The sequence below is a fragment of the Nocardiopsis sp. NRRL B-16309 genome, assembly GCF_001279585.1.
GTDB lineage: Bacteria > Actinomycetota > Actinomycetes > Streptosporangiales > Streptosporangiaceae > Nocardiopsis.
In genome coordinates this window covers 1-56,328 of sequence record NZ_LGEC01000064.1, presented here as the reverse complement: position 1 = coordinate 56,328, position 56,328 = coordinate 1, and the positions used below count along the sequence as shown (strand labels likewise).

50 protein-coding genes (1 of these 50 only partly in view) are annotated in these 56,328 nt (G+C 75.0%); 28 read left to right on the top strand and 22 right to left on the bottom strand.

The genetic code is table 11. From position 1 onward, the window contains the following. Both ADL05_RS09615 and ADL05_RS09610 read left to right on the top strand, forming a co-directional pair. Nucleotides 1–729, top strand: the 3' portion of a protein-coding gene (locus ADL05_RS09615; RefSeq protein ID WP_082376227.1) for an alpha/beta fold hydrolase. 234 nt of this gene lie to the left of the window's left edge; the window shows 729 of its 963 coding nt (coding positions 235–963); its start codon lies off the left edge, out of view; its stop codon occupies nt 727–729. A 125-nt stretch (nt 730–854) separates the two neighbouring features. Next, the gene (locus ADL05_RS09610) at nt 855–1,661 is read left to right on the top strand and encodes an SDR family oxidoreductase (RefSeq protein WP_053616540.1); all 807 of its coding nucleotides are present in this window, start codon (nt 855–857) and stop codon (nt 1,659–1,661) included. Between the two features lie 104 nt (nt 1,662–1,765). Here the strand turns inward: ADL05_RS09610 and ADL05_RS09605 are convergent, their stop codons facing one another. Then, nucleotides 1,766–2,563 carry a siderophore-interacting protein gene (locus ADL05_RS09605; protein ID WP_053616539.1) on the bottom strand — a complete coding sequence of 266 codons (798 nt, stop codon included), beginning with the start codon at nt 2,561–2,563 and terminating at the stop codon, nt 1,766–1,768. A gap of 249 nt (nt 2,564–2,812) precedes the next feature. On the opposite strand from ADL05_RS09605, the gene ADL05_RS32125 reads away from it, so the two are divergent. Beyond that, a complete protein-coding gene (locus ADL05_RS32125; RefSeq protein WP_255351840.1) occupies nt 2,813–2,941 on the top strand; it encodes a hypothetical protein in 129 nt (42 codons plus the stop codon). A 408-nt stretch (nt 2,942–3,349) separates the two neighbouring features. Further along, complete coding sequence (locus ADL05_RS09600) at nt 3,350–4,615, top strand: ABC transporter substrate-binding protein (protein ID WP_053616538.1); 1,266 nt, start codon at nt 3,350–3,352, stop codon at nt 4,613–4,615. A 127-nt stretch (nt 4,616–4,742) separates the two neighbouring features. On the opposite strand, the gene ADL05_RS09595 is transcribed toward ADL05_RS09600, so the two are convergent. The 5 genes from ADL05_RS09595 to ADL05_RS09575 all read right to left on the bottom strand — a co-directional run bounded on the left by ADL05_RS09595 (nt 4,743) and on the right by ADL05_RS09575 (nt 10,923). Next, complete coding sequence (locus ADL05_RS09595; RefSeq protein ID WP_053616537.1) at nt 4,743–5,438, bottom strand: TetR/AcrR family transcriptional regulator; 696 nt, start codon at nt 5,436–5,438, stop codon at nt 4,743–4,745. A gap of 180 nt (nt 5,439–5,618) precedes the next feature. Next, the gene (locus tag ADL05_RS09590; protein WP_053616536.1) at nt 5,619–6,305 is read right to left on the bottom strand and encodes a pyridoxamine 5'-phosphate oxidase family protein; all 687 of its coding nucleotides are present in this window, start codon (nt 6,303–6,305) and stop codon (nt 5,619–5,621) included. A gap of 236 nt (nt 6,306–6,541) precedes the next feature. Further along, nucleotides 6,542–7,204, bottom strand: coding sequence for a TIGR03085 family metal-binding protein (locus ADL05_RS09585; protein ID WP_053616535.1), 663 nt, complete (start codon nt 7,202–7,204; stop codon nt 6,542–6,544). A 320-nt stretch (nt 7,205–7,524) separates the two neighbouring features. After that, nucleotides 7,525–10,302, bottom strand: a complete 2,778-nt coding sequence (locus ADL05_RS09580; protein WP_197285744.1) for a tetratricopeptide repeat protein — start codon at nt 10,300–10,302, stop codon at nt 7,525–7,527. A 189-nt stretch (nt 10,303–10,491) separates the two neighbouring features. Then, on the bottom strand, nt 10,492–10,923 hold the full coding sequence (locus ADL05_RS09575) for a VOC family protein (RefSeq protein ID WP_053616533.1): 432 nt from the start codon (nt 10,921–10,923) through the stop codon (nt 10,492–10,494). Nucleotides 10,924–11,052: 129 nt separating this feature from the next. Between ADL05_RS09575 and ADL05_RS09570 the strand changes: the two genes are divergently transcribed. Together ADL05_RS09570 and ADL05_RS09565 are read left to right on the top strand one after the other, a co-directional pair. Continuing rightward, a complete protein-coding gene (locus ADL05_RS09570; protein ID WP_053616532.1) occupies nt 11,053–11,754 on the top strand; it encodes a GntR family transcriptional regulator in 702 nt (233 codons plus the stop codon). 178 nt (nt 11,755–11,932) lie between these two features. Beyond that, entirely contained in the window at nt 11,933–13,273 is a 1,341-nt protein-coding gene (locus tag ADL05_RS09565; protein WP_053616531.1) for a TIGR01777 family oxidoreductase, read from the top strand. 208 nt (nt 13,274–13,481) lie between these two features. Here ADL05_RS09565 and ADL05_RS09560 read toward each other — a convergent pair whose 3' ends face one another. Beyond that, entirely contained in the window at nt 13,482–14,231 is a 750-nt protein-coding gene (locus tag ADL05_RS09560) for an SDR family oxidoreductase (RefSeq protein ID WP_053616530.1), read from the bottom strand. 80 nt (nt 14,232–14,311) lie between these two features. On the opposite strand from ADL05_RS09560, the gene ADL05_RS09555 reads away from it, so the two are divergent. Together ADL05_RS09555 and ADL05_RS09550 are read left to right on the top strand one after the other, a co-directional pair. Next, entirely contained in the window at nt 14,312–14,785 is a 474-nt protein-coding gene (locus ADL05_RS09555) for an Rrf2 family transcriptional regulator (RefSeq protein WP_053616529.1), read from the top strand. A gap of 134 nt (nt 14,786–14,919) precedes the next feature. Next, on the top strand, nt 14,920–16,098 hold the full coding sequence (locus tag ADL05_RS09550) for an MFS transporter (protein ID WP_053616528.1): 1,179 nt from the start codon (nt 14,920–14,922) through the stop codon (nt 16,096–16,098). A gap of 109 nt (nt 16,099–16,207) precedes the next feature. Here ADL05_RS09550 and ADL05_RS09545 read toward each other — a convergent pair whose 3' ends face one another. Further along, entirely contained in the window at nt 16,208–16,939 is a 732-nt protein-coding gene (locus ADL05_RS09545; protein ID WP_053616527.1) for a VOC family protein, read from the bottom strand. Nucleotides 16,940–17,060: 121 nt separating this feature from the next. Between ADL05_RS09545 and ADL05_RS30440 the strand changes: the two genes are divergently transcribed. Together ADL05_RS30440 and ADL05_RS09540 are read left to right on the top strand one after the other, a co-directional pair. After that, nucleotides 17,061–17,294: a hypothetical protein gene (locus ADL05_RS30440; RefSeq protein ID WP_156365786.1), complete on the top strand. Its 234-nt coding sequence runs from the start codon at nt 17,061–17,063 to the stop codon at nt 17,292–17,294. 121 nt (nt 17,295–17,415) lie between these two features. Further along, nucleotides 17,416–18,168, top strand: a complete 753-nt coding sequence (locus tag ADL05_RS09540; RefSeq protein ID WP_082376226.1) for a CPBP family intramembrane glutamic endopeptidase — start codon at nt 17,416–17,418, stop codon at nt 18,166–18,168. 307 nt (nt 18,169–18,475) lie between these two features. Here the strand turns inward: ADL05_RS09540 and ADL05_RS09530 are convergent, their stop codons facing one another. After that, nucleotides 18,476–18,676 (bottom strand): DUF2795 domain-containing protein, encoded by a 201-nt coding sequence (locus ADL05_RS09530; protein WP_053616524.1) that lies wholly within the window; start codon nt 18,674–18,676, stop codon nt 18,476–18,478. Between the two features lie 667 nt (nt 18,677–19,343). Between ADL05_RS09530 and ADL05_RS09525 the strand changes: the two genes are divergently transcribed. From ADL05_RS09525 to ADL05_RS09505, 6 genes are all read left to right on the top strand, one after another. Further along, nucleotides 19,344–20,378, top strand: coding sequence for an iron-siderophore ABC transporter substrate-binding protein (locus tag ADL05_RS09525; protein WP_053616523.1), 1,035 nt, complete (start codon nt 19,344–19,346; stop codon nt 20,376–20,378). A gap of 2 nt (nt 20,379–20,380) precedes the next feature. Continuing rightward, entirely contained in the window at nt 20,381–21,418 is a 1,038-nt protein-coding gene (locus tag ADL05_RS09520) for an iron ABC transporter permease (protein WP_197285743.1), read from the top strand. Continuing rightward, nucleotides 21,415–22,488, top strand: coding sequence for an iron chelate uptake ABC transporter family permease subunit (locus ADL05_RS09515; RefSeq protein ID WP_053616521.1), 1,074 nt, complete (start codon nt 21,415–21,417; stop codon nt 22,486–22,488). The genes ADL05_RS09520 and ADL05_RS09515 overlap by 4 nt, the downstream gene beginning before the upstream one ends. Beyond that, a complete protein-coding gene (locus tag ADL05_RS09510; protein WP_053616520.1) occupies nt 22,485–23,306 on the top strand; it encodes an ABC transporter ATP-binding protein in 822 nt (273 codons plus the stop codon). The genes ADL05_RS09515 and ADL05_RS09510 overlap by 4 nt, the downstream gene beginning before the upstream one ends. 316 nt (nt 23,307–23,622) lie before the next feature. Next, on the top strand, nt 23,623–23,796 hold the full coding sequence (locus tag ADL05_RS30435) for a hypothetical protein (protein WP_156365785.1): 174 nt from the start codon (nt 23,623–23,625) through the stop codon (nt 23,794–23,796). Between the two features lie 62 nt (nt 23,797–23,858). Continuing rightward, nucleotides 23,859–24,371, top strand: a complete 513-nt coding sequence (locus tag ADL05_RS09505; protein ID WP_053616519.1) for a potassium channel family protein — start codon at nt 23,859–23,861, stop codon at nt 24,369–24,371. A 9-nt stretch (nt 24,372–24,380) separates the two neighbouring features. Here the strand turns inward: ADL05_RS09505 and ADL05_RS09500 are convergent, their stop codons facing one another. From ADL05_RS09500 to ADL05_RS09490, 3 genes are all read right to left on the bottom strand, one after another. Then, nucleotides 24,381–24,731: a UBP-type zinc finger domain-containing protein gene (locus tag ADL05_RS09500; protein WP_053616518.1), complete on the bottom strand. Its 351-nt coding sequence runs from the start codon at nt 24,729–24,731 to the stop codon at nt 24,381–24,383. Nucleotides 24,732–24,941: 210 nt separating this feature from the next. Next, nucleotides 24,942–25,691 carry a MerR family transcriptional regulator gene (locus ADL05_RS09495; RefSeq protein WP_369800917.1) on the bottom strand — a complete coding sequence of 250 codons (750 nt, stop codon included), beginning with the start codon at nt 25,689–25,691 and terminating at the stop codon, nt 24,942–24,944. Next, nucleotides 25,688–26,590 carry a DUF2268 domain-containing protein gene (locus tag ADL05_RS09490; RefSeq protein WP_053616516.1) on the bottom strand — a complete coding sequence of 301 codons (903 nt, stop codon included), beginning with the start codon at nt 26,588–26,590 and terminating at the stop codon, nt 25,688–25,690. The genes ADL05_RS09495 and ADL05_RS09490 overlap by 4 nt, the downstream gene beginning before the upstream one ends. A gap of 134 nt (nt 26,591–26,724) precedes the next feature. Between ADL05_RS09490 and ADL05_RS09485 the strand changes: the two genes are divergently transcribed. Genes ADL05_RS09485 through ADL05_RS31695 form a run of 3 tightly spaced genes read left to right on the top strand, consistent with a single transcriptional unit; the run spans nt 26,725 to nt 29,170 of the window. Next, nucleotides 26,725–27,579 carry an ABC transporter ATP-binding protein gene (locus tag ADL05_RS09485; protein WP_053616515.1) on the top strand — a complete coding sequence of 285 codons (855 nt, stop codon included), beginning with the start codon at nt 26,725–26,727 and terminating at the stop codon, nt 27,577–27,579. Next, nucleotides 27,576–28,646: a hypothetical protein gene (locus ADL05_RS09480; RefSeq protein WP_231640680.1), complete on the top strand. Its 1,071-nt coding sequence runs from the start codon at nt 27,576–27,578 to the stop codon at nt 28,644–28,646. The genes ADL05_RS09485 and ADL05_RS09480 overlap by 4 nt, the downstream gene beginning before the upstream one ends. Further along, nucleotides 28,613–29,170 (top strand): hypothetical protein, encoded by a 558-nt coding sequence (locus ADL05_RS31695; RefSeq protein WP_231640679.1) that lies wholly within the window; start codon nt 28,613–28,615, stop codon nt 29,168–29,170. Before ADL05_RS09480 ends, ADL05_RS31695 begins: the two co-directional genes overlap by 34 nt. Before the next feature lie 188 nt (nt 29,171–29,358). On the opposite strand, the gene ADL05_RS09475 is transcribed toward ADL05_RS31695, so the two are convergent. Continuing rightward, complete coding sequence (locus tag ADL05_RS09475) at nt 29,359–29,712, bottom strand: hypothetical protein (RefSeq protein ID WP_053616514.1); 354 nt, start codon at nt 29,710–29,712, stop codon at nt 29,359–29,361. A 173-nt stretch (nt 29,713–29,885) separates the two neighbouring features. Between ADL05_RS09475 and ADL05_RS09470 the strand changes: the two genes are divergently transcribed. The 8 genes from ADL05_RS09470 (at nt 29,886) to ADL05_RS09435 (ending at nt 38,919) form a co-directional block, all read left to right on the top strand. Beyond that, on the top strand, nt 29,886–30,083 hold the full coding sequence (locus tag ADL05_RS09470; RefSeq protein WP_053616513.1) for a hypothetical protein: 198 nt from the start codon (nt 29,886–29,888) through the stop codon (nt 30,081–30,083). Continuing rightward, nucleotides 30,080–30,346 carry a hypothetical protein gene (locus ADL05_RS09465; protein WP_156365784.1) on the top strand — a complete coding sequence of 89 codons (267 nt, stop codon included), beginning with the start codon at nt 30,080–30,082 and terminating at the stop codon, nt 30,344–30,346. The genes ADL05_RS09470 and ADL05_RS09465 overlap by 4 nt, the downstream gene beginning before the upstream one ends. A 79-nt stretch (nt 30,347–30,425) precedes the next feature. Continuing rightward, nucleotides 30,426–31,886 carry a CoA transferase gene (locus ADL05_RS09460; protein WP_053616511.1) on the top strand — a complete coding sequence of 487 codons (1,461 nt, stop codon included), beginning with the start codon at nt 30,426–30,428 and terminating at the stop codon, nt 31,884–31,886. 188 nt (nt 31,887–32,074) lie between these two features. Further along, nucleotides 32,075–33,073 carry a D-2-hydroxyacid dehydrogenase family protein gene (locus tag ADL05_RS09455; protein WP_197285742.1) on the top strand — a complete coding sequence of 333 codons (999 nt, stop codon included), beginning with the start codon at nt 32,075–32,077 and terminating at the stop codon, nt 33,071–33,073. Between the two features lie 340 nt (nt 33,074–33,413). Continuing rightward, on the top strand, nt 33,414–34,772 hold the full coding sequence (locus tag ADL05_RS09450; protein WP_053616510.1) for an NAD(P)/FAD-dependent oxidoreductase: 1,359 nt from the start codon (nt 33,414–33,416) through the stop codon (nt 34,770–34,772). Beyond that, nucleotides 34,769–35,881 (top strand): bifunctional 2-polyprenyl-6-hydroxyphenol methylase/3-demethylubiquinol 3-O-methyltransferase UbiG, encoded by a 1,113-nt coding sequence (locus ADL05_RS09445; protein ID WP_053616509.1) that lies wholly within the window; start codon nt 34,769–34,771, stop codon nt 35,879–35,881. Before ADL05_RS09450 ends, ADL05_RS09445 begins: the two co-directional genes overlap by 4 nt. 12 nt (nt 35,882–35,893) lie before the next feature. Next, complete coding sequence (locus ADL05_RS09440) at nt 35,894–37,849, top strand: condensation domain-containing protein (RefSeq protein WP_053616508.1); 1,956 nt, start codon at nt 35,894–35,896, stop codon at nt 37,847–37,849. Beyond that, nucleotides 37,846–38,919, top strand: a complete 1,074-nt coding sequence (locus ADL05_RS09435) for a saccharopine dehydrogenase NADP-binding domain-containing protein (protein ID WP_053616507.1) — start codon at nt 37,846–37,848, stop codon at nt 38,917–38,919. The genes ADL05_RS09440 and ADL05_RS09435 overlap by 4 nt, the downstream gene beginning before the upstream one ends. 233 nt (nt 38,920–39,152) lie before the next feature. On the opposite strand, the gene ADL05_RS09430 is transcribed toward ADL05_RS09435, so the two are convergent. Then, nucleotides 39,153–39,890 (bottom strand): thioesterase II family protein, encoded by a 738-nt coding sequence (locus tag ADL05_RS09430; RefSeq protein WP_053616506.1) that lies wholly within the window; start codon nt 39,888–39,890, stop codon nt 39,153–39,155. 79 nt (nt 39,891–39,969) lie between these two features. Here ADL05_RS09430 and ADL05_RS09425 point away from each other — a divergent pair, with 79 nt between their 5' ends. Then, nucleotides 39,970–40,908, top strand: a complete 939-nt coding sequence (locus ADL05_RS09425; RefSeq protein ID WP_053616505.1) for an NAD(P)/FAD-dependent oxidoreductase — start codon at nt 39,970–39,972, stop codon at nt 40,906–40,908. 65 nt (nt 40,909–40,973) lie between these two features. On the opposite strand, the gene ADL05_RS09420 is transcribed toward ADL05_RS09425, so the two are convergent. The 8 genes from ADL05_RS09420 to ADL05_RS09385 form a co-directional block, all read right to left on the bottom strand. Then, complete coding sequence (locus ADL05_RS09420) at nt 40,974–41,462, bottom strand: hypothetical protein (RefSeq protein WP_053616504.1); 489 nt, start codon at nt 41,460–41,462, stop codon at nt 40,974–40,976. A 106-nt stretch (nt 41,463–41,568) separates the two neighbouring features. Beyond that, on the bottom strand, nt 41,569–42,720 hold the full coding sequence (locus tag ADL05_RS09415) for a class I SAM-dependent methyltransferase (protein ID WP_053616503.1): 1,152 nt from the start codon (nt 42,718–42,720) through the stop codon (nt 41,569–41,571). Further along, nucleotides 42,717–44,099 (bottom strand): class I SAM-dependent methyltransferase, encoded by a 1,383-nt coding sequence (locus ADL05_RS09410; protein WP_156365783.1) that lies wholly within the window; start codon nt 44,097–44,099, stop codon nt 42,717–42,719. Before ADL05_RS09410 ends, ADL05_RS09415 begins: the two co-directional genes overlap by 4 nt. Then, nucleotides 44,086–45,801 (bottom strand): ABC transporter ATP-binding protein, encoded by a 1,716-nt coding sequence (locus tag ADL05_RS09405; protein WP_053616502.1) that lies wholly within the window; start codon nt 45,799–45,801, stop codon nt 44,086–44,088. Before ADL05_RS09405 ends, ADL05_RS09410 begins: the two co-directional genes overlap by 14 nt. Beyond that, nucleotides 45,798–46,592 (bottom strand): ABC transporter permease subunit, encoded by a 795-nt coding sequence (locus ADL05_RS09400; protein WP_053616501.1) that lies wholly within the window; start codon nt 46,590–46,592, stop codon nt 45,798–45,800. The genes ADL05_RS09405 and ADL05_RS09400 overlap by 4 nt, the downstream gene beginning before the upstream one ends. Next, nucleotides 46,589–47,548 (bottom strand): ABC transporter permease, encoded by a 960-nt coding sequence (locus tag ADL05_RS09395; RefSeq protein WP_053616500.1) that lies wholly within the window; start codon nt 47,546–47,548, stop codon nt 46,589–46,591. Before ADL05_RS09395 ends, ADL05_RS09400 begins: the two co-directional genes overlap by 4 nt. Next, nucleotides 47,548–49,074, bottom strand: coding sequence for an ABC transporter substrate-binding protein (locus tag ADL05_RS09390; protein WP_053616499.1), 1,527 nt, complete (start codon nt 49,072–49,074; stop codon nt 47,548–47,550). Before ADL05_RS09390 ends, ADL05_RS09395 begins: the two co-directional genes overlap by 1 nt. A 26-nt stretch (nt 49,075–49,100) precedes the next feature. Continuing rightward, a complete protein-coding gene (locus ADL05_RS09385) occupies nt 49,101–56,273 on the bottom strand; it encodes a type I polyketide synthase (protein WP_053616498.1) in 7,173 nt (2,390 codons plus the stop codon). Nucleotides 56,274–56,328: the final 55 nt, after the last annotated feature.

The following is a 56,328-nucleotide window of genomic DNA, read 5'->3' as shown; positions in this document are numbered from 1 at the left end:
AACCTGCTCGTCGACGACATGGCGGCCCTCTCCCGCGAGGTCGGCGCGCGCCACCCCGACCTGCCGCTGGTGCTGGTCGCGCACAGCCTCGGTTCGTTCGCCGCCCAGCAGTACCTGCTCGACCACCCCGGCCTCGCCGACGGTGTGGCGCTGTGCGGGACCACGGCCGTCGACCTGCTGTTGTCCCGCTTGGTCGAGTCCGGCGCGGCGGACACCACGGCCTACTTCAACGCCGCGTTCGAGCCGCTGCGGACCGAGGCCGACTGGCTCAGCCGGGACGAGAGCCAGGTGGACGCCTACGTCGCCGACCCGCTGTGCGGCTTCGGGCTCACGGACACGAGCATGGGCCTGCTGCTCACGGCCGCCTTCGAGCGGCTCGGCGACCCGTCCGAGGCGCCCGACGACCTGCCGCTGTACGTGCTGGTCGGTGACCGCGACCCGCTCAACCAGGGACTGGAGTTCAGCGACGCGCTGGTCGAGCGCTACCGCCGCGCGGGTGTGGCCGACCTGACCTACCGGGTCTACCAGGGGGCGCGGCACGAACTGTTCAACGAGACCAACCGGGAGGAGGTCTTCGCGGACCTGATCGCGTGGATCGACCGGGTCATCTCCGACGACGTCCTCCAACCGACCGCTGCCGAACCGGCCTCTTCGGAGCCGACCGGACCCGAGCCGACCGCCGTGTCCACCGGATCCGCGTCGGCCGTGCCCGAGCCGGACTCGCACTGACCCTGCCCGACCCGGCACCCACCCGCCCCGACCCGAACTCCGCTCCCCACCCAGCCGCCTCGCCCCGGCCCGGACACCGGAAACGCCGTTGCCGGGCCGGGGCCGGTCCAGGATGATCCGTGCCCATGAGCCACCTCCACGCGTCCGCACCCGACCCGCGCCCCGAACCCGGCACCCGGCCCGTCGCCCTGGTGACGGGGGTGGGCCGCAGCGCCGGTATCGGTGCCGGCATCGTCCGACAGCTCGCGGCGTCCGGATGGGACATCGCGTTCACCTACTGGACGCCCTACGACGAGCGCATGGACTGGGGCGTCGAGGAAGGCGCCGCCGGGGCCACGACCCGGGCCCTGGCCGACCTCGGGGCCGCCTCCACGGCGATCGAGGCCGACCTGGCCGACACCGAGGCTCCCGCGGCGGTCCTCGCCGGGGCCGAGGCGCGCCTGGGACCCGTCACCGCGTTGGTCATGTGCCACTGCGAGTCCGTCGACTCCGGGCTGATCGACACCGGTGTCGAGAGCTTCGACCGGCACTTCGCCGTCAACGCGCGCGCTTCGTGGCTGCTGATCCGCGCGTACGCGCAGCGGTTCCGCGGCGCCCACGGAACCGGCCGGATCATCGCCCTGACCAGCGACCACACCGTGGACAACTTGCCCTACGGCGCGAGCAAGGCCGCGCTGGACCGCATCACGCTCGCCGCCGCCCGCGAGCTGGCGCACCTGGGCGTGACGGCCAACGCGATCAACCCGGGCCCGATCGACACCGGATGGATGACCGGGGAGCTCAGGCAGCAGCTCACCGGCCTGACCCCGCTCGGCCGCCTGGGCACTCCGCAGGACACCGCGCACCTCGTGGACTTCCTGTGCTCCGCGCGCGGACAGTGGATCAACGGCCAGCTGCTCAAGAGTGACGGGGGCATCAGCGCGATCAGCTGACCTCAGCCGTCGACGCCCGGGGCCGAGCGCGGTCTCGCGTTGCCGCGCCCGTACATCATCCACGGGAATGACCGCTTGATCCACGTCATCGGGACCGGGCCGCGTCAGTCCGCGACGGCGTGGCCGTGGCGCCAGTAGCCCACGAAGGTGATGTCCGGCTTGGGCACCCCGTGCTCGCGGACCAGGGTGCGGCGCAGGCTCGTGGGCAGGGCGTTCTCCCCGGCCACGAAGCAGTAGGGGCGGCCGTTGGGCAGGGTGGCGGTGCACACGGTGTCCAGGGCCAGTCGCCCGGGGACGGCGTGCGGGTCGGTCCGGGGCAGCCAGTGCACGTCCACGCCCGGCCGGGAGGGCAGCGGGCGCACGTCGTCGGGGGAGGGCACCTCCAGGAACACCTGGGCCCGCAGGTCGTCGGGCGCCTGCTCCAGGATCGACACCAGCGCGGGCACGGCGCTCTCGTCGCCGACCAGCAGTTGCCAGTCGGTCTCGTCCGTGGGCTGGTAGTACACGCCCTCGGCCAGGATCCCGGCCTCGTCGCCGGGCGAGGCGGCCGCGGCCCAGGCGGAGGCGGGGCCCCCGTCCCCGTGGTCGACGAACTCCAGCTCCAGCTCACGGGCTTTGGCGTCGAAGGAGCGGACGGAGTAGTTGCGCACGTGCGGGCGCACGTCGTCGGACATGGCGTACATCTGCTCGACCCAGCGCCGGTCGGCGGCGGTGGGCAGGTGCAGCCGCTGCTGTCCCCGTCGGGGGAGGAAGAGCCGGACGAACTGGTCCTGTCCCAGGAACTCGAAGCCGTTCAGCTCCTCGCCGCCCAGGACGACCGAGACGAAGTTCCTGCTGACGCGCTCGGTACGCACCACACGGGTGCGGATCATCGTGCGATGGCTGGGCTGTTCGATGCGCACGGGGCCTCTTCCTCGTCGGCGCGGGCGGGATGGCGGGGGTGTAGGTAAGGCTAGCCTCACTGTTGGGGCGCCGTCGAGTCGGGGGCTCGTGAATCCGGTGGATCGGTTCCGGGTCCGCGGCCGCCGGACGCGGTCCTGGGGGACGTTGGCCTTCCGATCCGCGGTGAAAGCTCCCCCGGGCGGGCGGAATGTGATAGAAGTTCCTCAGGAACGAAAACCGTTTTCATTTCCTCGCGAAGGAGGCCGCGCGTGCGACCGCCCGGCGCCACGGCCGCCACCGTGACCGCCCCTCGGGCGACCGGCGGGCTGGAGCCCTTCGCCGAGTCCCCGCGCGAGCGCGACGCGTCCCCGCGAGAGCACGACACCGGCGCCGCCTGAGGCGCCCCCGAACCGGTGGGGCCGGGCTCCGCGATCGCCCGGCCCCACCTCCCCCGCCCCGCTCCCGACCCCCGGATGGGAGCGGGGCACCCCCAAGTCCTTCGCGTCAGCGGACTCCGCGGCCCGCCTCCCGCCGTGCCGACCGGGTCGGGGCGCACGGGCGGAGAGCGCGTCCCCGCGTCCGCCGGGCCGCCCGCCGCGCTGACCTCGGAGCGTGATCACGCGAAAGGACGAACGCCCCTGACCTGGTGGCCGGTCGCCAGGTCACGTCTCGGCGTCGTGACCGCCCGCACTGTTGACGTCCTCGACTGTGCATACCAATGATGTCAGTGTCGATGGTGTCGCGATGTGCGACGCAGGAGTGGTGCGGGTCGGGGGACGGGTCGGCCATTCGGGGGAGGAGCTTTCATGCGCTCACGATGGCGGTCCGTCGCGGCGGGGGCGCTGGGACTGGCCCTGCTGGCCTCCGCGTGTGCCGGGGGAGGCCAAGACGGGGGAGAGGGCCGGGTCGAGGTCTTCTCCTGGTGGACCGGCGGCGGTGAGGAGGCCGGACTCAACGCCCTCATCGAACTGTTCGAGGACCGCAACCCCGACGTCGAGTTCGTCAACGCGACGGTGGCCGGAGGATCGGGCACCAACGCCCAGGCGGTCCTGGACGCCCGCCTGCAGAGCCAGGATCCCCCCGACTCCTTCCAGGGACACGCCGGCGCCGAACTCCAGGACTACATCGAGGCCGGGTACCTGCAGTCCCTCGACGACTTCTTCGACGAGCAGGGCCTGCGCACGGCCCTCTCCGACCGGCTGCTCGAACAGATCACCTACGAGGGCAGCGTCTACTCCGTGCCCCTGAACATCCACCGCTCCAACGTCCTCTGGTACAGCCCCTCCGTGCTGGAGGAGGCCGGGATCGACGGCCCGCCCGAGTCCCTGGACGAGCTGATCGAGGCGATGGAGGCGGTGCGGACCGGGACCGACGCCGTCCCCCTGGCGGTGGGCGAGCAGTGGACCGTCGACCACCTGCTGGAGTCGGTGCTCCTGGGCTCGCTGGGCACCGAGGCCTACAACGCGCTCTGGGAACCGGGCGCCGACTGGGACACCCCCGAGATGGCCGAGGCACTCGCGACCTTCGAGGACGTCCTGTCCTACACCCAGGAGGGGGCCGCCGACGAGGACTGGCAGGAGGCCGCGCGCCGCGTCCCCGAGGGTGAGGCCGCCTTCAACATCATGGGCGACTGGACCGTCGCCTACTACGACGAGCTGGGCGCGATCCCGAACGAGGACTACGCGTGGGCTGCCTCCCCGGGGACCGAGGGCACCTACCTGTGGCTGTCGGACAGCTTCACCCTGCCGGTGGACGCGCCCCACGAGGAGCACGCCCTGGCCTGGTTGGAGCTGGTGGCGAGCCAGGAGGGCCAGGACACCTTCAACCCGCTGAAGGGCTCCATCCCGGCCCGTGAGGACGCCGAGGCCGCCCACTACGCCGACAATCCGTATCTGGAGTCGGCCCTGGCCGAGTGGCGGTCCGATCCCCAGCTGGCGGGATCGTTCTGGCACGGGGTGACCGTGGGCAACCGGTGGAAGAACGACATCGACACCGCGGTGGGCCGCTACCTGCGGAACGGTGACCTGGAAGCGCTCAACGCCGCCCTGCACCAGGCCGCGCAGAGCGGATGAGGGGCCCGACGCCCCGGTCCGGGCCCGCCTAGGGTGCTGGAAGCGGCACCGGCCCGGCGGAGATGCGCGGGTCCACCGAGGGTGGCGGCGGCCCTCCGGGCCTGCCGGGCCCGGTGGAGGGGCGCCGTCAGGTACCGGAGTCGGCCACGCGGGTGAGGAGTTCCTCGAACAGCAGGCGCTCGCCGCGGCTGAACTCGGCCCCGGACCCGTCCAGGACCGCGCGCAGGGCGACCGCGCACCGCGCGGGCTCGCTCCCGCCCGCCGGGGCGTCGCCGGTGACCGCCGCGATGACCGCCTCCCGGGTCCGGACCGACAGCGACGGGTCCCGCCGCTCCGGCGCGGTGCCGATGAGACTGAGGGTGACGCCCATCCCGGCGGCGTGGAGCATGTCCGCGGCCTGCTCGACGCCGACGGCGAGGCGCCCGGCACGCGCCGTCCGCTCCACGATCGAGAGCAGGATGCCGTGCGCCCGCGCGGCGACCGCGTTGCGCTCACCCGGCGCCGGTTCGCCGTACATGAGCAGGTAGTGGGCGGGGTTGGCCAACCCGAACTCCACGTGCAGGTCCCAGCCCCGGCGCAGGTCGTCCACGGGGTCCTCGGAGGCCTCCTGGGCCGTCTTGCGCTCGATGTAGCGCGCGAACCCGTCCGCCGCGACCGCGTCGAGCAGCCCCGTCATGTCCCCGAACAGGCGGTAGATGGTCGGGGGCTGGACGCCCGCGGCGGTGCTGACGGCGCGCGTGGTGACGGCGGAGCGCCCCTCGGATCGCAGGAGCTCGGCGGCGGCTTCGACGACCCTGTCGCGGTGGTCGGTTCGGGCTGGCATGTATCAATGGTAACAGAATGGTGATATCGGTTATCGCCACCTGGTGTCGGACCGGTCCCGGTACGGCGCCCGCCGGGTCGGTTCCGATGCCGCGCCTGCCGGACCGATCCCTGCGCCCGGGCCGCCGGACCGGTGCCGGTACGGCGCCCGCCGGACCGCTCCCGGGGCCGCGTCCGGTGTTCACGTGCGGACGGGCCGCCCCGCCGTGATCCTGCGTCCGGTCAGCCGGTCGGGGGTCACCCGGACGTAGGTCTCCCGCTCACCGCCCGCCCACGGCCGCACCGGCGCCAGGGCCCGCAGCGCGGCGTCCTCGTCCGGGTCGTGCACGATCCGGGCCAGGCCGGTGACCAGGACGCTCCACCCCTCGCTCATGGTCTCGTCGAAGCGGTCGACCTCGAACCCGACGTAGCCGGGGAGCTCGTGCACCACGTCCGCGTCCGCCGCCGTCCGAAAGACGATGTCGCCGTCGGTCACGGCGTAGTTGACCGGCAGCACGGCCGGTCCCGACCGTGTCCGGGAGACGAACGCGACCCGGCCCACGCCGCCGGGCTCGATCAGGTCCAGGCACGCGCGCCGGGACAGGGCGCTCAGCCTGGGCCGGGGCACGGCCGTCGAGGCCGCACCCGGCGGAACGTCGGTGTCCGCGCCCAGCAGGTGGTCCGTCGAGGTGCGCAGGGCGTCGGCCAGGCGGTACAGGGCGCGCTTGGTCAGCAGGGGCGGATGTGCCTCCAGATAGGCCACGTAGCCCGGCGCCATGCCCGCGCGTTCGGCGACCTCCTCCTGGCTCAGCCCGAGTTCCGCGCGCCGCTGGGCGACCCTGCGACCGAGGTCGCCCCTCGCCCGCTCCGGCTCCTGACCGTTCTCCATGGCTCCCCCGTGTGGATCGGCGACCGGACCGGCGCAACGCCGCGCACGGGGCACGCGGCCGCAACGGGCCCCGCGCCGACGCCCACCGTTTCGGCGTCCTTTTCTCCCATGCTCGTCGGGGCGCGGCCCGGGCGGAAGGGCCTTCGGGTTCATACGCGGGGGTCTTGGGTCCCCGGCGGGCCTCAGCCACCCGTGTCGCCGACGGCCTCAGCCACCCGTGTCGCCCACGGTCTCCGTCACGGAAGCGGCAGGAACTCGGCCAGACGGGCGACCACCTCCGGCTCGCCCTCGGCGCGGACCCGCGCGCGGGCCCCGCGCCCGAAGGCGAAGAGGACCAGTTCGCCGGGCCCACCGGTCACCGTGACCGACGGTTCGCCCTTGCGCGCCAGCACGGTGCGTCCGTCCGGGCGTCGCAACACCAGGCCCACGGGCGCCTTGGGGCCCGTCTCCAGCCGCGCCAGGGGAGAGAGCTTGCGCCACAGCGCCTCGGTGAGGCCCGGGTCCACGTCCTCGGCCGCATCCGCCGCGTCACCGGGGCTGGTCGTCCAGTCCGGCGCCGCGCGGCGCACGTCCTCGGCGTGCACGTAGTACTCCACCGTGTTCGCGCCCTCGTCCGCGCCCGGCAGGGCGAACGGCGAGAGCAGCGGCGGCCCGTCGCGGAACGTCGACAGCAGCCACTGGTAGGGCCGACGGGCGTAGCGCTCCTGGACCTTCGCGGTCCAGCCCGCCAGGAAGGGGATCCTGATCCCGGCCGCCGCGTCCATCCGGTGCTCCCGCAGAACCAGGTGCGCGGCGAGTTCGGTGGTCGTCCACCCCGCGCAGAGCGTGGGTGCGTCCGGACCCGCGGCCGCCAACAGGTCGGCCAGACGGTGCCGTTCGTTGCGGGCGTGGTGGCTCATGGTCTCCGCCTGTCGGGGATCGTCGGCGCGCGGCGTCGGCGGCGGTCCGGCCGACCGGCGCCGCGGTGGCAGGTCGCCACCACGCTATCGGTGTCCTCCCGAGCGGGCTCGGCAGGACACCGCGTGGCGGCGCCGACCGTCCGGAAGGAGCCCGTGTGTCCGGTGTCGGACCCGTCGATGTCTTTCCGGTTCCGGTGGCCCGGCCAGGCCGGGGACGGGTTCCCGCCGCGCTGCCGTCGCCGCTGGCGGTTTCCCTGTCGACTGATGAGAACCCGGTGACAGTACCGCTGGGGCGAGACGCACCAGTCCGCCGAACACGCCTAGGCTCCGCACTCGCGAGCCTTCTCTCGCCAGCGTTCCAGATCGGCCTGGATCGCGTGCGTCTTGGGGTGGTCGGGTCCGAGGATGCGCAGCTGGTCGGGCATGAGCGCTTCGATGAGCTCTGCTGCGAGGGCGGGGTCACCCGCCGCGCCGTGGAAGCGGGCCTGGCTGTGCCGCGTGGTGAGGACGTGAGGGTGGTCCGGTCCCAGGTGCCGGATCTGGTCCGTCATGAGCACGTCCAGCTCCTGGAGCGCACGGGCGTGGTCACCGGCCACACCCCGCCAGGCGGCGATCTGCCCTCGCGTGCTGAGGGTGTCGGGATGGTCGGGCCCGAGAACGCGGATCTGGTCCGGCAGGAGCGCCTCGAAGTCCTCGATGGCCGCTGCGGCGCCGTCCACCCGTCCGCGCCACCGGGCCAGCATGCTCCGGGTGAGAAGGGATCCCGGGTGGTCGCCGCCGAACATGCGGCGCTCGTCCTCCAGTAGGGCGGCGTAGGTGTCGACCGCCGCCCGGGGGTCGCCGGCTTTGCCGCGCAGGGACGCCAGATGGCCCCGTGTCGTCAGCGTGTCGGGATGGTCGGGGCCCAACAGGCGCATCAGGTCGGGCAGGAGGTCCTCCATCACCTGCCGTGCGCTCTGTTCACCTCCGGTCCGGCCGAGCCAGCGGGCGCTCTGCACGCGCGTGGACATGGTCTGCGAGTCGTCCGCGCCCAGGACCCGCGTCATCTCCTCGGCCAGCGAGGCGAAGGCCTCCGCGGCGTAGTTCGCCTCACCCGCCATTCCGCGCCAGAGGATGACCTGGTGGCGGGTGAACAGGGTGTCGCGGTGGTCCCCTCCGAGTCGTTCCCGGGCCGTGTCCAGGACCGATGCCCAGTGGTCGATGGCCTGGGAGAGCGCGCCCGACTTGCCGAGGCTCTCGCCGAACCGGGTGAGGACCGGGTGCAGCCCGTCCTCCCACAGCCACTCCTCGGCGTGTTCGACCAGGGCCGTGGCGTTGGCCCGCAACCGCTGGCCCAGCGCGCTGGCGTGGACGCGCATCGGCCAGACCCGCACGAGGGCGTCGGCCGCGGTAAGGGCGGTGTCGCGGTCGGGGCGCGTTGCGCGCTGCTCCCGGGTGGCCCGCTGTACCAGCCGGTGGACACCGACCACGGCGTCGTCACCGAACCCCGAGCGGGTGACGAGGTGCAGCCGGGCCAGCGCGGACAGGGCGTCCTCGGCGTCCTGCCCGGCCGGTGCGGGACGGCCCGGGTGCGCCCGGCGCAGGTGGTCCAGGACGGGCGGCGAGGTCAGCACGGCGACCGGAACACCGGTGGGGTCCAGCAGGCTGAGCAGGCGCATCATCGGCAGGGCCAGCCCGCGCGGGGTGAGCGTGTCGGCGTGTTCGACCGACATCGACCACGTGGTGGCGACCGTGCGCGCGTAGTCGTCGGGCAGGCTCTCGCGCTCGGGGAACATCCGCGCCAGCGCGCCGCGCTGGTCCTGGAGGCGTGCCCGGTAGGAGGTGCAGGTCATGCTGTCGCGGCGGTCGCGGATGTAGGCGGCGGCGTGGGAGAGGGCGAGCGGCAGGTGGCCCAGGTCCTCGGCCAGGGCGGCGAGGTCGGCCTCTGCCGGAGGGGTGGGAAGCCCGGCGAGCGCGGTGGCCAGGTACGTGCGGGCCTCGTCCGGCGTGTAGGTGCCGACGTCGATGAACGAGCGGCCCCGGCCCGCCAGGGCGGTGTCGGTGCGCCGCGTGGTGACCACCAGGCGGCCCAGCGGACCCGTGCCGGGGGCGGGAGCCGAACCCTGGTCGGCGGAGGGGGTGGCCGTGGGCGGCCACAGGCCGCGGACGTGTTCGGGCACGTCGAGGTTGTCCAGGACGACCAGCCAGCGCCGGTCGGTGGTCTGGAGCCAGGTCAGGAACTGGCGCGCGGCCCGGTCGGGGTCCTCGTCGACGTGGCCGGGCAGGACAGCCCGCGCCGCGTCCGCGTAGGCCTGCACGATCGTGGCGCGCTCGGCCGCCGGGACCCACACGGCCAGGTCCACCGCCCCCCTGGCCAGCAGCGAGCGGGCGTGGTGGGCGGCGAGCTGGGTCTTGCCGACGCCGCCCATGCCGGACAGGACCTGGCCCAGGACCACGGTGGGGTGGCCGTCGGAGGTGTGCGTCAGCCGGTCGGTCAGCTCCCGGTGCTGGAAGTGGTCGGCCTCGTTGGGCAGGACACCGACGACCACGGGCCACTCCGGTTCCGCCGCGGAGGAGTGCACGATCTGGGTGTCGATGACGGTGTGGTGGGTCGGCTGGTGGATCGTGAGGTCGCGCCCCTGGAAGACGGTGCCGCCGCTGACGTCGCCCGCGACCGTGTTGTCCGTCGGACCCGTGACCGATGCGACGGGCACGGGTGCCGGTGCCGGGGGTGGCACCGGTGTCGCCGAAGCCGCTCTCGGGACCGGCCCGGGCGGCAGCGGTTCTGACGCCGATCCGGGGGTCGCGGCCTCGGAAGCCGTCGGTCCCGGCGCTTCTGATATCGACGTGGAGGCCGCCGCCCGGGGAACCACCGATCCAGGCGTCTCAGAGACCGCCCCGGACGCCTGCGCCCCGGACGCCTGCGCTTCGGCCGCCTCCGTCGCCGGGCGGCGCGCCCGGACGATCGCGGTGACCGTGAGGGCCAGCACGGCCGCGCCGCCGCTCGCCCAGACGGCGGGCCCTCCTGCGGGGCCGCCCACGAGCCAGGCGAATCCGGCGAGCGCGCCGAGGACGGCGGCGGCCACGAGCCCGATCCGGGTCCACTGTGCGGTTGTCATGGCGCACATTGTGGCGCGCGAACGCCCTGTTGTCAGGTGTCCTGGTCAGGCGGGTACAGGTGCAGTTCTCCGATGTGCGAGCCCTGGACGACGGTGCCCGAACACGGCCGTCGCCGACCGGGTTCGGCCCCGCCCGCGTGCAGCCCCGCCCCCGGGAGGACGGCCCGGGGGCGGGGCGGTCAGGGGGCCTCAGACGGCGAAGACCTGGGAGTCGTCGGCGAAGGCCTTGAACTCCAGCGCGTTGCCGGCCGGGTCGAGGAGGAACATCGTCCACTGCTCGCCGGGCCGCCCCTCGAAGCGCAGGTAGGGCTCGATGACGAAGTCGGTCCCGGCGGCGCGCAGGCGGTCGGCGAGCCTGTGGAACTCCGGGACCGACAGGACCAGCCCGAAGTGCGGGACGGGGACGTCGTGGCCGTCGACCGGGTTGTGGACCCTGCGCTGTCCGGCCGGAGCCAGGTGGGTGACGAACTGGTGGCCGTGCAGGTTCCAGTCGACCCAGGTGTCGGAGCTGCGGCCCTGCTCCAGGCCGAGGACCTCGCCGTAGAAGCGGCGCGCGGCGGCCAGGTCGTCGACGGGCATGGCCAGGTGGAACCGCGGGATGGGGGAGTCGAGAACGGTCATGGTGTGGTGGCTGCCTTTCTCGGAGAGCGCCCGGCGACCTCCGGGCTGCACTTGTCCGAATGTTAACATTGCGACAAGTGCTCGAACAGTAGGGTGGCCTCGACACAGCGTCGAGGGGAAGGGCCGAGCGTGACCGACGAACTGGGCAGGGTGGCTCCGGCCCGGCGCAGGGGACTGGCCGACGAGGTGGCGGACCGCATCCGCGAGGCCGTCTTCAGCGGGGCCTACGCCCCGGGCGCGCAGCTGCGCGAGGTCGAGCTCTCCGGCGCGCTGGAGGTCAGCCGGGGCCCGGTACGCGAGGCGCTGCTGCGGCTGGAGCGCGAGGGCCTGGTCCGCAGCGCCTGGCACCGCGGCGCCACGGTCACGACCCTGACCCCGCGCGACATCGTCGAACTCGACAGCCTGCGCGACGCGCTGGAACGACTCGCCGTCCAGCTCGTGGTCGCCCACGCCTCCGACACCGACATCGCCGCCGTGGAGCGGGCCGCCGAGCGCATGGAACGCGCGGAGGACGAGCACGCGATGGTGCGGTGCGACATCGACTTCCACGACGCCGTCTACGCCGCCGCCGGGCACGGCCGGCTGGAGGAGGCCTGGCGGGCCATCCGCTCCCAGGTCCACCTGTTCCTGCTGACGCGCGTCGGCCGGGAGTCCCGGAACTACCTCGCCCACATCCCCGGCGAGCACCGGGAGCTCGCCGCCGCCCTGCGCGCCCGTGACGCCGACCGCGCGCTGGAGCTGTTCGCCGCCCACCGCCGCACGGCGTTCGACGTGCTCACCGCCGAACCGCACACAGAGCAGGCGGCGAACGCGGCGACAGGCGAGGAGTAGCCACCCGGGTCGCCGCTGCCGTCGCCGTCGTCGCTGTCGCTGCCACCGGGGTCGCCCTTGCCGTCGCGGTCGTCGCCCTCGCCGTCGCGGTCCCGAGGCCGCGTCCCGCCGCACCGCGGGCGGGCGGGCGCGTTACGGTGGCCACGGACCGGACACCCGTACGAGCTTGGAGCCGACCGTGGTCTTTCAGCGTTCGAGTGTGGTGGGGGCGCCCGTCGACGAGGTCTTCGACTGGCACGCCCGGCCGGGCGCCTTCGCCCGGCTCGCGCCCCCGTGGCAGCCGGTCCATCCGGTCGCCGAGGCCCGCTCGCTGCGCGACGGCGCCGCCGTGCTCGCGCTGCCCGGCGGGCTCCGCTGGGTCGCCGCCCACGATCCCGACGCCTACGATCCGCCCCACCGCTTCGCTGACCGGCTCGTCTCGCCGCCGCTCTCGACCGTCCTGCGCTGGGTCCACACGCACGACTTCGCGGCGGAGACCGAGCGGAGCACCCGGATCACCGACCGGGTCGACACCTCGCTGCCCGGCGCGGCACTGCGGTCCATGTTCACCTACCGCCACGCCCAGCTCGCCGACGACCTCGACGCGCTGAGGCGCAGCCGTGCCTGGGGGAGCGACCAGGTCACGGTGGCGGTCACGGGGTCCGGCGGGCTCGTCGGATCGGCGCTCACCTCGCTGCTCACCACCAGCGGGCACCGCGTGGTGCGCCTGGTGCGCGGCACACCGAAGCGGCCGGACGAACGGCACTGGGACGTGGAACGGCCGGCCGAGGACCTGCTCCGGGGGGTCGACGCCGTGGTGCACCTGGCGGGCGAGCCCCTGTTCGGCTGGTTCACCGACGCGCACAAGGCGGCGGTCCGCGACAGCCGGATCGGGCCCACCCGTGCCCTGGCCCGGCGCGCGGCGCACACCCCGGACGGCCCGCGCGTGTTCGTCTCGGCCTCCGGCATCGGCTACTACGGCGCGCGGCGCGGGGACGAGGTCCTCACCGAGGACAGCCCGCGCGGTGAGGGGTTCCTCGCCGACGTCGTGGCGGACTGGGAGGAGGCGGCGGCGCCCGCGGCCGAGGCGGGGCTGCGGTGCGTCCAGGTGCGGACCGGCATCGCCCAGTCGCCCCGGGGCGGCCAGCTCGGGTTCCAATGGCCCCTGTTCGCGGCGGGGGCGGGCGGACCGATCGGTGACGGCCGCCAGTGGTCGTCCTGGCTCGGCCTGGACGACCTCACCGACATCTACCTGCGGGCGGTCCTGGACACGGGGCTGTCCGGCCCGCTCAACGCGGTGGCCCCGCACCCGGTACGCGGGCGCACCTACGCCCTCGTCCTGGCCTCGGTGCTGCGGCGGCCGGCGCTGCTGCCGGCCCCCAGGTGGGCGCCGGGGCTGGTTCTGGGAGCCGAGGGCGCGAAGGAGCTGGCGCTGGCCGACCAGCGCGTGCGCCCGGAACGGCTGCTCTCCGCCGGGCACCACTTCCGCCACCCCTGGCTGGACCGGGCCCTGGCTCACCTCTTCGGCCGTTCCCGCTGAGCCCCGCCCCGGCCGGGCACGCCCCCCGCGAAGCACATGGGGCCCGACCGGTCAGGCCCTTCGTCATCGAGATCACCCAGCGGTGCAGGTCTTCGTGGGGGGCCTGCCACAGGCTCGATACGTCCGGCCCGCCGTTCGTGGGAGGCCGGGTAGCGGGGCGGGCGCCCGAGGAACACGTGTTGTGGGCTCGACCGGCCCGGCCCGGGCGCTATCCCTGGCGCTGTTCCGCGAGCCACGCGTCGAAGGTGGTCGGTGCGAGCCGGGCGTCCTCGCCCGGCAGGAGCACGTTTCCGGCCATCGACGGACCGAAGAGTCCGGACCAGGTCGGGACGAGCCTGACCTCGCGCCCGCGCGCGGCGTGGGTGCGCCGGGCCATGTCGACCAGGTCCTGGGTCTCGGGCCCCGCGACGTCGCGGTAGCGCCCCCGGGGCTCGCCCGCCGCGACCTCGGCGAGCACGTCGGCCACGTCCGCGGGCGCGATCGGCTGGACCAGCAGCGGCGCGATGGCGGCGACGCCGTCCCGTTCCGTCCACGAGGCCACCATGGCGGCGAAGTCGTGGAACTGCGTGGCCCGCACGATCGTCCACGGCACCGGCCCCTCGGCGACCAGGCGCTCCTGTTCGCGCTTTCCGGCGTAGTGCGCGTTGCCGTCGACCGTGTCGATTCCGACGATCGACAGCACCACGTGGTGGCGCACGCCCGCCTTCTCCTCCGCGGTGAGCAGGGTGCGCGTGGTGGTGCCGAAGAAGGCCACGGTCTCCGACCGCTCGGTGCCGGTGTGGTTGGTGGCGTCGACGACGGCCTCGACGCCGGTGAGCGCGTCGTCGAGTCCTTCCCCCGTGGTCAGGTCCACGCCGAGCGAGCGGCTGATGCGGACGGTCTCGTGACCGGCCCGTTCCAGGGCCGCGGCGGTCAGGGATCCGATGTTGCCGGTCGCTCCGGCGATGGCGATGCGCATGGCGTGCTCCTGGGGTTCGACTACGCCGGAGCGTATCCCGGACTAAAAAGATCCGCAATATCTTCGATATCATCACGGGTATGAAGCTTCCCGCGAGCACCGAATGGGTCCTGCACTGCGCCACGTCCCTGGCCCAGCTCGATCCGGGCGCCACCGCGTCCGCGGCCCAGCTCGCCGCCCACTTCGACCTGCCGGCCGCCTACCTGGCCAAACAGCTCCAACCGCTGGTCAAGGCCGGTGTGCTGGCCGCGACCACCGGGCCCCGGGGCGGGTTCCGCCTGGCCAGGGCGCCCGGCGAGATCACGATGCTCCAGATCGTCGAGGCCGTCGACGGCGCCTCTCCGCCCTACGAGTGCCGTGAGATCCGCCAACAGGGCCGCGGCGCCCTGCCGCCCGAGGACTGCCGCCACACGTGCGTGCTCGCCGCGAAGATGGCCGAGGCCCACGACGCCTGGCGCGCCAGCCTCGCCGCCGTCTCCCTCGCCGACATCCTGGCCGACCTGCCCGCCTGGGCGCCCGCCCGCACGCGCGCGCTGCTGGGTACCCCGCGCTGAGCCCGCGTGCGGGCGGGCTCGGGGCCGCGTAGCCGGGGGCCGCCTCGGCTGTCGACGGTGTGTCGTGGGATGATCCCCTGTCGTGTCCGGGTGACTGACGGAAGCGCGCAGGGGGCCGGACGGGAGGGCACGGAATGGCGGGAACGCGCGCGAGTACGGCGGGACGGTGGCTGTGGCCGCTGCTCGCGAGCGTGGTGTTCACCCACACCGCCCTCAACATCGCCCGACCGCTCATCTCCTACCGGACCATCGCCCTGGGCGGCGACGCCGTCGCGGTCGGCCTCATCACCGCCGCCTACGCGCTGCTGCCCCTGCTGATCGCGGTGTCGGTGGGCCGGGCGACCGACCGCTCCCGGCGCATCGCCTGGATCGTGGGCGTGGGCGGGGCGATCCTCGCGGTGGGATGCGTCCACCTGGCGGCCACCACGGGCCTGGTCTCCCTCGCCGTGGCCAGCACGGTGGTGGGCGTGGGCCACCTGCTGTGCATGGTCGCGGGCCAGGGGCTGATCGCCCGGTTCTCCCCGGCCGAGCACCTGGACCGCGACTTCGGATGGTTCACCGCCGCCGCGTCCCTGGGCCAGCTCTCCGGACCGCTGATCTCCGGAGCCCTGCTCGCCGACTCCTCCGGTCCGGACCTGCTCACGGCGACCTCGACGGCGCTGGGCGTGGCCGGTGTGACGGCCGTGCTGGGCGCCGCGTCGGTCATCCCCCTCCTGCGGCTGCGCTCGGCGGCGCACCCCGCCAAGGGCGCCGTCCCGGTCGTGCCCGCCCGCGAGATCCTGACCCGGCGCCGGATGCCGTCGGCACTGCTGACGAGCCTGGCGCTGCTGACCGCCGTGGACATCCTCACGGCCTACCTGCCGCTGATCGCCGAGAGCCGTGGCATCTCGCCCATGCTCGTCGGCGTGCTGCTGAGCCTGCGCGCCGGATCCTCGCTGCTGTCCCGCCTGTGCCTGCCCTGGCTGCTCACCCGGTGGTCGCGCAAGGCGCTGATCATGGCGAGCACGGGGGTGGCCGGGCTGTCCCTGGCCCTGGTCGCACTGCCGGGCGGCGGCCCGGTGACGCTCGGCGCGGTCCTGGTCGTCGGCGGGTTCCTGCTCGGCCTCGGCCAGCCGCTGACCATGGCGGAGGTCGCCACCCTGGCGCCGCAGGGCGCGCGCGGCGCCGCGCTGTCGCTGCGGATCTGGGCGAACCGCCTCGGCCAGGTCGCCGTCCCGGCGGCCGCGGCGGGCATGGCGGGCGCCGTCGGCGCGCCGGGAGCCCTGCTGTTCTCGGCGATGGTGCTGTTCGCCGCCGCCGCGGTGGCCCGGTAGCCGCTCGGGCCGCCTGCGGCCGCCGGGACGGCGCTGACGGGCCGCCGTCGGCCACCGCCCCGGGGGAAGTCGGATCAGGGTGTCCGCCGCGCCTCGCGGAGGTGGGTGCTCACGTGGCCGGTGCGGCCGCCAGCCGGAACTCGTTGCCCGAGGGGTCGGTGTACAGCCGCCAGGGCGCCTCGGGATCGGACTCCGCGGGGCGCGCCCCCAGGTCCACCAGCCGCTGGTGGGCGTCGGCCGCCCGTTCGTCCTCGCCGAGTCCCACCACCAGGCCCATCGCGTTGCGCGCACCGGCCGGTTTGGGGCCGAGTTCGGCGCAGAACACCAGGACCGGACCGGAGCCGTCGGGGTGCCGCAGCGCCGGGTCACCGCCGGTGTCGGCGTCACCGACGGGCGTCCACCCGGTCACCCGCGCCCAGAAGTCGCGGCCGGTCCGGGGCGCGGCGGAGTCGATGGGAAGCGCACCGAGCCCGGGGCCGGGCCCCTCGTAGCGTGTTCCGGGCATCACGCAGAACAGACGGTCCTCGGTGTCGGCCAGCACCTCCCAGGGCGCGTCGCCCTGGCCCACGTCGCGGCGACTGGCACCGAGCGAGAGCAGGCGTCGGGTGAAGGCGACCTGGTCCGGGCCGCCGTGCAGGTCGAGGTGGAGCCGGGTGACGGCCGCCTCCTCGCGCTCGGTGCGTGCTGCCGGGACGGGGACCAGCCGGAAGGAGACACGGGGAGTGCACAGCTCGAACCCCGCGACCCCGCGCGAGCGCGCCGGGACACCCAGGGCCGCGGACCAGAAGCGGGCATGCGCCAACGGATTCCGCGCTTCGAGGGCGATCGCGTCCAGGTACATGCCGCGCAGCTTAGCGGCCGGAGGCCGGCAGCGTGCGCGCGACCAGGCCGAACCGGACCGGCGAGGTCACGCGGGCGCCCAGTCGTGGTGCGGCGTGCGACTTCCACCCCTTCGGAGCACAGTGAGGAATGGACCAGGCCGCCGTGCGGTCCGCTTCCGTGAGACCACGGACTGCGGGCAGCACATCACCGTGACCATCAGCAACTTCGGGAACCTCGCCGCTGTCACCTCGGGTCGGCCCGGAACCCCTGAGGGGGAAGAGGGCGACGAGGTCTTCCAGACCGTCGACCGTCCCCGCGTCGAAGACGAACTCGAAGCCCTCGGCTACGTCAGCGTCTCGGAGAACCTGCTCTGAACGAGGTTCGACCGTGACGACGGCTCCGCCCCCTACGGCCCGCCCAGGTATGTCGAAACGTGGTGGATCCGCTTCTTCGACTACCTCTGAGCCATTCGCGGGGCCCGGCTAACATCGACGGATGTCCCCCCGTGAAGCAGCATTACCCTCGCGCCCACTCACTCTCGCGGCAGCACTGACCCTGCTGTGGCACGTCGTGCTCTTCACAGCGGCCGAACTGGTCCCCTCGCAGGACGCGCCCCATCTGGGGGCCACTCTGATCACCCTCTGCACGCTGCCGGTGCCCGTGCTCGCTGCTCTGGCCATGCGCGACTGGCGCTCCACCGGGTTCGCGCCGACCCGCACGGCCGAGTCCGGTTTCTGGGTCACGGTGCCCCTGTTCCTGGTCAGCGCCGTCTATGTCGTGCCCGGCATCGAGGGAGACGGTGCGGCGCTCGTGCGTCTCGCGGTGTTCTGCCTGGTCGTCGGTGTCACCGAGGAGAGCCTGTCCCGAGGGGTCGTGCAGCACGTGCTCGCCCGGTTGGGGCGGCTGCGCGCGGCGGTCTGGGTGGGCGTGCTCTTCGGGCTCGGCCACGCGCTGTCGGGCGTCTGGTTCGGCCGCGACCTCGGCGACACGCTGTTCCAGGTACTGAGCACCGCCGCGTTCGGCTTCGGCTACGCCGCCGTGCGCTTCCACCTGGCCACGATCTGGCCGCTGGTGGCGGCGCACGCGCTCTACAACTTCGCGCAGTACGCCAGCCCTGGTGCCGCTCCCTGGCCGGTGCAGCTGGGGGTCGCCGGGGGCTTCGTCTGTTACGGGGTGTGGCTCCTGCGCCGCCTCGACCGCCGGGCGAGCCCCGATGAGGAGGCGCCCGCTCCCGCCGAGTCGCACTGACGATCCCCTGAGAAGGGATCCGCATGGGCCGGGCGCAGGGTAGGCGTGTGACCGGGCGGCTGCGGCTGGAGCCCGTCGGCCCGGACCGGGCCGGGGACCTGTGGCTCCTGCACCAGGACGCGGGCATCGCCCGGTGGTACGGCCGAGCGTGGACCCCGCATGAGGCGGGGGAGCGCGCCGCGGCGATGACACCGGCAGGAGCGCGACCGGTGGCCGCGGCCGGCGCGGGCCCGGCCGTCACGGGATCGGCGGAGCGTGCTTCGCCTCCGCCGGTGGACGCCGGGCCGGGCCGCCGGCCTGGGTGATGCTACGAGCGGGGGACGCCCGCTAGGTGCGGCCACAGGGTACGCAGGTTCGCGTACATGCCCTCGGGCAGCAGGCCCAGCGCGGTCAGGACGGGCTCGGGCGCCCCGTGCTGGTCGGCGGCGGCGATGATCTGCGTGCGGGTCATCCCGCCTGTGGTGAACGATCCGTCGAGGTAGTCCGCGATCTCAGTTCGGGTGACCAACGCCAGTACCTCCAGGAGTGTGCGCGCGGGGCGCACATGAGTGGGTGGCGGAACGGACAACGCGACGCGGTGGAGTCCGTGCCGCCACGGAAAGGGCGGTGGGCGCGGATCCGCGGGTCGGTCCCCGGGCCCGGCCCCACCCTCGGGGAGAGTCGGGTCCGGCTCGGCGTGAACGCGCGGGTGCGCCCGCCCTACTCCTGAGTGTGCGCCATCCCGGACCCCACTCGCGCCCCTGCGGCCCCCGGGAGGGGGCCAATTCTGGGTGAAACCTTCGTGCGAGCCCGTCGGCCGGCGGGCCGAGCCCACCGTCGCGGGGCGCCGATCGTGGTCTCCGTGGAGGTGTCGCGGCAGAACACCGTGCCCGGAGCGGGTTCGCCGAGCAGGTTCACGACCCGTTCGAAGAGCACTGTGTGTTCCGACACCATGCGCCCGCAACGGTCATCACGGCCTGGAACGACCGCTCCGCCGGGCTTGGCCGGACCCGCTGCCCGGCCTTCCGCTCCGCGGCCCGGGCGGACCGGGGCCCGCGCGCGGCTGCCGACGTCCGACTGGCGCCCCTTCGGGCTCCGAGGGGCCTTTCGGTCCGACCTCCCGGATCATGCCCGTTCGCGAAACTGCTAACTTAGGCGAGCCTACCCTCATTCCTCCACGAGTGGGATTACTTCTGATGCGCACATTCCGGTTTCCGGCCCTGACCACCGCCGCCGTCGCCGTCCTCCTCCTGTCCGCCTGCGGCGGCGGGACCGAGGCGGAGGACACCGCGGCCGAGGAGGGTTCCGGCGAGTTCCCCATCGTCATCGAGCACGCGCTCGGCACCACCACCATCGAGGAGGAGCCCGAACGCGTTGCCACGGTCCAGTGGGCCAACCACGAGGTTCCGCTGGCGCTCGGTGTCGTACCCGTCGGCATGGCCGCCGCCGACTTCGGCGACGATGACGACAACGGCGTCCTGCCGTGGGTCGAGGAGGAACTCGACGAGCTCGGGGCGCAGACACCGGTCCTCTTCGACGAGAACGACGGCATCGACTTCGAGGCCGTCGCCGACACCCGGCCGGACGTCATCCTGGCCACGTACTCCGGGCTCACCCAGGAGGACTACGACACCCTGAGCGAGATCGCCCCCGTCGTGGCCTATCCCGACGCCCCCTGGGCCACCCCCTGGCGCGAGATCATCCGGCTCAACAGCCAGGCCATCGGCATGGCCGACGAGGGCGAGGAGCTGATCGCCGACCTGGAGGCCGAGATCGAGGCGACCATCGCGGACTACCCGCAGCTCGAAGGCAAGTCGGCCATGTTCATGACCCACGTCGACGCCACCGACGTCAGCGAGATCGGCTTCTACACCACCCACGACACCAGGACCCTGTTCTTCGAGGACCTGGGCATGGTGATCCCCGACAGCGTCGAGCAGGCCTCCGCCGACACCGAGCAGTTCTCCCTCACCCGCAGCGCCGAGCAGATCGACGAGTTCGACGACGTCGACATCATCACCGGGTACGGCGACGAGACCGGCGAACTCCTCCAGACCCTGCGGGAGGACCCGCTGGTGTCGAAGCTGCCCGCCGTCGAGCGCGACTCGATCTACCTCCTGCCCGGCAGCACGCCGCTCGGCACGGCCGCCAACCCCACCCCGCTGTCCATCTCCTGGGTCCTCGACGACTACGTCGCGGAACTCGCCGCGGCCGCCGACAAGGTCGAGTGAGCATGGTCGACACGCGTCCCGCACCGGGCGCCGCCGTCGCGCGGCGCCCGGTCCGGGTCAGGATGTTCTGGCTGCTCGTCTGCCTGGCCGTCCTCGCGGCGATCATGCTGGCCTCGGTCGCGTTGGGTTCGCGCGTGGTCGGCGCCGACGACGTGTTCGCGGCCCTGGGCGGCGCGGACGAGACGATCGCGCAGGCCGCCGTCACCAAGCGGATCCCGCGCACCCTGCTCGCGGTGGCCGTCGGCGCGGCGCTCGGCCTGTCCGGCGGGGTCATGCAGGGCGTGACCCGCAACCCGCTGGCCGACCCGGGGATCCTGGGCGTGAACATGGGAGCCTCGCTCGCCGTGGTCACCGGCGTGGTCTACTTCGGCCTGGCCGCGCCGACCTCCTACATCTGGGTGGCGATCGCGGGCGCCGCGGCCGCCGCGGCGTTCGTCTACACCGTCGGATCGCTGGGCCGGGGCGGGGCCACCCCGCTCAAGCTCGCCCTCGCCGGGGCCGCCACCTCCGCCGCGTTCGCCTCGCTGGTCAGAGCCGTCATCCTGCCCCGCAACGACGTGGCGGGCGGGTTCCAGCTGTGGCAGATCGGCGGGGTGGGCGGCGCGTCCTTCGACAACATCGCGCACGTGCTGCCCTTCCTCCTGACCGGCCTCGTCCTCAGCCTGGGCTCGGCGCGGGCCCTGAACTCCCTCGCGCTGGGCGACGACCTGGCGGCCGGGCTGGGCGAGCGGGTCGCCCTCGTACGCGCCACCGCCGCGGCCGGTGCCGTGCTGCTGTGCGGAGCCGCCACCGCGGTCGCCGGGCCCATCGCGTTCGTCGGCCTGGTCGTGCCGCACGTGTGCCGACTGCTGGTCGGGGTCGACCACCGGTGGCTGCTGCCCTTCTCCGCCCTGCTCGGCGCGGCGCTGCTGACCGCCGCCGACGTGATCGGCCGGATCGTGGCCCGCCCGAGCGAGGTCGAGGTCGGGATCGTCACCGCGCTGATCGGGGCCCCGGTCTTCATCTCCATCGTCCGCAGGCAGAAGGTGCGAGCACTGTGAGCACACGAACCACGGCGTCCGCGCCGCGCGGGGAAGCCACCGACGCCGACGTCGCCGCCGTGACCCGCGGCCGGGTCCGGCGCACGGCGCGCAGGACCGCCGTCCTGTCGGTGCTCGCGGCGCTGATCGTCGCCCTGTTCGCCACCAGCCTCATGGTCGGGCGGACGTTCTACCCGCCGGCCGACGTCGTCGCGGTGATCCTCGGCGAGCAGGTGCCCGGCGCGTCCTTCACCGTCGGCACGCTCCGTCTGCCCCGCGCCGTCCTGGCGGTGGCGGCCGGGCTCTGCTTCGGCCTGGGCGGCGTCACCTTCCAGACGATGCTGCGCAACCCGCTGGCCAGCCCCGACATCATCGGCATCAGCTCCGGCGCCAGTGCGGCGGCGGCCTTCGCGATCGTGGTCTTCTCGCTCGGGCGCACCCAGGTGTCGGTCGTGGCCATCGCCGCCGGGCTCGCCGTGGCGCTGGCCGTCTACGGCCTGGCGTTCCGCGACGGGGTCGTGGGCACCCGGCTCATCCTGATCGGCATCGGCATCGCCGCGATGCTCGACAGCATCACCGCCTACGTCCTGTCCCGGGCGGCCGAGTGGGACCTGCAGGAGGCCCTGCGGTGGCTGACCGGCAGCCTCAACGGCACGACCTGGGAGGAGGCGGTGCCGGTCGTGCTGGCCCTGGCCGTCCTGGCGCCGGTGCTCCTGAGCCAGGCGCGCAACCTGTCCGCGCTGCGGCTGGGCGACGACACCGCCTCGGCGCTGGGCGTGCGCGTCGAGGCCACCCGCGTCGTCGTCATCGTGGTCGCCGTCGGCCTCATCGCCTTCGCGACCGCCGCGGCCGGGCCGATCGCCTTCGTGGCCTTCCTCGCCGGTCCCATCGCCGCGCGGGTGGTCGGGCCGGGCGGTTCCCCGCTGGTGCCCGCCGCACTCGTGGGCGCGCTCCTGGTGCTGGTCGCCGACCTCGTCGGCCAGTACGCCCTCGGCATCCGCTACCCGGTCGGCGTCGTGACCGGTGTGCTCGGCGCGCCCTACCTCATCTACCTGATCATCCGCACCAACCGCGTGGGAGGCTCCCTGTGACCGCGACCCACTCCCTGGAGATCCAGGACCTCGCCCTGGGCTACGGCGACCGGACGGTCATCGCCCAGCTCGACCTGGTCGTTCCGCCCGGCCGGATCACGGCGATCGTCGGCGCGAACGCCTGCGGGAAGTCGACGCTGCTGCGCTCGATGTCGCGCCTGCTCGCGCCGCGCAGGGGCCGGGTCGTGCTCGACGGCAAGGAGGTGCACCGCACGCCCGCCAAGGAGCTGGCGCGCACGCTGGGCCTGCTGCCGCAGTCGCCGATCGCGCCCGAGGGCATCACCGTCGCCGACCTCGTGGGTCGGGGGCGCCATCCCCACCAGGGGATGTTCTCGCGCTGGAGCAGGGAGGACGACGCGGCCGTGGCCTCGGCGCTGGCGGCGACCGAGACCACGGACCTGGCCGAGCGGTCGGTGGACGAGCTCTCCGGCGGCCAGCGCCAGCGCGTGTGGATCGCGATGGCGCTGGCCCAGCGCACCGACCTGCTGCTGCTCGACGAGCCGACGACGTTCCTTGACGTGAGCCACCAGGTCGAGGTGCTCGACCTGCTCACCGACCTCAACCGGGAGCGCGGCACGACGATCGTCATGGTGCTGCACGACCTCAACCTGGCCGCCCGCTACGCCGACCACCTGGTCGCGCTCGCCGACGGGCGGCTGCACGCGGCGGGGGAGCCTGCCGAGGTGCTGACGGAGGACGGCGTGCGCGCGGTGTTCGGGCTGGACAGCCGGGTCATCGTCGACCCGACCTCGGGCAAGCCGCTCATGCTGCCCCTGGGCCGCCACCACGTGGCGCCCGACCTGGTCGGCGAGGCCTGACCCGGCCGCGGGTCACGGCGGCGACGTCGGCGTCGGTGGCTTCCCCGCGCGGCGCGGACGCCGTGGTTCGTGTGCTCACAGTGCTCGCACCTTCCGCCTGCCGACGAGTGCCACCAAGAACACCTGTTCCAGGCCGCGTTCATCCGGGTCCGCCGCCCCCGGGGCCGGGCGCGCCCGCGCTGGAGCGGTTGCGCGACTCGGGCCGGCCACCCTGCGCCACGAGCGCGACCACAAGGACCTCTGCATCGCCGCGCACGAGGACGTCTTCCGGCGTTACACGGCCCCCGCCTACCGGCTCCGCATCGCCCACCTGTCCATGCTCCTGCGCGAGGCCGGAGTGGAGGGCGACCTCGAACTCCTCGCCCACACGCTGCTGGGGTACCTCGAAACCCCGCTGGTGCGGCACCTGCTCACCGACCGGGACATGTCGGTCGAGCGCCTGGAGGCCGGCTGGGACGCACTGGTCGCCCGCCTGGCCGGGGCGGCGTAGCCCGTCGCGCGGGGCGGCCCTGCATCGTGTCTCCCTGGGTGATCGTCGTATAACGTCGAGTCATGGCGAAGGGGAGTACGCGGGGGCGCCCGTGGAACCGGACACTCCTGCTGGCGGAGATCGCGGCGGTCGTCGCCCTGTACTACCTCCTCCCGCTGGAGGAGGCGGGGTGGCACGTGGTCCCGCGCTGGGCGCTGTTCGTCCTCGGTGTCGGCCTGATCTGCTGGTCGGTGGTCTTCACGGCGCGGCGGCAGGCGCGGGTCAACCCCGGGGAGCTCTCGCCGCACGGGCCGGTCCTGCTCGCCGTCTCCGGGCTCGCGCTGTTCGCGCTCGCCGACTACGGCGTGGCCACCGCCTACCCCGGAGAGTTCGACGGGCTGGAGACCCGGACCGACGCCCTCTACTTCGCGCTGACCACGCTGGCCACGGTCGGCTTCGGCGACATCCACGCCCAGGGGCAGTACGCCCGCGCGCTGCTGCTGGCCCAGATGTCGTTCAACCTGGTGGTCATCGCGGGCGCGGTCTCGCTGCTCACCACGCGCCTGCGCGCCCGCGCCCGAGGCGGGGTGCGCTGACGGGCGCCGTCAGTGGATGCGGTCCCGCCAGTCGGCCGGCACGCGGTCGACGGGACCCGGCACCGGCTGGTCCTCGGGGCGCGAGGAGGGCGGCGCCAGCTCCGGCCCCCGGCCCGCCCGGCCGGAACGGAAGTCGAAGAACCAGTCCTCGCCCGGCTCGAAGCTCTGCATGACCGGGTGTCCGGTCTCCTCGAAGTGGTGGGTGGCGTGCTGGCCGGGCGAGCTGTCGCAGCAGCCCACGTGACCGCACGCGGCACACCGGCGCAGGTGGACCCACCAGCCCCCGCCCTCCAGGCACTCCCGGCAGCCGGGGCCGCTCGGCGGAGCGGACGGGTCGATCACGTTCGCGGAGTCGTCCATGGGTCCACGGTAGCCGCGCTGCGCCGGATCCGGCGGACGCGACGGCCCCCGTGTCCGGTCCCCGGTCCGGCCCCGTGTCCGGCCCCGTGTCCGGTCACCGTGTTCCGGCCCTGTTCCGCCCCCGTGTCCGTTCACCGTGCTCCCGGCCCAGTCTCCCGGCCCCTGTCCCGGTCACCGTGTCCCGTGCCCGGTCACCGTGTTCCGGCGGGTTCACATGGCGGTGCGGGCGTACTCGTGCAGCGCGTCGCGGACGAAGGCCGCGCCCTCCGGGCCGTCGTAGGTGTCGGTGAACGCGGGGTCGTCGGCGTAGAGGTCGCCCAGGCCCCGCACCATCGCGATCGAGCGCTCCCGGTCGCCCTCCGCCGTGGGGGTGCCGGGGATCCCGCTCAGCCACTCCACGTGCCGGGCGGCCATCGCCCGGGCGCGCTCGGAGGCGGGGCCGGCCCCGGACCGGTGGGTGTCGACCCACGCGGCCACGAGGTCGTCGACCTCCCGTTTCCAGGCGCGCTGCTCCGCCAGGCTCTTGCCGTGCCACCAGTCGTGGCTCGCCCGGAACGCCTTCTCGCCCCAACGGGCGACCACCTCGTCCTCGAAGCGGTCGTTGAAACCGTCCAGCATGACGTCCATGTGCGGCTCGGCACCGGATCGCAGCGCCTCCAGGGTGTGCCGTACCGCCCGGATCCGCCGGTCGACGCGGTCCCGCTCGGCCTCCAGTTCGGCGACGTGGGCGGCCAGCTCCCGCTCCTGGTCCACCTCCTCGGACAGGACCCGTGCGATCGCCGACAGGCCCATCCCCAGCCGGCGCATGAGCAGGACGCGCTGCAGCCGCACGACCGCGTCGGGGCCGTAGTAGCGGTACCCGTTGGCGCCCACCCGGGTGGGCGCCACCAGCCCGATGTGGTCGTAGTGGCGCAGGGTGCGGCTGCTGACACCCGCCCTGGCCGCCAGCTCGTGGATCATCCACTCCACGGAAGGCCCAACCGGTCCAGTGCGGTGGAGACCACCGCCGCGCCGTCGGCGTGCACGGCCTGGGCCGCCGTCCGCCCGGTCGCCGCCAGGTAGGCGTCGGCGAGCCGGTTGCCGGCCGAGTACCCGGCCCCGGTCGGCAGGCCCACCGGGGTGCCGCCGACGTTCCGCGCGATGGCGTCGCCGAGCACCCAGGACGCGAAGTTCTCCATCCCGGTCACGCCGAGCCCCGACACCACCCTGGCGAAGACCGCGTCGTCGTGCAGGTGGGGCACCCCGATGCGGGTGCGGCCGAGGTCGTCGCCGTACAGCTCGCGGGCGAAGGCGTCGGCCAGGCCCTCGGACACCACGTGGTCGCCGACCGTCACCGTGGCCGGATCCCACACCGCCCCGCCCGGGGCGAAGCGCACGTTGTGGTGCAGCTCGTGCACGGCGGTGGCCTCCAGGCGCGCCACGTTCTCCGGGAACGGCCAGAGGGTGATGAGGATGGAGCCCGAGATCCCGCCGAACCCGGTCACACCGAGGGAGGGCCCCGTGAAGACGGCGTCGGCCGGGTCGCCGAGCACGAGCAGCACGGTGATGTCGGGAACCGCCAGGCCCGGCGTCCCCTCCCTCAGCACGGCCAGGCCGTCGTCGAGGGCCCGCCGGATCCGGCCCAGGGCGTCGGCCTTCGCCAGCGTCTCCAACGCCTCCAGGCAGGTGCCCTCGTCCCGGTCCAGGGAGAACCCGGCCGACCGCAGGTGCATGTCCACCGGGTCGACCTCGCCGGGGGCGTGGCGGTACATGGAACGGACGGGCTCCAGCATGGAACGCAGCAGGCCGGGGCGGTCCGCGGCGGGGGCACGCAGGATGCCGCGCATGGCCGACAGGGTGTCGGGAACGGTGATCGTCATGGCACCCGACCCTAGACATTGACGCGGCGTCAAGGTCAAGCGCAGACGGCGGCCTGACAGAGTGGGAGGCGGTGGACCGGTGGGGGAGCCGGTCCGCGGCGGACCCGGTCCCCCAGGCGAAAGGACCACCGAACGTGGCCGAGACAGCCATCCGCGTCGAGGAGCTGGAAGTCACCTATCCGCGCGCGGACAGGCCCGCGGTCGCGGGCCTGTCCTTCGACGTCGGCCAGGGGGAGGTCTTCGGGTTCCTCGGCCCCAGCGGCGCGGGCAAGTCCACCACCCAGAACGTGCTCACCCGGCTGCTGCGGCGCTACCGGGGCGGGGTCCGGGTCCTGGGCCGGCCGCTGGAGCGGTGGAACGCCGACTACTTCGAGCGGGTGGGCGTGGGGTTCGAGCTTCCCGCCGGGTTCGGCCGGCTCACCGTCCGCGAGAACCTGGCGGCCTTCGCCTCCCTCTACCGCGCCCCGGTCGAGGATCTCGACGCGCTGCTGGCCTCCGTCGACCTCGCCGACGCCGCCCACCGGCGGCTCTCCGAACTCTCCAAGGGCATGCGCATGCGGCTGAACCTGGCGCGCGCCCTGGTCAACCGGCCCGAACTGCTGTTCCTGGACGAACCCACCACCGGGCAGGACCCCGTCCGTGCCGCGCTGCTCCGCGACCTCATCCGCGCCGCCGCCGACACCGGCAGCACCGTCTTCCTCACCACGCACGACATGGCCACGGCCGACCTGCTGTGCGACCGGGTCGCCTTCGTCTCCCGGGGGCGCATCGCCGCGGTGGACACCCCGCGCGGCTTCAAGCTGCGCCACGGCCGCCCCGGACTCGTGGCCGAGATCCGCGGACAGGGGCGGCGCGAGCTCCGGGTCGAGGAGCTGGCCGACGACACCGCCCTGCTCGCGCTCATCCGTGAGGGAGCCGTGGAGACCCTGCACACCCGCGAGGCCACCCTGGACGACGTCTTCGCCGCGGTGACCCGGGAGACCCTGTGAGGCGGGTGCGGGCCGCCCTCCGGCTGGAGTGGGGCATCGAGCTGCGCTACGGCATCGTCCCCGTCGCGGTGGGTCTGGCCGTGCTGTGGACCGTGGTCCTGTCGCTGCTCCCGGCCGGGACGGCCCGGATCCTCGCGCCGTACCTGCTGTTCACCGACACGGCCGGGTTCGGGGCGCTGTTCGTCGTGGTCCTGCTGATGTTCGAGCGCACCGAGCGCGCCAGGGACGCCCTGGCCGCCACGCCCCTGCGCACCGGTGAGGCCGTGGCGGTGCGAGTGCTCGTGCTGACGGCGCTGTCGGTGGGGGTCGCCGCCCCGATGATCGTGGCGGCCGGACGCGACGATCCCGCCGGACTCCCGGCGGCCCTGCTATCCGGGCTGTCCGGCGTGGCACTGATCTCCCTGTTCCTGCTGCCGCTGTGCCTGGCCGTCAGCGCCCGCGCGCGCACCCTGCAGGACTTCCTCGTGGTGCTGCCCGTCGTGGCGGTGCCGCTGGTCGTCGTCCCACTGGTGCACATGACCGGAGTCCTGGAGCACCCGCTCCTGTACGCGGTCCCCACCACGGTGGGTGCCGACCTGGTCCGGTGGGGCCTCGCGCCGGAGTCGGTGGCGCGGCCGCCCGCCGTGCTGGCGGCAGGAGCCGGGTACGCGCTGGTCTGCGTGGTCCTGGCCCTGGTGTGGGCCCGGCGCGCGGTGGACGCCGGAGCGGTGGCACCGCCCGCGCCGCGGTCCCGCACGGTACCGCCGGGGTCGGGTTCCTCCGTGGCGCCGCCGGGGACGGGGCCGGGGGTGGTGCGGCCGGGGTCGGGGAACGGGAGTGTGCCCCGGCGGACCCGGGGCGGGCGCGGGCCGGTACCCGCGGTTCTGCCCTTCGCGCGGGCCGACCTCTTCGGGACCGGCCGGGACCCGCGATGCTGCTCATCGTGCTCCTGGCGCCGCTCCTGCTCGCCCTCGGGGCGCGGTTCGGGTTCGGGTGGGCGACCGGCTACGTCCGGTCCGCCTACGGGGCCGATCTCACCGCGGTCGCCCCGCTGGTGCTCGCCCTCTTCCTGCTGCACCTGCCGCTGATGTTCGGCGCGGTGGGCGCCATGCGCGCGATCGAGGACATCGACGAGCGCGTGCTGACGGTGCTGCGGGTCTCCCCGCTCACCGTGCGCGCCTACCTCGCCTACCGCATGGGCCTGGTGGGGGTCCTGTCCCTCGTGGGACTCCTGGTGGCCCTGCCCCTGAGCGGCCTGATGCCCGGCGGCTGGTCGTCGGGCACGGTGGCCGCGCTCGTCCTGGGCACGGCGCAGGCGCCCCTGCTCCTGGTCGCCGTGACCGCGTTCGCGGCCAACAAGGTGGAGTCCCTGGTGGCGGTCAAGGCCGCCGGAGCCGTCATGGTCGTCGTCCCCGTGCTGGCGTGGGTCGTGCCGGAGCCCTGGAACCTCGTACTCCTGCCGCTCCCGCCGGTCTGGCCCGCGCTGGCCGTCCCCGGGTACGCGGCGGGGCCGCTCGGCGCCCCCGCGCTGCTGGTCGGCGGACTGGTCGTGGCGGTGCTCGTGACGGCGCTGCTGGTCCGGCGCACCGCGCGCCGGATCGACGGGGTGTGACGGGTCGATTCGACCGTCGCGTCGACCAGCCAGGCCGCCGGGTCCACGAACCCGTCGAACTCAACCGCCGGTTTCGCTGGGGATTCCGCACGACTCCGAGCGAGTTCCGGGCGCAGGCGACGCCCTCGACCCTCCGCTGGTCACGTGGGCGCCCCTCCCGGCCCGTGGCTGGGAGGGGTGCCCGGGGGTCAGCCGTTGCCGAACTGGTCGCGGGCGGCATCGGCCGCCGCGCCACCGGGGTCCTCGACGATGCCGCCGACGGTGTCGGCCTGCTCCTGGAAGCCCTGGACGCTCTCGGCGGCCCCGCCGGCCACGTCCTCGCCGTAACCCTGGACGGCCTCGGTGGCCCCGCCCAGGGCCTCCTCCCCGTAGCCCTGCGCGGCCTCGGCCGCGCCGCCGAAGGTGTCCTCGCCGAAGGACTGCGCCGTCTCCTGCGCGGAGTCCAGGCCGCTGCCCTCCAGGGTGTCGGACACCCCTTGGGTCGCCTCCTCGGCCGCGCCGCCGAAGACGCCCTTGAACCACTCGATCACGTCGTCGAACATCGTTCTCAACTCACTCCGTAGGTGTGGCCCATTCCTATCCACTCGGGATAAGCACGCGGTAAGGGACGGGTGCGCAGGGTGATCGGCCAGGGGAGCAACGACCCTCGTGGGACACGCCGGGTGTCAGGGTGAAGAGCGGCTTGGACGCGCTCTGACGTGGCACGATGTGGTGCATGAAGGCGTCGGCGTACGACGACGCGTTCTTCCGCGTGGCCACCAAGGTGCAGATGATCGGCGTGCTCGTCATCACGCTGGGACTGCCGCAGCTGTTCCACTCCATCGACGAGGGCCGGCACCTCGACAACGGGCTGCACGTGGCCGCCCAGGCCATCGGGGGCGAGGCCCACCTCGGCCCCACGGGGCGCTGTTGACGGTGGTCGTGCCGGTCGCGGTCTTCACGGTCGCTCTCTTCGTGCTCTACACGCTGCTGCTGCGCGAGTTCGATCCGTTCCACGTACTGCTCTTCGTCGTCGCGATGCTCGCCCCGGTGGCGGCGGTGATCGCGGTGGCGGCCGGTGCGAGCACGGGCGTCGGGATCGTGGTCGCGGCCGGGTCGCCGGTCGCCGTGATCGTCGGTTTCGAGACCGTCGCCCACCGGCGCCAGGCGGCGGCGCTGGAGCGCGCGCTCCCCTGACTCCGCGGGCGGCGACTGTGACGCCGACGACGGTCCCCCTCTCTTTCCGTCCCGTGGGGGAGGGGAGGAGTATGGCGCCATGGTGAGTGAACCGGATGCGGCGACGACGCGGGCGTGGACGGCGATCGGCGGGGCGCCGGACCTGATCGAGCGGGTCTCCTACCGGAGTGCGGGACGGGTGCTGCCCGCCGTGCTGCCGGTGCGCGAGCTGGCCCGCGCGACGGTCGGGGCGTGCTCGCTCGCCGGGGCCGAACTGATGGCCGCGCGCAACGGGGGACCTGTCCCCGAGGTGAGGGTGGACGAGGGTGCCGTGGCCACCGCGTTCGTCAGTGAGCGGCACCTGCTGGTGGACGGCCGCGCACTGACCCCCTTCGCTCCCCTGTCGGGTTTCTGGAGGACCGCCGACGGCTGGGTGCGCACCCACGCGAACTACCCCCACCACCGGTCCCGGCTGCTGGCCGCCCTGGAGATCGACACCGGTGACGCGCATGACCGTTCCGTGGTCGGCGGTGCCGGGGCCGGACCCGAGGACGACCGCGGGGCGGGGCTGGTCGGGCGCCTCACCGAACGGCTGGCGGCGCTCGGCGCACGGGAGGTCCAGGAGAGCGTCCACGCGGCCGGCGGTCTGGCCGTGGCCGTGGCGCCCGCGCCCGAACGTGAGCCCGACACCGGGTCCACCGCGCGCGGCCTGCCCCTGGCCGAGGTCGGGACCGGCGGGGCCGGGCGCCGCCGACTGCCGCCGGGGGCGCTTCCCGCGAGTGGCGTACGCGTCCTGGACCTGACCCGGGTCATCGCCGGACCGGTCGCCACCCGGACCCTCGCCCTCCTGGGGGCGGACGTGCTGAGGGTGGACCCGCCGGGCCTGCCGGAGGATCCCGACAGCCACGTCGACACGGGGTTCGGCAAGCGCTCCGCCCTGGTGGACCTGGACTCCGCGGAGGGGCGGCGGGCCTTCGCGCGGCTGCTCGACTCGGCGGACGTGGTCGTGACCGGATACCGGCCCGGGGCCCTGGACCGGTACGGTCTGACACCGGAGGCGCTGCTCTCCCGGCGCCCCGGGCTGGTCGTCGCCGGGCTGTGCGCCTGGGGATGGTCCGGACACTGGTCCGGGCGCAGGGGGTTCGACAGCCTCGTGCAGGCGGCCCGCGGTATCGCGGCGATCGAGGCGGCTCCCTCGAACCCCTCGAACCCCTCGGACCCCTCCGGCCGCCCGGGCGCCCTACCCGCCCAGGCCCTGGACCACGGCACGGGTTACCTCCTGGCCGCGGGCGTCCTACGGGCTCTGACCGATCGGCAGGCCGACGGACGGGGCCGCGTCCTGCGGTTCTCGCTGGCGGGGACCGCCGACTGGCTGCTGCACGGCATCGCCCCGGAACCCGTCGGCACCGGTACCTACGACGCCGCCGACCATCTGACCGAGGCCCCGTCCCCCTACGGTCTGCTGCGCCACGCGCTCCCGCCGGTGCACTACGAGGGAGCCCCAGAGACCTGGGCCGACCCGCCCACCCGCTGGGGCACCGACACCGCCCTCTGGAGGTAGCGGCACCGGGGCGGCGGGCCCCGGCCGTGGTCCTGTCCCGCTCCCGGGAACGCCGTGCTGGAGACGCCTTCCGCTCATCCGCCGCGCCCGGCCACGGGGCGGCGGACCGGCCCGGGCGCGGGATGCGTAGGGTCGGACCCAGTGCCGCCGGTCCGAGGTCGGACCGGCCGAGGAGGAGGACGTCGTCCATGCAGAACAGCGCTGACCGGGACCCCGCCCCGACGCCGGCCGGGCCCGTGCGCGTCGCGGTCCTCGACGACTACCAGGGCGTCGCCACCTCCTTCGCGCCATGGTCGGAGGCGCCCCTGGACCTGGAGCTCTCCGTCCACCGTGAACCGCTGGCCGACGACGACGCACTGGTCGCGGCGCTCGACGGCTGCCAGGCGGTCGTGCTCATGCGCGAGCGCACCCCGCTGCGGCGGGCGGTCGTGGAACGGCTCCCCGACCTGCGGCTGGTCGTCACGACCGGGCGCAAGAACAGCGCGATCGAGGCGGATCTGGGCGTCATGGTCTGCGGGACGGACTCCTCCTCGGCGGGCCCCGCGGAGCTCACCTGGGCCCTGGTCACGGCGCTGCGCCGACACCTGATCGCCGAGGACCGCGCCGTGCGCGAGGGCCGGTGGCAGTCCACGGTGGGGGAGGCGCTGGAGGGCTCGACCCTGGGCGTGATCGGGCTGGGCCGCATCGGCACGCGGGTCGCCACGGTCGGGCGGGCCTTCGGCATGCGGGTGCTGGCCTGGAGCACCAACCTCGACCCCGGCCGGGCCCGTGAGACGGGCGTGGAGCCGGTCGCCAAGGAGGAACTCCTCGCCGCGTCCGATGTCGTCTCCCTGCACCTGCGGCTCAGCGAGCGCTCGCGCCACACCATCGGGGAGCCCGACTTCGCGCTGATGAAGACCGGCGCCGTGCTCGTCAACACCGCCCGGTCCGGGCTGGTCGACACCGCGGCGCTGTGCCGGGCGCTGGAGTCGGGGCGCCTCGGCGGAGCGGGCCTGGACGTGTTCGACCGCGAACCGCTCGGTCCGAAGGACCCCCTGCTCGACGCGCCGCGCACGGTGCTCACGCCGCACCTGGGCTACGTCACCCGCCAGAACTACCAGGTCTTCTACGAGCAGGCGCTGGAGGACATCGTGGCCTTCTACGCCGGCGCCCCGGTGCGCGTCGTCCAGGACGCCGGAACCCGCTGACCGCCCGCGGCCCCGTCCGTCGCGCCCGCCCTTCCGCCTACCGCTCGCCGCTCCTGCGCGCCGTCCGGTTCGCCGCCTGACCCGGTCGAGCCTGTTGACCGCCCCGCGGCCTCCTCCATCGCGCCCGGCACCCCTGATCACCGACCGACCCCGGCCCCGCCTCCGAGCGACTTGGCCCGGAGCGCCCGCGTCCGGACCCCCGATCCCGGGCACTCCGGCTCCACCATGGCCCGTGCGGACCCCGTACGGACGCCGTACTGGCCCATTTCGGCCCAAAGTATGGAAATGATAATCATTTCCGACTAAGCTTCCTCGGGACACCGACCCCCGGAGGAACTCCTTGGCGCCCATCGGACACACCGTCGTCATCGGCTCGGGCCTGGCCGGGCTCACGGCGGCCGCCGCGCTCGCCCGCCACACCGAGCGGGTCACCCTGTTGGAGCGGGACCGGCTGCCCGAGGACGTCCGGTCCCGCCCCGGCGTCCCGCAGAGCCGACACCTGCACTCGCTCATGTGCTCCGGCCAGGAGGCCCTGGAGCAGCTGCTGCCCGGCTTCGGCGCCGACCTGCGCGCCGCGGGAGCCGTCGAACTGCGCGCCCCCTGGGACCACCTGTGGCTCAGCGCCGCGGGATGGTGCACCCGGTTCGCGCCCACTCACGTGGTCCCCTCCGCCAGCCGCGAGCTGATCGAGTCGGTGGCCCGCTCCCGGGTCGCCGCCCTGGAGGCGGTGCGGGTGCGCGAGGGAGCCGAGGCCGTCGGACTGCTCGGCGACGGCGCCCGGGTGCGCGGGCTCCGCGTCCGCGACCGGGCGGGCACGACCGAGGAGGTCGCCGCCGACCTGGTGGTCGACGCGAGCGGCCGGTCCTCGCACGTGCTCGACTGGGTGGCGTCGACGGGCCTGGGCCGGCCGCGGTCCACCGTCGTCGACTCCCGGGCGGGCTACGCCAGCCGCTACTACCGGGTGCCCGAGGGCTTCGCCGACGACTGGCGGATCATCTCCCTGGGCAACCACCCCGCCCAGACCCTGCACGGCGGCGCCCTGGTGCCGATCGAGGACGGGCGCTGGCACGTGTCCCTCTTCGGCTACCTCGACGACCACCCGCCCACCGACGAGGCGGGCTTCCTGGAGTTCGCGCGCGGCCTGCGCGACCCCGTCCTGTACGACACGATCCGCGAGGCCGAGCCGCTCGGGCCCGTCCGCGGCTTCCGGCGCATGGCCAACGAGCGCCACCACGTCGAGGAGATGGAGCACTGGCCCGCCGGGCTGATCGTGCTGGGCGACGCCCTGTGCGCGCTCAACCCCGTCTACGCCCAGGGCATGTCCGCCGCGGCCCTGAGCGCCGTGGCGCTGGGGGAGTGGGCCGGGGGCGGCGCCACGGCCGACGACGCCGCGGCCTTCCACCGGAGCCTGGCCCCCGACCTCGACCGCTTCTGGCAGGTCGCCGTCGGCGCCGACACCGCCTACCTCGCCGACCCCGACACCCCCGTCACCGAGGAGGCGCGCCAGGCGGCCGAACAGAGCGGGCGCCTGCTGCACGCCGCCATGGTCGACCCGGTGGTCAACCGCACCTTCTTCGACGTGATGATGCTCGTGGCGCCCCCCGACGTGCTGGCCGACCCCGACATCGTCGAGCGCGTCGAACGCGCGAGCCGGATCCCCGCCACCGCGTCCCCGCCGTTCGAGCGACCGGCGCTGTGACCGCCGAGGCCACCGGGCCCGCGCTCTCCGTGTCCGCGCACCGCGCCGGGCGCGCCGCCGCGGGCGACCACGACCTGAGCGCGTTCCCCGACCTCGCCCGCCGACTCGACCTGGCCGTCCTGCGCGCCGTCGCGGCCGGGGTGGGCGCCGCCGCCGGCCCCGGCCCCTGGACCGCCGACGAGGTCGCCGACGCCTTCGGCGCGGCCGAACGCCACCGGTGGATCCCCGGCCACTGGATCGCCGCCCTGGCCGACGAGGGGATGGTGACGGCGGAGGGCTCCGCATTCCGGCTCGCCGCCCCGCCGCGACGGCGCGACCTGGCCGCGGTGCGCCGCGACCTGGACCGGGCGCGGGCCGGACTGGGCTTCCCGCCGGCCCTGACCGCGTTCCTGCTCCGCACCCTGCGCGAGCTGCCGCGCCTGCTGCGCGACGAGGTCAGCGCCCAGTCCCTGCTCTTCCCCGGCGGCGACACCGCCGTGGCCGAGGCCGTCTACCGTGACAACCCCTTCAGCCGCTACCTCAACGCCGCGGCGGCCGACACCGTGCGACACCTGCGCGCCGCCGGGCCCGACGGCCTGCGCGTCCTCGAACTGGGGGCGGGCATCGGGGCGACCTCAGCCGACCTGCTGCCCGCCCTGGACGGCAGGACGGCCGAGTACCGCTTCACCGACCTCTCGCCCTTCTTCCTGGACCTGGCCCGCGGCCGCTTCCCCCACCCCTTCCTGAGGTTCGAGGTGCTGGACTTCGCCACCGGCCTGCCCGAGACGACCGGCCCCTTCGACCTGGTCGTGGCGGCCAACACCGCGCACAACGCGCCGCACGTGCCCCGCCTGCTTGGCCAGGTCGCCGACCTGCTCGCCCCGGACGGCCGGCTGCTGCTCATCGAGACCTGCCGCGAGCCCCACCAGTCGCTCACCTCGATGCCCTTCCTGCTGTCGGGGCGCGCCGCACGCCAGGACCTGCGCGCCGGGACCGAGCGCACCTACCTCACCCGGCGGGAGTGGCGCGAGGCGCTCCACGGCGCCGGGCTGCGCGTCCTCGTCGACCTTCCGCACCCCACGGAGCCGCTCGATGCACTCTCCCAGCGGCTCCTGCTCGCCGCACGCTGATTGGAGCCACCCATGACCACCCCCGCCGCCGACTCCGTCGACACGGAACTCGCCGACATCTGGGCCCGACTGCTGGACCTGGACCCGGAGGCGATCACACCGGACGCGAGCTTCCTGCGCCTGGGCGGCGACTCCGTCCTGGCCGTGCGCATGGCGGCCCTCGTCCGCACCCGCCTCTCCGTGGTCCTGGCACTGTCCGACGTCACAGTGGAGGTGACCTTCGGCGAACTCGCCGACCTCGTCCGCCGCCGCGCCACCGCGCCCGGCGAGGTCCGCGAGCTGCCCATCGACGTGGTGCGACGGCCGGACCCGACCGCGTCCTTCCCCCTCATGCCGCTGCAACAGGGCTACTTCGTCGGCCAACAGGGCGGCTGGGAGCTGTCGTACGAGTCCGCCCACTTCTACGGCGACGTCGGACTGACCGGCGTCGATCCGGAGGAGGCGGCCGACGCGCTCACCGACGCCATCGAACGCCTCACCGAGCACCAGCCCACGCTGCGCGCCCGGGTCACCGCCGAGGGGCGCCAGTACGTCCTGCCCCCCGACGCCCCGGGCGCCGTCCCGGAACTGCGCGTGTACGACCTGCGCGAGGAGACCGCCGCCGACGTCGAGGCCACCCTCGACCGCGTCCGGCGGGAGATGGCCACGCGCGGGCCCGACGCCACGCGCGGACCGGGCCTGGACGTGCGGCTCTCCCTGCTGCCCGGTGACCGGGGGCGGCTGCACACGGCGATGAACCTGCTGGTCTTCGACGGGTGGTCGGCGACCGTGCTCAACCGCGAACTGCTCACCCTGTCCTCGGACTGGAACGCCGCCCTGGCGCCGCTGGAGATCGACTTCGGGGACTACGTCGACGCCCTCCAACGGCTCCCGCAGACGCAGGCGTGGAGCGACGACCGGGACTGGTGGTGGTCGCGGCTGGACGCGCTGCCCGACCCGCCCGCGCTGCCCCTGCGCACCGACCCCAAGGACGTGAGCCCCACCCTGATGGGGCTCCGGGAGGCGCACCTGTCCACCGCGCGGTGGGCGGCGCTGAAGGAGGCGTGCGCCGGCCGCGACGTCACACCGTCCACGGCGCTGCTGACCGCGTTCTCCGTCGTGCTGGCCCGCTGGGCGGGCCACCGGGACCTGCTGCTCAACTCCCTCCAGCTCAACCGCCTGCCGCTGCACCCCGACATCCACCGGGTGGTGGGCGCCTTCGCCTCCACCATGCTGATCCCGATGGAGCTGCCCTCGGGGGCGACCTTCACCGACCTCGCGACCCGCGCGCAGCGGGTCTTCGGCGAGCACGCGGCGCACAACCTCGTCTCCGGCGTCGAGGTCTCGCGCGAACTGGCCCGGCGGCGCGACACCACCCGCCCGGTCGCGCCGATCGTGTTCCAGAGCACCCTGGGCATGGACGCGGCGATCGGCGCCCGCCACCCCTCCTCGGTGGGGCCGCTGGGGGAGATCTCCTTCGGTGACTTCTACCACCAGCTGCGCACGCCGCAGGTGGCGCTGGAGGCGCGGGTCTACGAGCTCAACGACGAGATGGCCATCGTCTTCTCCCTGGTCGAGGAGCTGTTCGACCCGGCGGAGGTCGACGATGCCTTCCAGGAGCTGGTGCGGCTGGTCGAGGACCTCGCCGACGGGCCCGCCTGGGACCGGGTCGTCGCGCTGCCCGCGGAACGGGAGGCCGGTGACGACGGCCTGCGCCTGGGCCGGCTGGACACCGCCCGGAGCGAGGTGGTCGCCGGGCCGCCGCGCGACGACACCGAACGGCTCATCGCGCAGGTGTGGGAGGACGTGCTCCAGGTGCCGGTGCTCGACCGGAGCACGGACTTCTTCCAGCTCGGCGGCGACTCCCTGCTGGCCGTGCGCGCCATCGCCAGGCTGGTGAAGGAGACCGGGGTGACGCTGGGCGTGCGCGACTTCCTGGACGCGCCGACGGTCGCGGGTGTGCGCGCGGCGCTCGGGGAGACCCGGTGATCGGGGTCCTGGGCGGATCGGGGACGGTCGGGGCGGTCACCGCCGACCGCCTGGTGCGCCACGGGCTCGGGCCGGTGCGGATCGGCGGACGCGACCTCGGCCGGGCCGCGGCCGTCGCCGACTCCCTGGACACCCGGGCGGAGGCGGTCCGGGTGGACCTGGCGGACCCGGATTCCCTGGCGGCGTTCTGCGCGGGAACGTCGGTCGTGGTGAACTGCGCGGGGCCGTCCTACCGGGTGCTGGACACCGTGGCGCGCGCCGCCGTGGCGGCCGGGGCCGACTACGTGGACGCGGCGGGCGACGCGGTGGCCATGGCCGCCCTGACGGAGCACGCGCCCGACGCCCTGGCCCGGCGGTCGGCGGTCTTCTCCGCCGGACTGATGCCGGGGCTGTCGGGCCTGCTGCCGCGCCTGCTGGCCGAGGAGGGCCCGCCGGCGCGATTGGACGCCTACGTGGGCGGCGCGACCGCCATCGGGGCGCTCTCCGCGGTTGACGCCCTGCTGACCCGCGGACCCGGTTTCGGCACCGCGCAGGCGCTCTGGCGGGACGGGCGGGTGGTCGAACACGGCCTCGCCCCGTTGCGCGGTGTGGTGCTGCCGGGGTTCCGCGGCCGGGTCCACGCCGTACCGTTCCTGTCCGCCGAGGCCCGGGCGCTGGCCGAGTCGCTGGGAGTGGACGAGCTGCGCAACTACACCGTGTACGTCTCGGAGCGCATCCCGGAGGCGCTGGCGCGGGCGTGGGCGGACATCGACGCCGGAGGGGACCTCGACGCGCACGTGCCGGAGGTCGTCGCGGCTGCCGACGGCGACGTCGCGGCGGGCGGCTCCTGGTACACCCTGCTCTTCCACGCCCGCGCGCGTGAGCGGGGCGCGTCCGGGCCGACCCGGCTGCTGCTGCGGACGCCGGAGTCCTATGCCCTGAGCGGGGTGGTCGCCGCCCTGACGGTCGGTGCCCTGGTCGCCGGAAAGGTGCCCGCGGGGGCGCACGCCGCCGCCGACGTGCTCGATCCGCGCGCGGTGCTCGACGCACTGCGCGCCGATCCCCTCGTCGACGAGATCGACCTGGCCTGAGCCGGGTCGGCCGCGCCGCCCCTGTCCCGGTCGGCCCGAACTGTTGGTCGGTTCGGGCCGACCGTTCGCCGCCCCGACCGGTCGTCCCGCCCGGTCGTCCCGCTCACCCGCCTCTCACGTGCCCACCGGCTCGGCGGCCGCCCGAGTGACCGCACGGGTGCGGGCGGCGGGCCGGACCGGCGGGGCCGCGCGGGCGGCGGCGTCGCACTGGGGGCCGGGCGGGGACCGGCGGGTCAGCCGAGGGCGGCGGCCACGGCGTCGAGGGTCTCGGCGCGGTGCGGCACGAGATAGAAGTGGTCGCCGGGGAACACCCGCAGGTCGGTCGGCCCGGTGGTGGACTCCGCCCAGCGCGAGGCCCGGGCCGGGTCCAGATCCGGGTCGGCGGCGCCCAGGAAGACGCTGACCGGGCAGGTCAGCGGGGGCCGGTACGGGGCCCGGTAGGTCTCGATGAGCCGGTAGTCCTCACGGACGTAGGCGAGTATCATCGCGCGCAGCTCGGGAACCCGCAGGACCTCGGCGTCGGTGCCGCCCAGCCGCCGCAGCTCCTCGGCCAGCCCGTCGTCGTCCATCAGGTGGACCTTGCCGCCCTCCTCGTCGTGCGGTGCCTCGCGCCCCGACGCGAAGAGCCGCAGCGGTTCGGGTCGGCCCCGGTCGCGCAGGGCGTGGGCCACCTCGTGGGCGACGGTGGCGCCCATGCTGTGACCGAACAGGGCGTAGGGCCGGTCCAGCAGGGGCGCGAGCTCGTCGGCGATCAGCGCGGCCATGGCGGCCAGGTCGGGCGGGAACGCGTCGGCCACCCGGTCCTCGCGGCCGGGGTACTGCACGGCGATCACCTCGGTTCCGGGCAGGGCCTGGGCCCACGGCCGGAAGCCCGTGGCGCCCCCGCCGCCGTGGGCCAGGCACACGATCCGGCGTTCGGCGTCCGGCCGCGGGACGAAGCTCCGAAGCCACGTAGCGGATCCGTTTTCCATCGGTATCTCCCTGTCGCTCCGGGTTCGGTTGTGCGAGCATATCGATGGTAACGGTTTTCATTATCACCAAGGAGGCGGAGTGTACGACGTCATCGTGGTCGGCGGCGGCCCGGCGGGACTGAGCGCGGCGCTCGTGTTCGGACGCCAGCACCGCAGGACGCTCGTCGTGGACGGCGGCAGACCGCGCAACGCGCCCGCGGACGAGATGCACATGATGCTCAGCCGGGACGGCTTCGATCCGGCGGAGCTCCTGGCGATCGGGCGCTCGGAGCTGGCCGCCTACCCCACGGTCGAGGTGCGCCGGGGAAGCGTGGTGTCCGCGGGCGGCGCGATCGACGACTTCGAGGTCACCCTCGCCGACGGCTCCAGGGAGCGCGCCCGCCGCGTCGTCCTGGCCACGGGACAGGTGGACGAGCCCTACGACATCCCCGGCCTGGCGGAGCGGTTCGGCTCGTGCGTCTTCCACTGCCCCTACTGCCACGGGTGGGAGGTCTCCGGCAAGACCCTCGCCGTGATCAGCGCGGACCCGGCCGAGGCGATGCTCGCCGGCTACCTCGCCGACCGCTTCAGTACCGACGTCGTGCTGTGCACGCATGGGATCGAGGAACTGCCGGAGGAGGTCGCCGCGCACCTGGCCGCGCGCGGGGTCAAGGTGGACACGGCGCCGGTGGCCAGGGTCACGGGGCAGCTGGAGGAGGTGACGGTCGAGTTCTCCGACGGCCGCACGCTGACCCGCCAGGCCCTGTTCCACAAGGCGCCGACCCGCCAGCACGCGCTGCTGGCCGCCGAACTGGGGTGCGAGATCCTCGACGACGGCACGGTGCGGGTGGACGAGACCGGCCAGACCACGGTCCCAGGCGTCGCGGCCGCGGGGGACACCGCCAAGCTTCCCGGCATGCCGGTGGCCACCACGCTGGTCGTGCTCGGCGCCGCGGACGGGGTCAGGGCCGCGGTGTGGATGGACGGCGGCCTGTTCCGCGCCGACCTCGAAAGCGCCGCGGACGGCGCGGAGCGGTGACTTCTCGCCTCCGGGCCGGCGGCACCGGGCCGCCCCGCCTCCCCCGTGGGAACCGGGGCGGTCCGTCAGTCCGTGGGAACGAACGGTTCGGCCAGCGCGGACAGGTCCATCACGGCGCTGGAGCCGTCCAGGGCGATCAGGGTGACGGCGATGTTGTTCATGGAGAAGGTGTGCGGCTCCCGTCCCTCTTCCGGCGGCGGGATCTCGCCGGAGAGTTCGATCCCCGGGCCGTGCCCGCTGACGCTGAGCCCGTCCTCGTCGACCCCGTCGACGACGAACCGGTCCACGCCGTAGCCGCCGTCCATGGCGAACTCGTCGCCGTGCTCCACCAGGACCTCGCAGTCGGCGTCGGCGCAGGCGTCGAGGTCGGTGCCGTCGGCCGCTTCCGGCAGGGGTGCGGCCGACGGGGAGTGCGACGCGGCCCCGGCCGACGGGCTCCGCCCGGGCTCGGCCGGATCGCCGTCGGGGGAAGCGGCCGTGCAGCCGCTGACGAGGGCGACCACGGCAGCGGCTGCCAGCGTGAGGGAGGGTCGCGGGGGGCGGATGGCGCTCATGGGGACCTCGAGTCCATGATCCGGCCGCGGGGCCGGGAGGGGTGGCACGGCGGTGGTCTGGCGACCGAGGGGGCTGCGGTCGTGTGCCACCCTATCCGGCTCCTCTTCAGGCGTCCCGCCGCGCGGCGAAGAGCGTCACCGAGACGGCGTCGAGCGGGTGGTCCGGGCCCGGCGCCGACGCCAGCGGGGTCAGTCCCGCATTCCGCAGCGCGGCCTCCCATTCCCGCCGGGACAGGAAGACGCGGTCGGTCCCGGCCCGGAAGTCGTGGGACCCGGGCCCGGGTCGGCCCTCGCGCGGCGACATCAGGAACTGCATCGACGCCAGGATCTGCGGCAGTTCGCGGCAGGTGTCCACGCACAGCAGCAGCCCGCCCGGGGCCAACAGGTCCCGCACGCCCCGCAGGCACGCGTCGACGGAGTGGGCGTTGTGCAGCACGTTCGCCGCGACCACCAGGTCCCGCGTGCCCGGGTCCACCACCCCCTTCCCGAGCGGGGTGTCGTTGGCGTCCAGGAACGCGAACCGTGTGCCCGGACGCCCGCCGAAGCGCTCCCGGCCCAGGTCCAGGAAGTACGGGGACACGTCGGTGAACACGTAGTCCACCGGGCCCCGCGCCAGCGCGCCGAGCAGGTCGGTGGTGGTGCCGCCCACGCCCGCGCCGATCTCCAGGACCCGGACGGGCGCCCCCGCGGGGCGGCCCTCGGCCGCCCACCGCGCCGCCTCGGCCGCCGCGGCGTTGACGTAGCGGTTGACGGTGTTCTCCCGGTAGGCCCCGTCCGCCGTGTCGGCCTCGCCGTCCGCGAACAGCAGCGCCTGCACGGCCACGTCGTCGCGCAGGAGCGCCGGCAGGTGGCTGAAGGCGCGCCGCAGGAACGCGACCATGGCCTCGGGGTAGCCCAGTCCTTCGCCGGACGCGGCCAGGCCGTGGGCTGCCTCGCGCAGCTCGCGCCGCCCCACGGCGCGCAGCCGGGTGAACGTCGAGCCGTCGCCCCACAGCATCCCCGCCCTGGAGAGCGCACCGAGCCAGCGGCGCAGGATCCAGCGGTGCCGGTCGGCGGTGCGGGTGGCCGCGGCGATCTCCGACTCGGTGTGCGACCCGCCCCGGAACAGCCCGTGGCTCCGCAGCGCCCACGCCATGGCGAGCAGGGCGACCTGGTCGATCTCCCGCATGAACCCCGGCAGGCGGTCCACGTCCACGTCCGTGACGGCACGGTCGGCCGCCGCGCGGATCCGGTCGTTGAGCCCCTCGGCCGTGGTCACGCGGCCTCCTCGACCGCGATCCTGACCGCGCGGGCCTCGGGGCGGTGCCTGCGCAGGTGCGAGCGGGCGGCCTCACCGAGCCTGCGTGCGACGAACGCGTGGAACGGCTCGTGCGCCTGTCCCGCGCCGACGTGTTCGGCCACCGGGCGCGGGGCCGCCGACGCGGGGGAGCAGACCTCCAGCACGCGCGGGTCGGCCGGGTCCAGGGCCACGCACGCGTCGAGCCCCGCCAGGGCGCTGCGCAACCCGGCGGGCGTACGCGCGTCCGGGGACCGTACCAGCAGCGCGTGGGGGATCCCCGCCACGCGGACCGGGCCCTGGGACAGAGCCTGTGCCAGGCGCACGTCGTCGGTGGCCGCGGTGGCCGTGGCGGACCAGGCCACGGCCCGGGGCGCGACCGGGGGGTCGGCCGCGTCCACGTGGAAGACCGCGTCGAACCGGTACCGGGTCAGCTCGGTGTCGGCGCCCATGGTCTTGGCCCGCACGCCCAGGCGTACCTCGCGCGGCGACGCGGCGCCGATCGCGGCCAGGCAGGCGGGGTCGAAGAGCAGTTCGTCGTCGCGCTCGCCCCGGCGGGCTGCCCGCCGGGCGATCTCGGCGTCCGAGGCGTCGGGGTCGGCGGCGCGCTCGACCCAGGCGCCGTACTCGGTGAGCAGGCCCGCGTGCCGGTTGTCGCCGACCACGACCGTGCCGCCCGGCCGCACCAGGGATATCGCGTCCAGGAGGACGGCCCGGAGGTAGCCCAGGTCGGGGAAGCACTGTGTGACGGAGTTCAGCAGGACGCAGTCGGGGCGTGCGCCCGCGCCCGCCACGCGCTCCAGGGCCCCGGCCACCGGCGCGGACGCCGCCTCGTGCGCGGCGGCGCGGACGAAGGCGGTGCCGGGCAGCCCGGCGGCGGTGAGGGTCGCCACGGCGGTGGGGGCGACGTCCGTGCCGACGTAGCCGCCCACCCGCCCGTGCAGTCGGTGGGCCAGCAGGCCGGTCCCGCACCCGAGTTCCAGGACCAGGTCCGGCCGCGTCTCCAGGACCAGGTCCACCGTGCGGTCGACCCACTCGCCCATGTGCTCGACCGGCAGCGGGTCGCCGGTGTCCGAGGCCCGCCAACCGGACAGGTCCAGGTCGCCGGAGTGCCGGCCCTCGGCCTTCTCGTAGGTCCAGTCGTAGAGCTCGCCCCAGTGGTCGAGGTACTCCGACACGAGCGCCCCGATCCGCGGCCGGGAGGCGAGCGCGTTCGGGTGCGGGCGGATCCGTACGACGCCGTCCTCCACCCGGGCTCCGGCGATCCACGGATGGCCGGCCAGCGCCTCGGCGGCCCGGGCGGGCAGGTCGTGCACGTCGTTCGAGTCGGCCTGGCCGGACAGGGGTTCAGGGCCTGGCATGGATGGTCTCCGTTCGACGGGGTTCGGTGGGCGGGAGGCGCAGGGAGCGCCCCTCGACGGTCAGGATCCGGTCGGCGCGCGCGGCGACGCCGGGTTCGTGTGTGGCCACGAGCACCGCGAGCCCGGAGCGGCACAGGTCGCGCAGCAGGTCCAGGACCGCCGCGGTCGTCCCGGGGTCCAGGGCGGAGGTGATCTCGTCGGCGAGCAGGACGTCCGGCCCCGCGGCCAGGGCACGGGCCAGGGCCACGCGCTGGCGCTGTCCGCCGGAGAGCGCGCCCGGCCCGCGGTGTCCGGCGTCGGCGTCCAGCCCGACCCGGTCGAGCAGTGCGGCGGCCCCGGCACGCGCGTCGGAGGCGGACAGCGAGCGCAGGACGCGCAACGGTCGTGCCACGGCCGAGGCGGCGGTGTGCGCGGGATTGAGCGCCCCGGCGGGGTCCTGCGCCACGAACTGGATCGCGCGCAGGCCCGCGCGGTCGCGGGCGCCGACGGTCGGGGCCAGCGCGCGGCCGTGGAGCAGGACGCGGCCCGAGGAGGGGGTGTGCAGGCCCGCGACGGCGCGGAGCAGGGTGCTCTTGCCCGAGCCGGAGGGGCCCGTCACGGCGACCATCTCCCCGGGGCGCAGGTCGAGGCGGACGCCGTCCAGGAGCGGGCGCCCCGGGTGACCGACGTCCACGTCCACGAGGCGCAGGACCGGTGGGCCCTCGGGCCGGCCCCGGGAGCCGAGTGCCGGACGTGTGCCGTTCCGTGCCCGGTCGTCGTGCCCCGCCCGCACGTTCGCCAGGCGCGGGACCGGTGGATGGTCGGGTTCGTCGGGCGTCCCGTGTGCTGGATCTGCACCGTTCCGGGCCCGGCCCTCGTGCCCCGCCTGCACGTCCGTGAGGTGTGGGGCCGATGGGCCCGCGGGCTCGTCGGAGGTTGCGTGCGCCGGACGGGTGCCGTTCCGGACTCGGCCCTCGTCGGTTCGCGCGGACGCCATGGCCCCACTGGTCAGCCGCACGGCGGGTCGGTCGGCTCCAGCGGCGGACACCGGTCGCTCGACGGGTCGTGTCGCGGCCGGACCGAGCGCGAGGACCCGGTCGGCGACGGCGGCGGTGAACTCCGGGTCGTGCGAGACGACCAGCGTGAGGCCGCCCCGAGCCCGCCTGCGGCCGATCTCCCGCGCCACCAGCGCGACCGCGGCGGCGTCGAGCCCGCTTGTCGGTTCGTCCAGGACGAGCAGCGGCGGATCGGACAGCACCGCGCGGGCCAGTGCCACCCGCTGGGCCTGGCCGCCGGACAGGGTGTGCGTCCGGCGACGCACCACGTCCTCGGCGTCCAGCCCCAGCGACGACAGCAGGGGGACCAGAGATGCGCGGGCGCCGCCGCCCTCGCGCACCGCGGTCCCGACCGTGGACAGCGGGTTGAGACCCTGCACGGGGTCCTGGGTCAGGACGCCCGTGTGGGTACGCCGCCAGCGCCGCGCGGCGCGGCCGGGCCGGACCTCGGCGTCCCGCCACCGCACGCGGCCGCGCACGCGTCGGGTCCCGGGCGCCAGGGCGTCCAGGAGCCCGAGCACCGCCGTCGTCTTGCCGCATCCGGAGGGCCCGGTGAGGGCGACCGTCTCACCCGCCCGGGCGGCCAGCGAGAAGCCGTCGACCAGGACGGTCCCGTCCGCTCCCGTGACGGTCAGGTCGTCCACCCGCAGAATCGGTGCCGTGGTCATGGGGCGGGCTCCCGGAGCCGGGTCCGCCGCTCGGCCGTGCCCCGCGCGAACGCGGCGGCGACCAGGGCGGTGACGGTCAGCGCGGCGGCGGGTGCCACCAGGGCCGGAGGGTTGAGCGCCGCCCCGGCCAGGTTCTCGCGCAGCATCAGCCCCCAGTCGGGGGCGGGCGGCTGCGCGCCCAGCCCCAGCATGCCGAGCGCCGCCGCCAGCTGGAGGGCGACGACGAAGCGCAGCCCCAGGTCGGCGGTGGCCACCCCCGCCAGGCCCGGCAGGACCTCCCGGACCAGCAGGACCGGAGTACGCTCGCCGCGCCCGAGCGCCGCCTCCACGTACCCGGTCCGGCGCGCGCGGCGCACGGCGTCGCGCACCACGCGCAGGGTCAGCGGGGCGCCGCCGCAGACCGCGCCGGCCACGACGGCGGCCGGTGCCGGAAGCACCACCGCCAGCACGAGGGCGACCAGCAGCAGGGGCACACCGAGCAGGAGGTCGGCGGTCCCCGACAGCAGCCGGTCGGGCCAGCCCCCGTACCACCCGGCCACCAGGCCGCCCAGAGTCCCGGCGGCCCCGGCGGCCACGGCGGCCAGCACGGAGGTCAGGACGATGCCCCGGCCGCCCGACAGCGTCCGGGACCACACGTCACGGCCGGCCGCGTCGGTGCCGAGCAGATGGTCGCCGCCGGGCGCCAGCCACGGCGCGGCGACGGTCGAGGACGGGTCGTGCGGGGCCAGGGCACCGCCCCACACCGCCAGACCCAGGACCACCAGGGCGGCCACGCCCACCGAGCCCCTCATGCCGTCACCGGCTCGGTCAGGGCCGCGGCGGCGTCGGCGGCGGCGGTCCCGGCGACGACGACCGCCGACGCCAGCAGGGCCACGGCCTGGACGACCGGGACGTCGCGGGTCGCGATCGCGCTGACCAACAGCTCACCGAGCCCCTGGTAGCCGAACATCGTCTCCACCACGGCCGTGGCCGCCACGAGCGCGCCCGCCGACACGGCCAGCACCCGCAGGGCCGGGGCGAGCAGGAACGGCGCCACGTGCCGCGTGGCGATCCGCCACCGCGGCACCCCGCGCAGCTCCGCGTCCCGCACGTGCGGGAGCGCCCGGGCGTCGGCGAGCGCGCCGCCGAGCAGCCCGGCACCGTAGGCGGCGATCGGCACGGCCAGGGCGAGCGACGGCAGGACCAGGAGCGTGGGCTCGTCCAGCGGCGAGCCCCCGGCCCGCACCAGCGAGACCGGGGGCAGCACGCCCCAGGCGACGGAGAACAGCGCGACCAGTCCGGCCACGAACGCCGGCTGGGGCACGGCGGCCAGCCCGGCCACCGCGCCCGCCGTCCAGCTCCGCGCCCGTGGCGGGGCCGCCCCGGCCGCCCACGCGAGCACCGCGGTCAGCGGCACGGCCACCAGCAGCGCGGCGCCCGCCAGGGTGAGCGTCGCGGGCAGGCGGGCGCCGACCAGCACCGCCACCGGCCGGTCGTTGACCAGGGAGGTTCCGGCGTCGCCCGTCACCAGACCGGCCAGCCAGCGCGCGTAGCGCTCGTGGGCCGGGGCGTCCAGCCCCGCGGCCGCCCGCATCGCGTCGAGCTGCTCGGCGGTCGCCCCCGCCCCGGCGCGCACCGCGACGGCGTCCGACGGCAGCAGGTCGCTCACCGCGAAGACCGCGACCGAGACCGCCGCCAGCAGGGCGCAGGCGCGCACCACGGACGTGAGCGCGCGCGTCCACCGCGAACGCCGAGGGGCCGTGCGCATCAGCCGGTCAGCCGCACCTGGTCGATGAACAGCTTGTCGAATCCGGGCCCGTCCGGCAGATCGGCGACGTCGTCCGTGGCGAGGTCGATGCCGTCCCCGGTGCCCCACACCACGTAGCCGCCCTCGTCCCGCAACTCCAGCATCAGCTCGGAGAGGATCCCGTCGCGCTCCTGGGCGTCGGCGGTCGACAGGGCCTCGGCGAAGGCCGCGTCCCACTCCGGCCGCTCCCAGGCCGTCTCGTTGGTGGGCGCGTCGCTGAGCAGGGCGACGGTCGCGATGTCGGTGAACGGGATGCCGCCGTAGAAGCCGGTGTAGAACGGCTCCTGCGCGAAGACGTCGGTCCAGTAGGTGTCCGGCGGATCCATCGAGATCTCGACGTCCACCCCGACCTCCTCCAGCTGTTCGGCGTAGAGCGTGGCCGCGGTGTCCATCCCCGGATAGGACGTGGTCGTGTGCAGCACGACCTCCAGCCCGTCCCCGTGCCCGGCGTCGGCGAGCAGCTCCCGGGCCCGATCCACGTCGCGCTCGCGCGCCTCGGTCTCCGGACTCGCGGGATCGGCCGGGGCGATGACGTCGTCGCCCACCTGCCCGTACCCCAGGAACACCGTCTCGACCAGCTGGTCGCGGTCGGCGGCGAGCCGGAAGGCCTCGCGCACGGCGGGGTCGTCGAAGGGCGGGGTGTCCAGCCGCATGACGAACGGGTACATCGTCACGGCCGGGCGCCGCACGACCTGCAGCCCCTCCTCCTCGGCGGCGGCCACGGACGAGGGGGCGACGCTGCTGCCCACGTCGGCCTGTCCCGAGCTCACCGCCTGGGCGCGCGCCTGCGGGTCGGCGACCGCCGAGATCTCGACGCGCTCCAACGGCGGCGTCGGCCCCCACCAGTCGTCGTTGCGCTCCAGGACGGCGTTCTCGGCGTCGCCCTCGGCGAAGAGGAACGGCCCGGACCCGGGGACGGGCTCGCTGAAGTCCTCGGTGCCCTCGGGCACGACGAAGGTGACCGCCTCCAGGGCCCGCGGGGCGGCGGCGTAGGGCTGGTGCGCGACGACCGTCAGGGTGTGGTCGTCGACGACCTCCGAGGCCGCGAAGTCGAACATGCCCAGGCGGCCGAAGTTCTCGGCGGCCTTGTCCTCGATGCGGCGCAGTGAGTAGAGCACGTCGGCCGCGCGCACGGGGGAGCCGTCGCTGAAGACCGCGTCGGAGCGCAGGGTGATGGTCCACTCGACGAGCTCCTCGTCGGCGGGCTCGACCGACTCGGCCAGGCGCAGCTCGGTGGTGCCGTCGTCGCCGGGCACGGCCAGGACGTCGTAGAGCAGTCCGAAGCGCAGGGAGTCGGACTCGTTGCCCACGCCGCCGTGCGGGTCGTGGGTCGCCGTCGAGGGGGAGCCGGTGGCGGCGTAGCGCAGGGTGTCGCCGCCGGCGTCCGGCTCGGCGGCCGGATCCGCGCCGGAACAGGCCGAGACGGCCAGCAGGGCGGCGCTCAGGAGCAGGGCTCCCGGGCGGGGGATCGTGTGCGGTGTGTTCACTCGTGTCCTTCGGGGTGTCGGGGGATTCACCGGGAGCCGTCGTGGCCCGGGTCGATGTGGGGGAGCAGTGCCTCGTTCACGAGGTCGGCGAGCCGCGCGACGGCGGGCGGCCGCATCAGGGAGTAGTGGTCGGCCCGCAGCCCCGCGACGCTCGGGGGAGTGGCCAGGTGGCGGCCCCAGCCGAGGTCGTCGAGCCCGGGCGGGGTGTCGTCCACGCCCATGCCGATGCCGGAGTTGCGGGAGGCGGGCAGGTCGGCTCGGACGACGAGGGCGGCGGTCCGGGCGGCGGCCAGCCGTCGCGGCTCGAACGCGGCCAGGGCGCGCATGTGCCGGTCGAAGACACCGACCCGTTCGCGCAGGACCGTGCTCCCGCCGCCCAGCAGGCCGTGCTCGCGCAGTCGCTGCTCGGCCTCGGACCACCGCTCACGGGGTTCCCTGGCGATGAACGCGGCCCGTTCGGCGCCGTCGCCGATGCCCAGGTCGATGCCGAGGTAGCCCTCCAGCGCGGCCAGGTGCCGGGCGAGCGTCTCGCCCTCGGCGTCCCGGGGATCGTGCAGGTCCACGGAGGTGATGTGGGTCGGGTCGTTGGAGTCCAGCAGCAGGAGCAGGTCGACGGTCTCGCCCTGTTCGTGGAGCAGGCAGGCCATCTCCTGGGCGAGGTCGCCGCCCATGGACCACCCGCCGAGCAGGTAGGGGCCGCGGGGTTGGCGGCGGCGGACGAGCGCGAGGTGGTGGCGGGCCAGGCCGGTGATGGTGTCCGGTCCGGAGCCGCCGACCAGGCCGGGGTCGGTGACGGCCTCGACGCCCACGCGCGGGTCCAGGGCGCGGGCGAGGGCGGTGTAGCAGAGCACGTCGCCGCCGGAGGGGTGCAGGAGGAAGAGTGTGCGGTCGCCGGTGCCGGACCGGAGCGGGAGCAGGGCGTCCTCGCACACCTGCGGGTGCGTGGTGTCCGGACCCTGTGCACTCGTGTCCGGCCCCGGGCCCACGTCCGAGTTCTCGTCCGCCTCCGTGGCCGTTCCGGTGCCCGAGGCGGACACGGTGTTCCGGGGCCGCGGGTCCTCCGTGGTCGGTCGCGCCTCGGCGACTCCCGCCCGCGGGTCCAAGGCGGACCACTCCCCGGTGGCCAGCCGCCGCACCCGGGCCACGTGGTCGGCGAAGGCGCGGTCCACCTCCTCGGCGGGCAGCGCCGGTTCGAGGGCGTCCCACTGCAGGAGGAGTTCGCCGCGCTGGACGAGGACCTGGTGGTCCAGGACCGTCTGCGGAGTCTGGCTCAGGGCGTGCACCTGGGTGCCCACCCACTGCAGGTCGTGCTCCGAGCCCAGCGCGTCCTCCAGGCCGACCGCGCTGGTGAACACCACCGGCACCGACTCGACCCGCCCCGTGCGCGCCGCCCGCTCGGACAGCAGGTCCAGCGCGGAGAACGCGCGGTGGTCCAGGTCCTGGAAGAGCCGCCGGTGCACCGCGCGGACCCGGTCCGCGAAGGGGGCGTCCGCCAGGTCCACCTCGTGCAGGAGCAGCGAGGTGAAGTCCCCGACCACGTCGTTGACGTCGGGATGCACGTCGGGCCGGTCGAACAGGGTGAGCGTCAGGGCGAAGCGGTCCTGGCCCGACCACGCGGCCAGCGTCTCCGCGTAGGCGGCGAGCAGGACGGCGGTCGGGGTCACCCCGTGGCGCGCGGCCCGCTCCCGCAGGGCGTCCCACTCCGCCGAGTCCAGCCGTGCGGTGCGGCGCTCGAACCGGTGGTCGGCCGCCTCGCGCGCGACCGGCAGGTCCGGCGCGCCGGGCAGTGCGTCGCGCTCGCGCCAGTACCGGGCCGCGCGCTCCCATTCGGCGGAGCCCCGGCCCGCGTCGATCGCGGTGACGCAGGTGGCGAAGTCGACTCCGGGCTCGGGCAGACCGCCGTCGGGGTTCTCGTAGAAGTACTGGACCTCCCGGTCGATGATCCAGTAGCTCGCGGCGTCGCAGATCAGCACGTCCACGCCGATGAGCAGCCGGGTGCGGCCCCCGGGCAGCCGGACCGCCTGCACCTGGAACAGCGGCCACTGGTCCGCGGGCCCGGACTCGCGCGCCACGCGCTCGCGCAGGCGGGTGAGACGGGCCTCGCGCCGCTCCGGGGGCCGGGTCGACAGGTCGTGCACGCGGATCCGGTAGCGGGGCAGCCGGTCCAGGACGGTGAAGGTGCCCTGGGTGGTGGTGACGGCGCGCAGCATGGCGTGCCGGTCGATCACCCGGTTCCACGCGGCCTCGTAGCGTGCGACGTCCAGGTCGGCGCAGTCGTATTCGAGGTAGAAGCGGCAGGCCAGGTCGCCCAGCTCGTAGCCGCCGTCCCGGCCGACCCAGTAGGCGTGCTGGACGCGGGTCATCGGGATGGCGGAGCCGTGCGCGGCGCGCACGGGGGCGGGGCCGGACGCGTGCGCGTGGTCGGGCGCGGGCACACCGGCCCTGCCGCCGACCAGCGCGGCGATACCGCCCAGTGTGGGTTCGGCGAGCACGTCGCGCAGGCCCAGTTCGACACCGAACCGGCGGCGCAGGGCCACGAGCATCCGGGTGGCGAGCAGCGAGTGGCCGCCGAGCGCGAAGAAGTCCGCGTCGGCCGAGCGCACGGGGACGCCGAACAGGTCGCTCCACAGGTCCGCGAGGACCCGCTCGACCGGGTCGAGTTCGTCGGCCGACCCCTCTCCCGCGGCACCGGGTTCGGGCCGCGGCACGGGGCGGGCGGCGTCGGCCACCCGCACCCGCAGGTCGGTGGCGGACACGGCGACCACGGGCGGCGCGGTGCCGGTGGCGCACGCCGCCAGCAGCCGGTCCAGCGCGGACATGCCGGTCGCCGCGTCGAGCGCGAAGTCGAGGTTGACGATCCGGTCCGCACCGAGCGGGCCCACCCGCCAGGCGTCCCACACCACGCTGAGCCAGCGTGTGCGGGGATCGTCGACGGATGCGGCGGCCAGCGCGTCCAGGAACGCGTTCGACGCGCAGTAGGGGCCCATCCCGACGCCGCCGACGAGGGTGCCGGCCGAGGACATCAGGACCACGGAGGAGGGCCGCCGCTCGGGCTCCAGCGCGGCCACGGCCGCACGCAGGGCGAGGGCGCCCCGGATCTTGGAGTGGACGTGTCCGGCGACGTGCTCGGCGGTCACCGAGCGCAGCGGTGCCAGGTCGGCCGTGGCCACGACGCCCGCGGCGTGGACGACGAGGGCCAGCCCGGGGCCGCCCGGGTCGGCCAGGTCGGCGAGCAGCGCCGTCATGGCGCCGGTGTCGGCGGCGTCCACCGCGCGCACCTCGACCGGTGTGCCCCGCTGGGCGAGGGTGCGCAGCGCCTGTACCCGCTCCTCGGCTCGGCTGCCGGGCTCGGGGGAGTCCGGGGGAGCGGAGCGGGAGGTGACGACCACGCGCATCCCGCGCGCGGACAGGTGCGCGGCCGTGGTGAGCCCGACGTCGCCCAGCCCACCGGTGATGAGCGCGACCGGCCGCTGGTCGAGGGGCAGGTCGGGGCCGCCCGCCGAACTCCCGGGCTCGCCGGGTGCCTCGGGCGCATGGTCCGCGTGAGTCGCGAGGGACGCCTGGGGTGCCTGATCCGCGTGTGGGACCTCGGGGGCAGGGGGAGTGCGGGATGCTCCGGCCGCGTGTGTCGTGGGGGGCGCTTCGGAGGCGTGCGATACGGGGGACACCTGGGGCGCGTCGCCCGTGTGAGATGCCGGGTCGGCATGGGTCGTGTGGGACGCTGCGTGCGCCTCGGGCGCACGGTTCGTGAGCGCTTCCTCGGGCGTGTGGGTCGTGCGGGATGCTTCGGGCGGCTGGGGTGCCGCGTGCGTGTGGGTCGGCTGGTGCGGCAGGTGTGGGCTGAACGTGGCAGACACGGGGGACGTGCCCGGCCGCCAGGGGGCGACGCCGCGGATCCACCGGGTGGCGCCGCGCACGGCGGCCTCGGTGCCGCTGGTCCGGGAGCGAGCGAGGTCGGCCAGCTCGGCGACGACCGCCGGGCCGATCCGCACGCGCTCCCCGACGTCGAGCGTGCGCCACACCAGGCCCGGGGTCTCCTGGGCGAGGACACGGGGGAGCACACGAGCCGTCGCGCCCGCCGCGTGGCCGCGGTCGGCGCTCTCCACCCGCTCCACCGCCCGGCCGACCTGGAGGACCACCGGCACCGGCGGGTCCAGGTCGGCGAGTGCACGGGCGGCCCCGGCGTGGGCGAGGACCTGTTCGGTGACGGCGTCGGGGTCGTGCTCCCGGCCGGGGACGGTGTCGAGCAGCAGCACCGCGCCGTCGAACGGTCCCGTGTCCTCCTCGCCGGGGCCGACGACCGTGGCGCCGGCGTCGGCCAGCGCCGCACGCAGGGCGGCCGCGTCAGCCGCCGCTCCGGTGCCCTCGGCACCGACCGTGTCGCCAGAGCCGTCCGGGGTCTCCGAGGCGTCCGTGGCGGCGGGTCCGACCAGCAGCCAGCGGCCGGTCAGGGGCGCGGGGTCCAGCGGTGGGGACTGCGACCACACCGGGACCTGCAGGGGGTCGTCGGCGTCGGGGACCTCGCCCCCGGCCGACCGCGGCCGCTCGGGCGGGTCCACCCACAGCCGACGCCGCTGGAACGCGTAGCCGGGCGCGGCGACCCGGTGCCGTCCACCGGCGTGCAGCGCGGTGAAGTCCACCTCGGCCCCGTGCGCCCACAGCGAGCCCAGGGCGGCACGCACGGCCACCGCGTCGGACTCCTCCGGCTCCGTCGCGAGCGTGGTCAGCGCGGTGGCCAGCTCCGGCAGGCCGTTGCGTCGGGCGAGGGAGGCCAGCGCCGCACCCGGGCCGACCTGGACCAGCACCGCGGACCGATCTCCGACCGCGGCGCGCAGGGCCCGGTCGAAGCGGACCGTGCCGCGCAGCTGGTCCACCCAGTGCTCGGCGGTCCCCAGCGCGTCGGAGACCGGCTCTCCCGTGACGGTGGAGACGATCGGCACCGTCGGCGGTGCGGCGGCCAGGCCGCGCGCGGCGTCGCGCACGTGGTCCATGGCGGGCTCCACCAGCCGGGAGTGCGCGGCCACGTCCACGTGCACGGTCGTGCACCTGTGGCCCGCGGCGGACAGCTCGGCCCCGACGGCGGCGACCGCCGCGCGCGGTCCGGACACCACACAGGAGTCCGGAGCGTTCACGACCGCCAGGTCCACGTCGGGGTGGCGGGTCAGGAGGGCGACCGTGTCCTGCTCACCGAGGGGGACGGAGAGCATCGTGCCCTCGCCCGCGCTCTTGGCGACGGCGGTGGAGCGGACCGCGACCAGGCGCACGGCGTCGGCGAGGGCCAGCGCGCCGCTGACCACGGCCGCCGGGTACTCGCCCAGGCTGTGGCCGAGCACCGCGTCGGGGCGCACGCCCCACGACTCCAGGAGCCGTGCGGTGGCCAGGGAGACGGCGAACAGGGCGGGCAGGCCGACGGCGGCGTCGCGTGCGCGGTCGGCGGCCCCCTCCGGGCCGGTCACCACGTCGCGGATGTCGGCGCCCAGCAGCGGCAGGAACAGTTCGGCGCAGTCGTCGACGCAGCGCGCGAACACGGGTTCCTGCTCGTAGAGTTCGGCGCCCATCCCGGTGTGCTGGCTGCCTCCGCCGGGGAAGGCGAAGACGACGCGGGCGCTCGCGCCGGAGGCGGAGACCGGCACGGCGGCGCGCAGGGCGTCGGAGACCCGGCCCTCGGCCGCGACCGCGGCCATCCGGTGCGCCGTGGGGTGGGCCCGCCCGGTCTGCAGGGTGAACGCCAGGTCGGCGGGGTCGGCGGTCCGCGCGGCGGGGGAGTCCGTCCCGGCCGCCCGGGCGTCGCGGGCGAGGCCGTCCGCCGTCGCGGTCAGCGCCGCACGGGTGTGCGCGGCGAGGGGCAGGATCTGGGGCCGCCGGTCCCGCGGCGCCGGGCCGCGCTCGGGCGCCGGGCCGAGGATGGCGTGGGCGTTGGTGCCGCCGATCCCGAAGGAGCTGACGCCCGCGAGTTCGGGGCCCTCCCACGGCCGGGTGCGGGTGACGACCTCGAAGGGTGACCGCTCCAGCCCCAGGAGTTCGTTGACCGGTTCGGCGTGCAGGGAGGCGGGCAGCGTGCGGTGGTGCAGGGCCAGCACCGTCTTGATGAACGACGCGATGCCCGCGGCCGAGTTGGTGTGGCCGATGTTGCTCTTGACCGAGCCGAGCCCGCACCACGACGGGCCGGACTCGCCGTAGACCCGCTTCAGCGCGGCCGTCTCGATCGGGTCGCCGAGCCGGGTGCCGGTGCCGTGGGCCTCGACGTAGCCGACCTGGCGCGGGTCGGCCCCCGCGACCGCCAGCGCCTCGACCAGGACACGGGCCTGGCCGCGCATCGAGGGCGCGGTGAAGCCCGCCTTGGCGGCGCCGTCGTTGTTGATCGCCGACCCGTGCAGCACCGCCAGCACCGGGTCGCCGTCGCGCTGGGCGTCGCCCAGGCGGCGCAGGACGACGGCGCCCGCCCCCTGCGTGTAGACCACGCCGGACCCCTCCGACGAGAAGGGTCGGACGGTGCCGTCGCGGGAGTAGATGCCGTCGGGTGTGTACAGGTAGCCCCGACCCTGGGGGACGATCAGGGACACGCCGCCGGCCAGCGCGGTGTCGCACTCGCCGTTGAGCAGGGACTGGGCGGCCGTGTGCACCGCCACCAGCGAGGTCGAGCAGGCGGTGTTGACCGCGACGGCGGGGCCGGTGAGGTCGAGCCGGTAGGCGGTCTGGGCGGGCAGGTAGTCGGTCTGGGTCGCGATCGCCGTCTGAAGGGTGCCGACGGGGTCGTCACCGGCCCCCGCGGAGTCCCAGCGGTCGGCCAGGTTGGCCGCGAGGTAGGCGCTCTGCGCGGCGCCGGCGAAGACGCCGACCGAGCCCGCGCCGGTGCCGCCGCCGTGGCCCGCCTCCTCCAGCGCCTGCCAGGCGCATTCGAGGAAGAGCCGCTGCTGCGGGTCGAGCAGGGCGGCCTCGGCGTCGGTGAGGCCGAAGGGGTCGGGGTCGAACAGGTCCTGGCCGTCGATGATCCCGGCGACCGGCACGTAGGCGGGGTCGCGGAGCACCGCGGGCCGCACGCCCATGTCGGTGAGCTGGGCGGGGGTGAGGCGGGTCAGGCCCTCGCGTTCACCGGCGAGCAGGTCCCAGAAGGACGCGGCGTCGGGTGCTCCGGGGAAGCGGCAGGCCAGACCGGTGACGGCGATCGCGGTCGCGGGGTCGGGGGCGTGGGGGCTCATCCGGCGACCTCCGTGGCGGCGGCGCGGGCGCGGCGGCGGGCGTCGGCGCGGGTGG

Excerpts from the sequence above, each read along its gene's own strand:
- ADL05_RS09610 (WP_053616540.1), top strand. The coding sequence starts at position 855 with ATGAGCCACCTCCACGCGTCCGCACCCGACCCGCGCCCCGAACCCGGC.
- ADL05_RS09600 (WP_053616538.1), top strand. The coding sequence starts at position 3,350 with ATGCGCTCACGATGGCGGTCCGTCGCGGCGGGGGCGCTGGGACTGGCC.
- ADL05_RS09595 (WP_053616537.1), bottom strand. The coding sequence starts at position 5,438 with ATGCCAGCCCGAACCGACCACCGCGACAGGGTCGTCGAAGCCGCCGCC.
- ADL05_RS09590 (WP_053616536.1), bottom strand. The coding sequence starts at position 6,305 with ATGGAGAACGGTCAGGAGCCGGAGCGGGCGAGGGGCGACCTCGGTCGC.
- ADL05_RS09585 (WP_053616535.1), bottom strand. The coding sequence starts at position 7,204 with ATGAGCCACCACGCCCGCAACGAACGGCACCGTCTGGCCGACCTGTTG.
- ADL05_RS09580 (WP_197285744.1), bottom strand. The coding sequence starts at position 10,302 with ATGACAACCGCACAGTGGACCCGGATCGGGCTCGTGGCCGCCGCCGTC.
- ADL05_RS09575 (WP_053616533.1), bottom strand. The coding sequence starts at position 10,923 with ATGACCGTTCTCGACTCCCCCATCCCGCGGTTCCACCTGGCCATGCCC.
- ADL05_RS09560 (WP_053616530.1), bottom strand. The coding sequence starts at position 14,231 with ATGCGCATCGCCATCGCCGGAGCGACCGGCAACATCGGATCCCTGACC.
- ADL05_RS09555 (WP_053616529.1), top strand. The coding sequence starts at position 14,312 with ATGAAGCTTCCCGCGAGCACCGAATGGGTCCTGCACTGCGCCACGTCC.
- ADL05_RS09550 (WP_053616528.1), top strand. The coding sequence starts at position 14,920 with ATGGCGGGAACGCGCGCGAGTACGGCGGGACGGTGGCTGTGGCCGCTG.
- ADL05_RS09545 (WP_053616527.1), bottom strand. The coding sequence starts at position 16,939 with ATGTACCTGGACGCGATCGCCCTCGAAGCGCGGAATCCGTTGGCGCAT.
- ADL05_RS09540 (WP_082376226.1), top strand. The coding sequence starts at position 17,416 with ATGTCCCCCCGTGAAGCAGCATTACCCTCGCGCCCACTCACTCTCGCG.
- ADL05_RS09525 (WP_053616523.1), top strand. The coding sequence starts at position 19,344 with ATGCGCACATTCCGGTTTCCGGCCCTGACCACCGCCGCCGTCGCCGTC.
- ADL05_RS09520 (WP_197285743.1), top strand. The coding sequence starts at position 20,381 with ATGGTCGACACGCGTCCCGCACCGGGCGCCGCCGTCGCGCGGCGCCCG.
- ADL05_RS30435 (WP_156365785.1), top strand. The coding sequence starts at position 23,623 with ATGCTCCTGCGCGAGGCCGGAGTGGAGGGCGACCTCGAACTCCTCGCC.
- ADL05_RS09505 (WP_053616519.1), top strand. The coding sequence starts at position 23,859 with ATGGCGAAGGGGAGTACGCGGGGGCGCCCGTGGAACCGGACACTCCTG.
- ADL05_RS09500 (WP_053616518.1), bottom strand. The coding sequence starts at position 24,731 with ATGGACGACTCCGCGAACGTGATCGACCCGTCCGCTCCGCCGAGCGGC.
- ADL05_RS09495 (WP_369800917.1), bottom strand. The coding sequence starts at position 25,691 with ATGATCCACGAGCTGGCGGCCAGGGCGGGTGTCAGCAGCCGCACCCTG.
- ADL05_RS09490 (WP_053616516.1), bottom strand. The coding sequence starts at position 26,590 with ATGACGATCACCGTTCCCGACACCCTGTCGGCCATGCGCGGCATCCTG.
- ADL05_RS09475 (WP_053616514.1), bottom strand. The coding sequence starts at position 29,712 with ATGTTCGACGACGTGATCGAGTGGTTCAAGGGCGTCTTCGGCGGCGCG.
- ADL05_RS09470 (WP_053616513.1), top strand. The coding sequence starts at position 29,886 with ATGAAGGCGTCGGCGTACGACGACGCGTTCTTCCGCGTGGCCACCAAG.
- ADL05_RS09460 (WP_053616511.1), top strand. The coding sequence starts at position 30,426 with ATGGTGAGTGAACCGGATGCGGCGACGACGCGGGCGTGGACGGCGATC.
- ADL05_RS09455 (WP_197285742.1), top strand. The coding sequence starts at position 32,075 with ATGCAGAACAGCGCTGACCGGGACCCCGCCCCGACGCCGGCCGGGCCC.
- ADL05_RS09440 (WP_053616508.1), top strand. The coding sequence starts at position 35,894 with ATGACCACCCCCGCCGCCGACTCCGTCGACACGGAACTCGCCGACATC.
- ADL05_RS09430 (WP_053616506.1), bottom strand. The coding sequence starts at position 39,890 with ATGGAAAACGGATCCGCTACGTGGCTTCGGAGCTTCGTCCCGCGGCCG.
- ADL05_RS09420 (WP_053616504.1), bottom strand. The coding sequence starts at position 41,462 with ATGAGCGCCATCCGCCCCCCGCGACCCTCCCTCACGCTGGCAGCCGCT.
- ADL05_RS09410 (WP_156365783.1), bottom strand. The coding sequence starts at position 44,099 with ATGCCAGGCCCTGAACCCCTGTCCGGCCAGGCCGACTCGAACGACGTG.
- ADL05_RS09405 (WP_053616502.1), bottom strand. The coding sequence starts at position 45,801 with ATGACCACGGCACCGATTCTGCGGGTGGACGACCTGACCGTCACGGGA.
- ADL05_RS09400 (WP_053616501.1), bottom strand. The coding sequence starts at position 46,592 with ATGAGGGGCTCGGTGGGCGTGGCCGCCCTGGTGGTCCTGGGTCTGGCG.
- ADL05_RS09395 (WP_053616500.1), bottom strand. The coding sequence starts at position 47,548 with ATGCGCACGGCCCCTCGGCGTTCGCGGTGGACGCGCGCGCTCACGTCC.
- ADL05_RS09385 (WP_053616498.1), bottom strand. The coding sequence starts at position 56,273 with ATGAGCCCCCACGCCCCCGACCCCGCGACCGCGATCGCCGTCACCGGT.